Annotated in this window: 46 protein-coding genes (1 of these 46 running past the window's edge); 30 read left to right on the top strand and 16 right to left on the bottom strand. The window is 72.4% G+C overall.

What is annotated here, in order from left to right:
* Both AB0O93_RS00230 and AB0O93_RS00225 read left to right on the top strand, forming a co-directional pair.
* Positions 1-940 carry the 3' portion of a DUF993 family protein gene (locus AB0O93_RS00230; protein WP_363339392.1) on the top strand. It extends 263 nt beyond the left edge of the window, so 940 of the gene's 1,203 nt are visible here — the last part of the coding sequence; the start codon falls outside the window, past its left edge; the stop codon is at positions 938-940.
* Positions 937-1,830 (top strand): sugar phosphate isomerase/epimerase family protein, encoded by an 894-nt coding sequence (locus AB0O93_RS00225; RefSeq protein WP_363339390.1) that lies wholly within the window; start codon positions 937-939, stop codon positions 1,828-1,830. Before AB0O93_RS00230 ends, AB0O93_RS00225 begins: the two co-directional genes overlap by 4 nt.
* A gap of 248 nt (positions 1,831-2,078) precedes the next feature.
* On the opposite strand, the gene AB0O93_RS00220 is transcribed toward AB0O93_RS00225, so the two are convergent.
* Positions 2,079-2,942: a helix-turn-helix domain-containing protein gene (locus AB0O93_RS00220; RefSeq protein WP_363339388.1), complete on the bottom strand. Its 864-nt coding sequence runs from the start codon at positions 2,940-2,942 to the stop codon at positions 2,079-2,081.
* A gap of 118 nt (positions 2,943-3,060) precedes the next feature.
* On the opposite strand from AB0O93_RS00220, the gene AB0O93_RS00215 reads away from it, so the two are divergent.
* From AB0O93_RS00215 to AB0O93_RS00175, 9 genes are all read left to right on the top strand, one after another.
* A complete protein-coding gene (locus AB0O93_RS00215; RefSeq protein WP_363339386.1) occupies positions 3,061-6,384 on the top strand; it encodes a DUF5107 domain-containing protein in 3,324 nt (1,107 codons plus the stop codon).
* Positions 6,381-7,691 (top strand): cellulase-like family protein, encoded by a 1,311-nt coding sequence (locus tag AB0O93_RS00210; RefSeq protein WP_363339384.1) that lies wholly within the window; start codon positions 6,381-6,383, stop codon positions 7,689-7,691. The genes AB0O93_RS00215 and AB0O93_RS00210 overlap by 4 nt, the downstream gene beginning before the upstream one ends.
* 154 nt (positions 7,692-7,845) lie before the next feature.
* A complete protein-coding gene (locus AB0O93_RS00205; protein WP_363339382.1) occupies positions 7,846-8,877 on the top strand; it encodes a LacI family DNA-binding transcriptional regulator in 1,032 nt (343 codons plus the stop codon).
* Positions 8,877-9,875 carry a LacI family DNA-binding transcriptional regulator gene (locus AB0O93_RS00200; RefSeq protein ID WP_363339380.1) on the top strand — a complete coding sequence of 333 codons (999 nt, stop codon included), beginning with the start codon at positions 8,877-8,879 and terminating at the stop codon, positions 9,873-9,875. The genes AB0O93_RS00205 and AB0O93_RS00200 overlap by 1 nt, the downstream gene beginning before the upstream one ends.
* Before the next feature lie 100 nt (positions 9,876-9,975).
* A complete protein-coding gene (locus tag AB0O93_RS00195; RefSeq protein ID WP_363339378.1) occupies positions 9,976-11,322 on the top strand; it encodes a Gfo/Idh/MocA family oxidoreductase in 1,347 nt (448 codons plus the stop codon).
* Positions 11,319-12,272, top strand: a complete 954-nt coding sequence (locus AB0O93_RS00190) for an NAD(P)-dependent oxidoreductase (RefSeq protein ID WP_363339376.1) — start codon at positions 11,319-11,321, stop codon at positions 12,270-12,272. Before AB0O93_RS00195 ends, AB0O93_RS00190 begins: the two co-directional genes overlap by 4 nt.
* Complete coding sequence (locus tag AB0O93_RS00185; protein ID WP_363339374.1) at positions 12,269-13,168, top strand: 5-dehydro-4-deoxyglucarate dehydratase; 900 nt, start codon at positions 12,269-12,271, stop codon at positions 13,166-13,168. The genes AB0O93_RS00190 and AB0O93_RS00185 overlap by 4 nt, the downstream gene beginning before the upstream one ends.
* On the top strand, positions 13,165-14,265 hold the full coding sequence (locus AB0O93_RS00180; protein ID WP_363339372.1) for a mandelate racemase/muconate lactonizing enzyme family protein: 1,101 nt from the start codon (positions 13,165-13,167) through the stop codon (positions 14,263-14,265). The genes AB0O93_RS00185 and AB0O93_RS00180 overlap by 4 nt, the downstream gene beginning before the upstream one ends.
* Before the next feature lie 32 nt (positions 14,266-14,297).
* On the top strand, positions 14,298-15,764 hold the full coding sequence (locus AB0O93_RS00175) for an aldehyde dehydrogenase (NADP(+)) (RefSeq protein ID WP_363339370.1): 1,467 nt from the start codon (positions 14,298-14,300) through the stop codon (positions 15,762-15,764).
* A 33-nt stretch (positions 15,765-15,797) separates the two neighbouring features.
* Here AB0O93_RS00175 and AB0O93_RS00170 read toward each other — a convergent pair whose 3' ends face one another.
* From AB0O93_RS00170 to AB0O93_RS00160, 3 genes are all read right to left on the bottom strand, one after another.
* Positions 15,798-16,970 carry a glycerate kinase gene (locus AB0O93_RS00170; RefSeq protein ID WP_363339368.1) on the bottom strand — a complete coding sequence of 391 codons (1,173 nt, stop codon included), beginning with the start codon at positions 16,968-16,970 and terminating at the stop codon, positions 15,798-15,800.
* Positions 16,971-17,557: 587 nt separating this feature from the next.
* Positions 17,558-21,160 (bottom strand): glycoside hydrolase, encoded by a 3,603-nt coding sequence (locus tag AB0O93_RS00165; RefSeq protein ID WP_363339366.1) that lies wholly within the window; start codon positions 21,158-21,160, stop codon positions 17,558-17,560.
* 153 nt (positions 21,161-21,313) lie between these two features.
* Complete coding sequence (locus tag AB0O93_RS00160) at positions 21,314-22,351, bottom strand: LacI family DNA-binding transcriptional regulator (protein ID WP_363339364.1); 1,038 nt, start codon at positions 22,349-22,351, stop codon at positions 21,314-21,316.
* A 112-nt stretch (positions 22,352-22,463) separates the two neighbouring features.
* Between AB0O93_RS00160 and AB0O93_RS00155 the strand changes: the two genes are divergently transcribed.
* The 5 genes from AB0O93_RS00155 (at position 22,464) to AB0O93_RS00135 (ending at position 29,126) form a co-directional block, all read left to right on the top strand.
* Complete coding sequence (locus AB0O93_RS00155; protein WP_363339362.1) at positions 22,464-23,384, top strand: sugar ABC transporter permease; 921 nt, start codon at positions 22,464-22,466, stop codon at positions 23,382-23,384.
* 107 nt (positions 23,385-23,491) lie between these two features.
* The gene (locus AB0O93_RS00150) at positions 23,492-24,301 is read left to right on the top strand and encodes a carbohydrate ABC transporter permease (protein ID WP_363340950.1); all 810 of its coding nucleotides are present in this window, start codon (positions 23,492-23,494) and stop codon (positions 24,299-24,301) included.
* Between the two features lie 87 nt (positions 24,302-24,388).
* Positions 24,389-25,747: a sugar ABC transporter substrate-binding protein gene (locus tag AB0O93_RS00145; RefSeq protein ID WP_363339360.1), complete on the top strand. Its 1,359-nt coding sequence runs from the start codon at positions 24,389-24,391 to the stop codon at positions 25,745-25,747.
* A 77-nt stretch (positions 25,748-25,824) separates the two neighbouring features.
* Positions 25,825-27,369 (top strand): alpha-L-arabinofuranosidase C-terminal domain-containing protein, encoded by a 1,545-nt coding sequence (locus AB0O93_RS00140; protein WP_363339358.1) that lies wholly within the window; start codon positions 25,825-25,827, stop codon positions 27,367-27,369.
* A 2-nt stretch (positions 27,370-27,371) separates the two neighbouring features.
* Complete coding sequence (locus tag AB0O93_RS00135) at positions 27,372-29,126, top strand: beta-galactosidase family protein (protein WP_363339356.1); 1,755 nt, start codon at positions 27,372-27,374, stop codon at positions 29,124-29,126.
* A gap of 9 nt (positions 29,127-29,135) precedes the next feature.
* On the opposite strand, the gene AB0O93_RS00130 is transcribed toward AB0O93_RS00135, so the two are convergent.
* A complete protein-coding gene (locus AB0O93_RS00130; protein WP_363339354.1) occupies positions 29,136-30,137 on the bottom strand; it encodes a LacI family DNA-binding transcriptional regulator in 1,002 nt (333 codons plus the stop codon).
* Positions 30,138-30,231: 94 nt separating this feature from the next.
* Here AB0O93_RS00130 and AB0O93_RS00125 point away from each other — a divergent pair, with 94 nt between their 5' ends.
* The 4 genes from AB0O93_RS00125 (at position 30,232) to AB0O93_RS00110 (ending at position 34,959) form a co-directional block, all read left to right on the top strand.
* Positions 30,232-31,509: an endo-1,4-beta-xylanase gene (locus tag AB0O93_RS00125; protein ID WP_363339352.1), complete on the top strand. Its 1,278-nt coding sequence runs from the start codon at positions 30,232-30,234 to the stop codon at positions 31,507-31,509.
* A gap of 94 nt (positions 31,510-31,603) precedes the next feature.
* Positions 31,604-32,779, top strand: a complete 1,176-nt coding sequence (gene galT, locus AB0O93_RS00120) for a galactose-1-phosphate uridylyltransferase (RefSeq protein ID WP_363339350.1) — start codon at positions 31,604-31,606, stop codon at positions 32,777-32,779.
* Positions 32,776-34,005, top strand: a complete 1,230-nt coding sequence (gene galK, locus AB0O93_RS00115; protein ID WP_363339348.1) for a galactokinase — start codon at positions 32,776-32,778, stop codon at positions 34,003-34,005. The genes galT and galK overlap by 4 nt, the downstream gene beginning before the upstream one ends.
* A 117-nt stretch (positions 34,006-34,122) precedes the next feature.
* A complete protein-coding gene (locus tag AB0O93_RS00110; protein ID WP_363339346.1) occupies positions 34,123-34,959 on the top strand; it encodes an alpha/beta hydrolase in 837 nt (278 codons plus the stop codon).
* Between the two features lie 39 nt (positions 34,960-34,998).
* On the opposite strand, the gene AB0O93_RS00105 is transcribed toward AB0O93_RS00110, so the two are convergent.
* Entirely contained in the window at positions 34,999-37,284 is a 2,286-nt protein-coding gene (locus tag AB0O93_RS00105) for a glycoside hydrolase family 3 C-terminal domain-containing protein (RefSeq protein WP_363339344.1), read from the bottom strand.
* Between the two features lie 104 nt (positions 37,285-37,388).
* Between AB0O93_RS00105 and AB0O93_RS00100 the strand changes: the two genes are divergently transcribed.
* Entirely contained in the window at positions 37,389-37,991 is a 603-nt protein-coding gene (locus AB0O93_RS00100; protein ID WP_363339342.1) for a TetR/AcrR family transcriptional regulator, read from the top strand.
* Positions 37,988-39,508, top strand: a complete 1,521-nt coding sequence (locus AB0O93_RS00095) for a carboxylesterase family protein (protein WP_363339340.1) — start codon at positions 37,988-37,990, stop codon at positions 39,506-39,508. Before AB0O93_RS00100 ends, AB0O93_RS00095 begins: the two co-directional genes overlap by 4 nt.
* A gap of 98 nt (positions 39,509-39,606) precedes the next feature.
* On the opposite strand, the gene AB0O93_RS00090 is transcribed toward AB0O93_RS00095, so the two are convergent.
* The 5 genes from AB0O93_RS00090 to AB0O93_RS00070 form a co-directional block, all read right to left on the bottom strand.
* Entirely contained in the window at positions 39,607-40,464 is an 858-nt protein-coding gene (locus tag AB0O93_RS00090; protein WP_363339338.1) for a type IV toxin-antitoxin system AbiEi family antitoxin domain-containing protein, read from the bottom strand.
* A 190-nt stretch (positions 40,465-40,654) separates the two neighbouring features.
* Positions 40,655-41,641 carry an LLM class F420-dependent oxidoreductase gene (locus AB0O93_RS00085; protein WP_363339336.1) on the bottom strand — a complete coding sequence of 329 codons (987 nt, stop codon included), beginning with the start codon at positions 41,639-41,641 and terminating at the stop codon, positions 40,655-40,657.
* Between the two features lie 4 nt (positions 41,642-41,645).
* Positions 41,646-42,569: a site-specific DNA-methyltransferase gene (locus AB0O93_RS00080; RefSeq protein WP_363339334.1), complete on the bottom strand. Its 924-nt coding sequence runs from the start codon at positions 42,567-42,569 to the stop codon at positions 41,646-41,648.
* The gene (locus AB0O93_RS00075) at positions 42,566-43,615 is read right to left on the bottom strand and encodes a biotin/lipoate A/B protein ligase family protein (protein WP_363339332.1); all 1,050 of its coding nucleotides are present in this window, start codon (positions 43,613-43,615) and stop codon (positions 42,566-42,568) included. The genes AB0O93_RS00080 and AB0O93_RS00075 overlap by 4 nt, the downstream gene beginning before the upstream one ends.
* Positions 43,616-43,638: 23 nt before the next feature.
* Positions 43,639-44,505 carry an alpha/beta hydrolase gene (locus AB0O93_RS00070; RefSeq protein WP_363339330.1) on the bottom strand — a complete coding sequence of 289 codons (867 nt, stop codon included), beginning with the start codon at positions 44,503-44,505 and terminating at the stop codon, positions 43,639-43,641.
* A gap of 60 nt (positions 44,506-44,565) precedes the next feature.
* Here AB0O93_RS00070 and AB0O93_RS00065 point away from each other — a divergent pair, with 60 nt between their 5' ends.
* Together AB0O93_RS00065 and AB0O93_RS00060 are read left to right on the top strand one after the other, a co-directional pair.
* Positions 44,566-45,042 carry a MarR family transcriptional regulator gene (locus AB0O93_RS00065; RefSeq protein ID WP_363339328.1) on the top strand — a complete coding sequence of 159 codons (477 nt, stop codon included), beginning with the start codon at positions 44,566-44,568 and terminating at the stop codon, positions 45,040-45,042.
* Complete coding sequence (locus AB0O93_RS00060) at positions 45,039-46,367, top strand: MFS transporter (protein ID WP_363339326.1); 1,329 nt, start codon at positions 45,039-45,041, stop codon at positions 46,365-46,367. Before AB0O93_RS00065 ends, AB0O93_RS00060 begins: the two co-directional genes overlap by 4 nt.
* 20 nt (positions 46,368-46,387) lie before the next feature.
* On the opposite strand, the gene AB0O93_RS00055 is transcribed toward AB0O93_RS00060, so the two are convergent.
* From AB0O93_RS00055 to AB0O93_RS00035, 5 genes are read right to left on the bottom strand one after another with little or no spacing between them, the layout of a single operon-like run.
* Positions 46,388-47,638 carry an FAD-binding protein gene (locus AB0O93_RS00055; protein WP_363339324.1) on the bottom strand — a complete coding sequence of 417 codons (1,251 nt, stop codon included), beginning with the start codon at positions 47,636-47,638 and terminating at the stop codon, positions 46,388-46,390.
* Positions 47,635-48,534, bottom strand: coding sequence for an aldo/keto reductase (locus AB0O93_RS00050; protein ID WP_363339322.1), 900 nt, complete (start codon positions 48,532-48,534; stop codon positions 47,635-47,637). Before AB0O93_RS00050 ends, AB0O93_RS00055 begins: the two co-directional genes overlap by 4 nt.
* Entirely contained in the window at positions 48,531-48,869 is a 339-nt protein-coding gene (locus tag AB0O93_RS00045; protein WP_363339320.1) for a hypothetical protein, read from the bottom strand. Before AB0O93_RS00045 ends, AB0O93_RS00050 begins: the two co-directional genes overlap by 4 nt.
* Positions 48,866-50,104, bottom strand: coding sequence for an amidohydrolase (locus AB0O93_RS00040; protein WP_363339318.1), 1,239 nt, complete (start codon positions 50,102-50,104; stop codon positions 48,866-48,868). Before AB0O93_RS00040 ends, AB0O93_RS00045 begins: the two co-directional genes overlap by 4 nt.
* A 48-nt stretch (positions 50,105-50,152) precedes the next feature.
* On the bottom strand, positions 50,153-51,199 hold the full coding sequence (locus AB0O93_RS00035) for a LacI family DNA-binding transcriptional regulator (RefSeq protein ID WP_363339316.1): 1,047 nt from the start codon (positions 51,197-51,199) through the stop codon (positions 50,153-50,155).
* A gap of 136 nt (positions 51,200-51,335) precedes the next feature.
* Here AB0O93_RS00035 and AB0O93_RS00030 point away from each other — a divergent pair, with 136 nt between their 5' ends.
* The 6 genes from AB0O93_RS00030 to AB0O93_RS00005 form a co-directional block, all read left to right on the top strand.
* Entirely contained in the window at positions 51,336-51,734 is a 399-nt protein-coding gene (locus AB0O93_RS00030) for an L-rhamnose mutarotase (protein WP_363339314.1), read from the top strand.
* Positions 51,731-52,897: an L-rhamnose isomerase gene (rhaI, locus tag AB0O93_RS00025; protein ID WP_363339312.1), complete on the top strand. Its 1,167-nt coding sequence runs from the start codon at positions 51,731-51,733 to the stop codon at positions 52,895-52,897. Before AB0O93_RS00030 ends, rhaI begins: the two co-directional genes overlap by 4 nt.
* A 4-nt stretch (positions 52,898-52,901) precedes the next feature.
* Complete coding sequence (locus tag AB0O93_RS00020; RefSeq protein WP_363339309.1) at positions 52,902-53,762, top strand: alpha/beta hydrolase fold domain-containing protein; 861 nt, start codon at positions 52,902-52,904, stop codon at positions 53,760-53,762.
* On the top strand, positions 53,759-55,795 hold the full coding sequence (locus AB0O93_RS00015) for a bifunctional aldolase/short-chain dehydrogenase (protein ID WP_363339307.1): 2,037 nt from the start codon (positions 53,759-53,761) through the stop codon (positions 55,793-55,795). The genes AB0O93_RS00020 and AB0O93_RS00015 overlap by 4 nt, the downstream gene beginning before the upstream one ends.
* Positions 55,792-57,267 carry a rhamnulokinase family protein gene (locus tag AB0O93_RS00010; protein WP_363339305.1) on the top strand — a complete coding sequence of 492 codons (1,476 nt, stop codon included), beginning with the start codon at positions 55,792-55,794 and terminating at the stop codon, positions 57,265-57,267. Before AB0O93_RS00015 ends, AB0O93_RS00010 begins: the two co-directional genes overlap by 4 nt.
* A partial coding sequence (locus AB0O93_RS00005; protein ID WP_363339303.1) for a serine hydrolase domain-containing protein occupies positions 57,264-57,671 on the top strand: 408 nt, incomplete at its 3' end. The genes AB0O93_RS00010 and AB0O93_RS00005, both read left to right, overlap by 4 nt.

The raw sequence follows: 57,671 nt of genomic DNA, 5'->3' as shown, positions 1-57,671 counted from the left end.
GGGCCTCGACGCCGCCGCGACGCGCGAGCTCATCGCCCGGTCGGCGGAGGTCGCCCGCGAGAGCGGCGGCCGGGTCGTCGTCGGAGTCAACACCGACCACGTCGAGGAGGAGCGCATCCCGCTCCGCGCCGTGACCGACGCCTTCCTCTCCCAGCTGGCCTTCACCGAGGAGCAGGGGGCCGGGCCGGTCCTCATGGCCTCGCGCCATCTGGCGCGCGCCGCGGAATCGGCCGAGGACTACCGCCGCGTCTACCGCGAGGTGCTGCAGGCGGCATCCGGGCCGGTCGTGCTGCACTGGCTGGGCACCGCGTTCGACCCGACCCTCGAGGGGTACTTCGGCTCCAGCGACTGGCGTGCGGCATCCGCTGTCCTGCTCGAGATCATCGAGGAGAACGTCGACAGGGTCGCCGGGGTGAAGATGAGCCTCCTGGATGCCGCGTCCGAAGTGTCGGTACGCGAGCGCCTGCCCGAGGGCGTGCGCATGTTCACCGGCGACGATTTCAACTACGTCGGCCTCATCGGCGGGGCCTCGGTCCCGGGCGCGGTCCAGCCCGCGCGCGACGCGGGGGCGCGGCACCAGCACTCCGACGCGCTGCTCGGCGCGTTCGCGGCGCTCGCCCCCTCCGCCTCTGCGGCGATCCAGGCGCTCGATGCGGACGACCCCGACCGGTACCTCGCGATCCTCGGGCCCACCGAGGAGCTCAGCCGGCAGATCTTCGCCGCGCCGACCTTCTACTACAAGACCGGGGTCGCGTTCCTGTCGTGGCTGAACGGACACCAGACCGCCTTCCAGATGGTCGGGGGCCTGCACTCCGCGCGGAGCCTTCCGCACCTCTCCCGCGTCGTCGAGCTCGCCGCCGGCTGCGGCGCGCTGGAGGATCCTGAGCTCGCCGCCGATCGCTGGCACGGGATGCTGCGCGTGAACGGGGTCGACGCGTGAGCGCGGCATCCGTCGGCGGGGTTTCGGGGACTTCGCGCCTGTCGATCAATCAGGGGACGATCAAGCACGCCTCCCTCGCCGAAGCACTGCGCGCGACGACGGATGCCGGGGTGCCGGCGATCGGACTGTGGCGCGAGCCGGTGCAGGAGGTCGGGCTCGACGTCGCCGCGTCGATGGTCGCCGACTCGGGACTGCGGGTGTCGACCCACTGCCGCTCGGGCTTCTTCACGATGCCCGAGGGTCCGGACCGTCGCGCCGGGATCGATGACAACCGCCGCGCGATCGAGGAGTGCGCGGCGCTCGCCGCCGCAGGGGCCGTGGGCTCCGTCGCGGTGCTGGTGCTCGTCGCCGGGGCGCTGCCGGACGGGTCGCGCGACCTCCTCGGGGCGCGCGCCCGGGTGCGCGACGCGATCGGCGAGCTCGCCCCGTTCGCCGCCGAGTCCGGGGTGCAGCTGGCGATCGAGCCGCTGCACCCGATGTACGCCTCCGACCGGTGCGTCGTCTCGACGCTCGGCCAGGCGCTCGACATCGCCGCGGACTTCGAGCCCACTGTCGTCGGCGTCACGGTCGACACCTTCCACATCTGGTGGGACCCCGATGTGCTTGCGCAGATCGCGCGGGCCGGCCGCGAGGGCCGGATCGCGACGTACCAGGTGTGCGACTGGAAGACGCCGCTGCCCGCGGACGTCCTCCTCAGCCGCCATTACCCGGGCGACGGCGTGATCGACTTCGCCTCTCTCACGCGCGCGGTCGAGGACACCGGATACGACCGCGACATCGAGGTCGAGATCTTCAACGCCGACATCTGGGCGCGGCCCGCCGCGACCATCGCGCGCGAGACCGCCGCATCCTTCGCCGCCGCCGTCGCCCCGCACCTCCGCACCCGCTGACCCCGCCTCCGTCCCCGTTCGGTGGCACCCCGTTCACTTGTCGCGTGTTGCGGGATTCGCGCCCCGCGACCCGCAGTAGGAGCCGAGTGAACCGGGGTGGGCGGCGTTGAGTGGCGCCTTCGCGCGGGTCGGCGCGCCGCGCACCCACGCGAAGGCGCCACCGAACAGGTGACCCATCCCGTTCAGTTGTCACCTCCTGCGGGTGTCGCGCCTCGCGACCCGCAAGAGGCGACGAGTGAACCGGGGGCTCACCCCTTGTGGAGAGCGCGGTAGGCGGTGGGGCTCACGCCGTGGGTCTTGCGGAACCGGCGGGAGAAGTAGAACGCGTCGTCCATGCCGACCTGCCGCGCGATCTCGGCGACGGTCAGGTCCGTCGTGTCGAGCAGGCGCCGGGCGCGCGCCATCTTCAGCGACAGGTGGTGGGCGACGACGCCCCCGCCGGTCGCCTGGCGGAAGAGCGCAGCCAGATGAGACGGCGAGACCCCCACGAGTGCGGCGAGCTCGCCGACCTGCACGTGCCCGTCGACGCGGTCCTTGAGATACCGCATCGCACGCTCGACCGGCGTGCCGTCCTCGGGCAGCAGCCGATCGACGGCGAGCTGGGTCATCAGGCGCCAGGCCATCCCGCTCGTCGCGACGAGCCGCGCGGGGGTCATGTCGCGCTCGAGCGACGTGACGATCTCATCGAGCAGCGCGGTGATGCGATCAAGCGACCGCAGCGACAGCAGGGGCGCATCGGAACGGATGCCGCAGGCCCCGACCAGCTCGTCGACATCACGTCCCCGCACGTGCACCCACCAGATCGTCCAGGGTTCCCCCTCGCTCGCCCCATAGGCATGGGGAGTCCCGGCGGGAAGGATGATCGCGCCGCCCGGCCCGATCCGCACCCGGGCGTCCTCGACCTCGAGCCATCCCGCGCCGCCGACGCACACGATGACGATCGTCTCGGCCGCACCCTCGTCGCGGCGCCGGGCGTGTTGAGCGGCCCGCGAGAAGAACCCGGCGTCGGTGACGAGGATCCGCCGGGTCACCCCGCGGGCGAGCGCCGCCTCGACCAGCGGTCGCGGCACGACGGCGAGCCTCTGGCGATCGAAGCCGTCGGCGCGTTCCATGGCGGCATCCTCTCACGCAAGGCCAGCTCACGACGCCGAGCGCGCGACCAGCGGATCGTCCAGGCCTCTCCCGCGATCACCCATGGTCCCGAGCGTCACGTCTTCGTACGCTCGACGCGTGACTCCCGACGACGCCGCCCCGAGCCGCATCGAGCTCCCCGCCGCCCCCGCCGATCAGCGGGCGATCCTCGACGCGGGCGGTGTCGCCTGCTGGAGCGAGCCGCTCACGATCGACACGTACGACGCGGGCGATCCCGACCCGTACCCGCTGTTCCTCGACCGCCGCGTGTACCAGGGCTCGAGCGGGCGGGTGTATCCGATGCCGATGATCGACCACGTCGCGCACGACAAGCGGCCGCGGTCGTGGCAGGCGATCCACCTCGAGAACGCCTACGTCCGCCTCGTGCTGCTCCCCGAGCTCGGCGGCCGCATTCATATCGGCTTCGACAAGGTCGCCGGGTACGACTTCTTCTACCGCAACAACGTCATCAAGCCCGCGCTCGTGGGCCTCGGCGGCCCGTGGATCTCGGGCGGCGTGGAGTTCAACTGGCCACAGCACCACCGGCCCGCCACCTTCCTCCCCGTCGACACCCGGATCGAGCGCGAGCCCGACGGCGCGGTCGTGGTGTGGCACAGCGACCTCGACCCGCTCCAGCGGATGCGCGGCTCGCACGGCATCCGTCTGCGTCCCGGCTCGTCGCTCATCGAGGCGGAGGTCGCGCTCCACAACCGCACCGACACGATGCAGACGTTCCTGTGGTGGGCGAACGTCGCCGCGCGCGCGCACGAGCGCTACCAGTCGTTCTTCCCCGATGACGTCGGCTTCGTCGCCGACCACGCCCGCCGTGCGGTCACCGCCTTCCCCCGCGCCGACCGCCCGTACTACGGCGTCGACTACCCGGCCCTCGCCGCCGAGACTCCGGACGCCGACCGCATCGACGTCTACAGCAACATCCCCGTACCGACGTCGTACATGATCACCGACACCGACGACGCGTTCTTCGGCGGCTACGACCACGCCGCCGACGCCGGGTTCGTCCACTGGGCCGACCCCGCCCTCTCGCCCGGCAAAAAGCAGTGGACCTGGGGCACCGGCGAGATCGGACGCGCCTGGGACGCGCAGCTCACCGACGACGACGGCCCCTACGTCGAACTGATGGCGGGCGTCTACACCGACAACCAGCCCGACTTCGCGTGGCTCGCGCCGGGAGAGACGAAGCGCTTCAGCCAGTTCTGGTACCCGATCCACGCGATCGGCGCGGCTCGTCAGGCGACGACGGATGCCGCGGTCTCGGTCGACGGCGACGGACGCGTCGGCGTCCTGACCACCCGCATCCGGTCCGTCGTGGTGACGGTTCACGACCGCCTCGGGAACACGCGCACGCGCACCGCGACCGTCGGCCCGGACGCGCCCCTGCTGCTGACGCGCGAACGCGACGATCGCCCCGCGGGCGGGATTACGCGCGTGACCGTGGAGGATGCCGACACCGGCGCGCAGCTGGTCGAGTGGCGGGAGCGGCCCACGCCCACGCGCGAACCCTGGGTGGCGACCGCTCCCCCGCAGCCGACGGAGATCGCGTCGACCGATGAGCTGCTCGTCACCGCGACGCACCTCGAGCAGTACCGGCATCCGACCCGCGACGCCGTTCCGTACCTGCGGGAGGTGCTCGGGCGCGACCCGGGCGAGCACCGCGCCGCGACCGCCCTGGCCGCGTGGCACCTCCGTCGCGGCGAGGACGACGCGGCATCCGCTCACCTCGACGTCGCCCTCGCGCGCCAGACCCGACGGAACCTCAACCCCCGCGACGGCGAGGCGCTGTACCTCGCCGGCCTCGTCGCCGAGCGGCGGGGCGACCTCGACACCGCCGACCGCCGCCTCGCGCGCGCGGCCTGGAACACGGCGTGGGCGGCGCCGGCGTCCCTCGCGCGGGCGCGCCTCGCGCTCCGCACGCGCCGGCACGCCGATGCCCTGCGGCTCGCGACCGACGCGGGCGACATCCCCGAGGCGCGCCGGCTCGTCGCCCTCACGCTGGTCCGGCTCGGGAAGCGGGCCGACGCCGAAGGCCACGTGCGCCGGCTCCTGGACGACGACCCGCTGGATGCCGGCACCGCGATCCTCGCGCGGGCGCTGGGGCTCGCGGCATCCGTCTCCCTCCCGGCGCCGTCCGCAGATCCGCGCGCCGTGCTCGACGTCGCCGGCGAGTTCGCCCGCGCGGGAGCGTACGCGGAAGCCCTCGCCGCCACGGATTCCCCCACGCCCGCGCCGCCGGAGACCCCGACCGCGTTCGGCAACATCGCGCCCCTCCGTCACGTCCTCCGGGCCGCGTGGGCGGATGCCGCGGGTGACGACGCAACCCGTGACGCCGAGCACGCCGCCCTCGCCTCGGCGTCGCTCGCGCTCGCCTTCCCCGCCGGCCTCGACGTCTACGACGCGATGACCCGGCTCGCGGCATCCGTCTCCGCGCCCGACGCCGCGCGCACCGTCGCCCGCGCCCTTCGGGGCATGTGGCTGCTCGACGCCGGCCGCGACGCCGACGCCCTCGCCGATCTCACCGCGGCGACGGATGCCGGACTCGACGACCCCGTCGCGTGGCGCAACCGCGCCCTGGCGATCGTCCGCACCGGCGGATCCCTCGACGACGCCGATCGGGCCTTCGCCGCGGCGATCGCCCTCCGCCCCGACGGGCGCCTGCTGTTCGAGCGCGACCTCCTCGGCGCGGTCGCGGGGCGGACCGCGGACGACCGCCTGGCGCTCCTCGAGAAGCACACCGACGTGCTGCCGACCCGCGACGACCTCGCGCTCGCCCACGTGACGCTGCTGCTCGAAGCGGACCGCATCGACGAGGCCTGGCACATCCTCACCACGCGCACCTTCCGTCCGTTCGAAGGCGGCGAGGGGCGGGTCATCGCCGCGTACGACCGTGCCGCGTGCCTCCTCGCGCGGCGCTTCCTCGACGAGGGCGAGACGGATGCCGCGATCGCCCTGCTGGAGGAGGGCATCGTCGTGCCTCCGCACCTCGGCGAGGGCCGGCATCCGGCCGAGCGTCCGACCGAGCGCCTCGTGCTCCTCGGGGACGCGCACGCCGCGGCCGGCGATCGCGACGCGGCGCGGCGGGCGTGGGAGGCGGCGTGCGCCGACACCCCGTACGCGGTCGGCGAGCGCGCCCTCGCCGAGGCGGATGTCTGGGTCGGGATCGCCCACACCCGTCTCGGGGATCTCGACCGCGCCCACGCCCTCTGGGATGCGCTCGACGCGCGCGCCGACGAACTCGACCGCGCGCGCGATGCGGTCGACTACTTCGCCACGTCCCTCCCGGAGCTCGTGGTCTTCGACGCCGACACGGCCGCGGCTCGCGCGGCGACGGCGGCGCGCCTGCGCGCGGGAGCCGCGGCGGGGCGCGCCCTGTCGGATACCGCCACCGCCGAGAGGACCCCCGCATGAGCGACCGCTACCTGGGTTCCGGTACGATCCCCGAAATCCGCGAGGGCCTCACCGGCGCGGTGCCCGCGCATCTCCCCGAACGCCTGACGATCAGCCTGTGGGACTTCTCCTGGTACACCCGTGCCGGGAGCGGCGACGTGTACGCCGACCTGGACGCGGCCGTCGCCGACGCCGCGTCCCTCGGGTACAACACCCTCCGCATCTGCGCCGCGCCGCTGCTGCTCTTCGGCGACCTGGGCCTGGAGGAGCAGGCCCTCGCGATCGAGGGGCTCGGCGCGGCGCCCGACGGCGGGTTCTACGGTCAGCGCACCCGCTGGTACGACGCCCCGGGTGGGTACACGCTCGATCTCCGCGCCCATCTGCTCGCCCTCTTCGCCGCGTGCGAGCGCCACGGGATGGTCGTGATCCTCGCGAGCTGGGAGTACCAGCAGTCCCCGGCGTTCGCCGCGTCGTCGGCGTGGTTCGACGCGATCGACGCCGTTCCGCTCGCCGAGCGCTACCGGGTGCTCGCGGCAGCCTGGGACCGCCTGATCGCCTTCCTCACCGCGCACGGGCACCGCGAGCGCATCGCCCTGGTCGAACTCCACAACGAGGTCGACTTCTCGATCCTCCCGGCGCTTGCCGACGGCGGCGTCGAGCAGGTGTCATGGCTGCTGTCGCGGCATCCGGACCTCCTCATCACGGCCAGCTACGGCAAGCCGCCGCACCTCGCGATGCACCGCGTCCCCGAGGGGATCGGCGCCGCGCAGTTCCACGTCTACAGCTACGGCGTGCTGGATGCCCTGCAGAAGAGGATCGACATCCGTTCCGAGGGGAGCGCGGACTTTCCCAACGCACAGCTGCGCGCCCTGCTGCGGGCGGACGCGCCCACGGTCGCCGGATACGGGCGCGCCGCGGAGTGGAAGTACCGCGCGACCGTCGTGACGGATCAGATGATCTACGGCTACGACTGGATCGATCCGGATGCCTGGGACGGATGGCTGCGGGAGCACGAGGGTCCGTATCTGGAGGTGATGCGGCGCGAGATCGAGTCGCGGGTGATCGCGATCGCGGAGTGGGCGCGCGCGCAGCGGATCCCGGCGCTGGTCGGCGAGGGGTGGGTGGGGTACACCCCGCTCCACGGCACGTTCGAGGAGGGGCCGACGGGCCGCGCGCTCGCCGAGCACGGGGTCGAGACCGCGCTCGAGTACGGCGTGTGGGGCGTGGTGCTGTGCTCGAACGCCGCTCCGCACCACCCGATGTGGCAGCAGCGCGCCTGGCAGCGCGCGCAGAACGCCCGCATTCTCGCCCACCCGGTCGACGCGTAGCCGTTCAGTGGCGCCTTCGCGCGGGTCACGGCGGCGCACACCCGCACGAAGGCGCCACTGAGCGGAGGAAGGCGCGCGAGGCAGGGCGACACGCGGGAGGTAAGCGTTTCCTGACGCCGGGGCATCGCGGGGGTGGCGCTCTAGACTCGGGCGCGTGAGCGAGATCATCGCGCCCTCCCGAAGCGCTGCCACCCTGCACGACGTGGCGCGCGAGGCCGGCGTATCCCTGGCGACCGCGTCCCGCGTGCTCAACGGCTCGACCCGCAAGGTCGCCGAGAGCTATCGCGAGCGCGTCGAGGCCGCCGCCGAGAAGCTCGGCTACACCGCGAACCTCTCGGCTCAGGCGACCGCGCGCGGCACCTCCGCGATCGTCGCACTGCTCGTCGCCGACATCGCCGACCCCTACTTCGGCCAGCTCGCCTCCGGCGTCGCCCGCGGCGCCGACGAAGCGGGCCTCGTCGTCACGATCGCCATCACCGAACGCGACGCCCAGCGCGAGACGCGTCTGGTGAGGGCCCTTCGCGGCCAGCGTCCGCGCGGCCTCATCCTCGCCGCATCCCGCACCGACGGCCCGGACTCCGTGGGGCTGGATGCCGAGCTCACCGCCTTCTCGGCCGGCGGGGGGCAGATCGTCTCCCTCGGCCCCGACGGCCCGGGCCGCGCGGTGTCGGTCGACAACGTCGGCGGGGCGACGGCGCTCGGCGCGCAGCTGGCGGCGCTCGGCTACACGCGCGCGGTCATCGTCGCCGCGGGGGTCGGCATCCGCACGTCCGACGATCGCGTCGCCGGCTTCACCGCCGGCTTCACCGGGGCCGGCGGTGAGATCCAGGAGGTCGTGCGCGGCGGGTTCACGCGCGACGCCGGCTACGACACCGCGCGCGCGCTCCTCGAGCGCGGCCTGGAACCCGGCACCCTCGTCTTCGGCATCAGCGACGTCGTGGCGATCGGCATCATGTCGGCGGTGCGGGATGCCGGGCTCCGCGTGGGCTCAGACATCGCGGTCGCCGGCTTCGACGACATCGCCACGGGCCGCGACATCCGTCCGGGGCTGACGACGGTGCGCGTGCCGCTGGAGGACCTCGGCTACCGCGCCCTGCACGCCGCCGTCGATGCGGAGTGGGCCCCCGACCCGCAGCCGCTCCCCCTCGAGGTCATCGTGCGCGGGAGCACACCGCCACGCAGCTGATGGTCCGCCGTCCCGCCGTCGTGACGATCGCCGACGTCGCCGCGCGTGCCGGCGTCTCGCTGTCGACCGTCTCGCGCGCATTGAACGGCAACCCGACGGTCGATCCGGCCCTCGCCGCGCGCGTGCGCGCCGCCGCCGCGGAGCTGGACTACACCGCCAACCCGTGGGCGCGGAGTCTCGTGTCGGGGCGAACGCAGACGATCGCCGTCGTCGTTCCGGACCTCGCCAATCCCACCTTTCAGACGATCCTGCGCGGACTCGGCCGCGCGGCCTCCGCCGACGACTTCCACGTGCTCGTGTCCGACTCAGCCGAGTCCGTCGACGCCGAACGCACCCTCGCCACGACGACACGGCGGCGCACCGACGGCGTCATTCTCTGCGCCCCGCGGATGCCGCAGCCCGACCTCGACGCCCTCGCGGCGACGCTCACCCCGCTCGTGCTCATCAATCGCACCTCCCCCGAGGTCGCGAGCGTCCGCGCCGACTACGGCAGCGCTCTCCGCGCCCAGCTCGACGACCTGCATCGGCTCGGACACCGCCGGATCGTGTACCTCGCCGGCGCCCCGGGCAGCGCCTCGGGGGCGCAGCGCGCGGATGCGCTCGACGCGTTCGCCGCGGCGCACCCCGAGGTCGATCTGCGTCGCCTCCCCTGCGGAGTGGATGCGGATGCCGGGGCCGCCGCCGCCGACGCCGTGCTCGGCTCGGGAGCGACGGCCGCGCTCGCCTTCAACGACCTCGTCGCCGTCGGCCTCCTCGACGCGATCCGTCGCCGCGGATGCCGGGTTCCGGACGACCTGTCGATCGTGGGGTTCGACGACATCCCCTTCGCCCGCTTCACCACTCCGCCCCTCACGACGGCGGCCGTCCCCGCGGAGGAGCTGGGACGCGCGGCCTGGGTGCGGATGCGGGCCCTCCTCGCCGGCGAGGCGCCGCCGCCGTCGCTCACGCTCGTCCCGGAGCCGGCCGTGCGCGACACAGCCGGGCCACCGCCCTCCTGAGCGGGCCACCACCATCCTGACCAGCATCCGCCGCGCACATCGGGCGAGCGCTTTCCCGCATCGCCTGCTACTCTGAGAAAAGGTTTTCTGAAGGAGAGAGATGTCTCGTCGCCGCTACGCCCTCATCGGTGCGGGTCACCGCGCCCACATGTACGTCGACGCCCTGACAGGCCCCTACGCGGAGACCGCGGAGCTCGTCGCGATCTGTGAGCCGAACCCGGTCCGCGCCGCGTACCACGCGGACCGGGTCCATGCGGCGACGGGGGCCTCCCCCGCGGTGTACGGCCCCGACGACGTCGAGACGATGATCCGCACCGAGCGGGTCGATCGCGTGATCATCTGCGCGCGCGACGATCTGCATGCCCCGCTGATCGTGCGGTCGCTGGATGCCGGCGCCGACGCCGTCGTCGAGAAGCCGCTCACGATCGACGCCCCGAGCGCCGCAGCCATCGAAGACGCGATCGACCGCACCGGCCGCGACGTCGTCATCACCTTCAACTACCGCTACTCGCCGCGGAACTCCGCCCTGCGCGAGCTCATCCAGCGCGGAGAGATCGGTCGCGTCACCTCCGTCGACTTCTCGTGGATGCTCGACACCAAGCACGGCGCCGACTACTTCCGCCGCTGGCACCGCGAGAAGGAGCACTCCGGCGGGCTGCTCGTCCACAAGGCCAGCCACCACTTCGACCTGGTCAACTGGTGGATCCGCTCCGAGCCCCGCCGCGTGTTCGCCTCCGGCGGGCTTCGCTTCTACGGCGCGGAGAACGCCGCGGCGCACCGCGCGGACAGCGACCTGTTCGGTCTGGACATCCGCCAGGACGCGGTGCTCGGGGCGCTGTACGGCGAGGCCGCGGCGCACGACGGCTACCGCCGCGACCGGGACGTGTTCTCCGAGGGCATCACGATCGAGGACAACCTCGCCCTCGTCGTCGACTACGCCTCCGGCGCGACGCTCAGCTACTCCCTCAACGCCCACGCGCCGTGGGAGGGGTACCGCGTCGCGGTCAACGGCACCGAGGGCCGCGCCGAGCTCGAAGTCGTCGAGCGCGGGGCGGTGCTGCCCGACGAGGGTCTGCACCCCGTGCTCGATCCGAGCGCGACGGATGCCGGATCCTCCGGATCGCTGCGCGCGGAGGGCGAGCGCCTCCTCGTGCAGCGCCACTGGGAGGCTGCGCGCGAGGTCGAGATCCCGGACGCCGGCGGCGGACACGGCGGCGGTGACCGCCTGCTCCTCGCCGACGTCTTCGAGGGCCCGGGCGACGATCCGCTCGGGCGCCCGGCCGACTGGCGCGACGGGGTCCGCTCGATCGCCGTCGGCATCGCCGGCAACCGCTCGCTCGAGACGGGCCAGGCGGTGCGGGTCGCCGAGCTCGGCATCCGTCTCCTCGCCGACGCTCCCGACGCGACCGCCGGGCGCACCGCGACCGCCGGGACGCCGGCGCCGTGAGCCGCATCGTCGTCACGGGCGGATCCGGCCGCCTCGGCCGCACCGTCGTGGCGGGCCTCGCCGCGTCCGGGCACGACGTGGTGAGCCTCGACCGCGCACGCCGCATCGACACGACGCCGTCCGTGGAGGGGGTCACCCACGTCGCCGTCGACCTCACCGACGCGGATGCAGCGCGGCAGGCCCTCGTCGACGCGCGCGCCGATGCGCTCATCCACCTCGCGGCGATCGCGGTCCCCTTCAGCGCCCCCGAGGACGTGATCCTCCGCACGAACACGACCCTCGCCCTCAACGTCCTCGGCGGGGCGGCGCGGTCCGGCATCCGTCGCATCGTCACCGCGTCGAGCCCGACGGTGCTCGGCTACGGCGCACCGAACGGCTGGCTGCCCGACCGCTTCCCGCTCGATGAGACGACCCCGACCCGCCCGTGGAACGCGTACGCGCTGTCCAAGCTCGTCGCCGAGCAGACGATCGCGATGCTCGCCCGCGAGGTGTCTCCCGACATCCGCTTCGCCGCGTTCCGACCCTGCTACGTCATCGCCCCGGAGGAGTGGCGCGGCGCCCCCACGCAGCAGGGCAACACCGTCGTCGAGCGCCTCGACGACCCCGCCCTCTCGGCGCCAGCGCTGTTCAATTACGTCGACGCGCGCGACGTGACCGCATTCGTCGAGGCCCTCCTCCCCGCGATGGGAGACCTGCCGCCCGCCGAGGTGTTCTTCGTCGGCGCCGCCGACGCCCTCGCCCGCGCCCCGCTCGCCGAGCTCCTCCCGCGGTTCCTCCCCGGATCCGACGCGCTCACCGCCGACCTCACCGGGACGACACCGGCGTTCTCCTCCGCGAAGGCGGAGCGGATGCTGGGCTGGCGCCCGACGCGATCCTGGCGGACCGAGCTCGCGGTCGCCGCCGCCACCGCCGCTTCCTCCCCCGCATCACGAAAGGACGTGCCGGCATGAACCTCGACGGCATCCTCTTCTTCCCCGTCACCCCGTTCGACGTCGCCGACCGCGTCGACGAGGACGTCCTCGCCGCGCACGTCGCCGCCGGCCTCGACCACGCTCCCGGTGCGGTGTTCCCCGCCTGCGGGACGGGCGAGCTCCACGCCCTCGCCGAGGGCGAGGCGGCGCGCGTGGTCCAGGTGGCGACGTCGACCGTTGCCGGACGTGTCCCGGTGATCGCGGGTACGGGCGGTCCGCTCGCGCACGCGATCCGCCTCGCGCGGGCGGCGGCGGATGCCGGTGCCGACGCCCTTCTGGTACTCCCGCCGTACCTCGTCGGGGGCCCGCAGGCGGGACTCGTCGCGTACGTCGAGGCGGTCGCGGGCGCCACCGACCTCCCCGTGATCGTGTACCACCGCGGGACGGCGCAGTTCTCCGTGGACAGCATCCGCACGCTCGCGCGGAATCCGAAGGTCATCGGGTTCAAGGACGGCGTCGGCGACATCGGCCTCGCGCAGCAGATCGTGCGCGCCGTCCGCGCCGAGGGCCGGGCGGACGTCGCGTTCTTCAACGGACTCCTCACCGCCGAACTGACCCAGGCCGCGTACCGCGGCATCGGCATCCCGCTGTACTCCTCGGCGGCGTTCGCGATGATCCCCGAGGTGGCCGACGCCTACTACCGCGCGTACGTCGACGGCGACGAAGACCGACGCCTCGCGCTCCTCGACGGGTTCTACGCCCCGCTCGTCGCGCTCCGCGACGAGACGCCCGGATTCGGGGTGTCCCTCGTCAAGGCGGGCCTGCGCCTCGGCGGCCTCCCCGTCGGATCCGTCCGGGCACCGCTGGTCGACCCGAGCCCCGCCCAGGAGGCGCACCTCGCCGACATCCTCGCCGCCGGACGGGCCCTGGTGTGAGCACCGGTGTGATCACGCTCCGCTCGCTCGATGCGCGGCTCCTGCGCGTGCCGCTGACGCGCCCGTGGGGAACGGAGGTGACCTCGGTCGGCGTCGTCGCGACCCACGTCGTCCGCAGCGACGACGCCGAGGGCTGGGGCTTCTCGTGGACCCCGCAGATCGGCGCCGAGGCGGTGCACGCCCTCCTCGTGAACGACATCGCCCCGGTCGCCGTCGGCGGTTCCGGCGAGCCGGGCGAGGGGTGGCTCCCGACGTGGCGGCACCTGCACGAAGCCGGCGGCGGCGGACTCACCACCATCGCCCTCGCCGGTCTCGACCTCGCGCTGTGGGACGCCGCCGCGCGCGCCGCCGACGCGTCGGTCTCGGGCTGGCTCGGTCCGCAGCGCGACACCGTCCGCGCCTACGGCAGCGGCGTGAACCTCCACTACCCGATCGACGAGCTGGTCGCCCAGGCCGAGCGATGGACGGATGCCGGATTCGACGCGGTGAAGGTGAAGGTCGGCAAGCCCGACGTCGCCGAAGACCTCGACCGCCTGCGCGCGGTCCGCGCGGTGATCGGCCCCGACCGCGCGCTGATGATCGACGCGAACCAGCGGTGGGAGCTCGACCGCGCCACCGCCGCCCTCGAGGTCCTCGCGGAGGTGTCTCCGGCGTGGATCGAAGAACCCCTGCGCGCCGAGGACCTGTGGGGGCACACCGAGCTCGCCCGGCGGCTCGCCGCGTCGAGCGGCATCCCGATCGCCGTCGGCGAGAACCTGCACACCGTGCACCGGTTCGACGAGTACCTCCGCGCGGGCGCCGCGCAGATCGTGCAGCCGAACATCGTCCGAGTCGGTGGGATCACCCCGTTCCTCGGGATCGCGGCGATCGCCGCCGAGTACGGCGCCGCCCTCCACCCCCATCTGCTGCCGGAACTGTCGACCCAGATCGCCCGCACGCTCCGGGCGACCCCGGGCGTCGCGGAGCCGATGGTGGAGGACGTCGAGGATGCCGGCTTCGGCGACCTCGGCGCGCTCCGCGATCCGTCCCCGGTCACCGTCCACGACGGATACGCCGTCGAGAACCCCCACGTGGGGCTCGGCATCCGTTTCCGCTAAGCCCTCCGCACGCCGCTTCGAAAGGACCCGCCATGAGCACCACGATCGCCGAGCTGGAAGAGCGCACCGCCGCCGCCGAGGCCGCCGCGCCCGCGTGGCGCGCGGCGAGCGCCGGAACCCGCGCCACGTGGCTCCGCGCCGCCGCCGAGGCGCTGGACGCCCACGCCGACGAGCTCGTCCCCCTCGCCGACGCCGAGACCCGCCTCGGCGAGACGCGGCTGCGCGGCGAAGTGGCGCGGACGAGCGGACAGCTGCGTCTGTTCGCCGGCGTCGTCGAGGAGGGCGCGTACCTCGAGGCGATCGTCGACGACGCCGATGCCGCGGCCACCCCGCCGCGGCCCGAACTCCGACGGATGCTCACGGGCGTCGGTCCGGTGGCGGTGTTCTCGGCTTCGAACTTCCCCTTCGCCTTCTCCGTCGCCGGCGGCGACACCGCCTCCGCGCTCGCCGCAGGCAACCCCGTGATGGTCAAGGCCCACTCCGGACACGTGCGCCTGTCGCGGCGGACGGCCGAGATCGTCACCGCCGCGCTCGTGGCCGCCGGCGCGCCGGTCGGGTCGCTCGGGCTCGCCGAGGGTCGCGAGGCCGGCGAGGCGCTGGTGCGGCATCCGTCGGTCCAGGCCGTCGGGTTCACCGGCTCGGTCTCGGGCGGACGGGCACTGTTCGACCTCGCGGCCGGCCGGCCCGATCCGATTCCGTTCTACGGCGAGCTCGGGAGCGTCAACCCCGTCATGCTGACCGCGGGCGCCGTCGCGGCGCGCGGACCGGCCCTCGCGGAGGGACTCGTCGGGTCGTTCACGCTCGGCGTCGGACAGTTCTGCACCAAACCCGGCGTGGTCTTCGTGCCGCGCACGGCGGGATTCGCCGAGCTCGTCGCGCCGCGGGTCGCGGGCGCAGCAGGCGGGCACCTGCTGACCGACCGCATCACCGAGGCCTTCCCCGAGGGCCTCGCGCACCTCGAGGCCGACCCGTCGGTCACGGTGGTTGCGCGGGGAGACGTCGGCGGTGCCGGGGGTTCCGGGGGCGCGACGCCGACCGTGCTCGCGACGGATGCGGCGGCCGTCGCCGCACGCCCCGACACCCTGCTGGAGGAATGTTTCGGACCGGTCACCCTGCTCGTGCACTACGACGGGCCGGAGGATCTTCTCGCGGCGCTGCGCGCGGTGCCCGGGTCGCTGACTGCGACGCTCCACAGCGAAGCGGGCGAGGAGGTGACCGAGGTCGTCGCCGTGCTCGAGCGCCGGGCCGGACGCCTCCTGTTCGCCGGGTGGCCCACTGGCGTCGCCGTGACCTGGTCACAGCATCACGGCGGCCCGTGGCCCGCGACGACGTCGCTGCACACCTCGGTCGGGGCGACGGCGATCCGCCGGTTCCTCCGCCCGGTCGTGTTCCAGGACGCCCCCGCGCACCTCCTCCCGGAGGTGCTGCGCGACGAGGCGCTCGCGGCCATCCCGCACCGGCGGAACGGCATCCTCCGGGTTCCTGCTCTCCGGCGCTGAGCTGGGCGTCGCGGGGCTCCGGTTCCGCGGCGCTCAGGCGTCGGGCGCCGGGACGGTGGGCGCCGAGGCGGCGGTCGCGTCGATGGCACCGCGGGCGAGCGTCGCACCGGCCTCCGCGAGCCACCGCGCGGGGTCGGTCATCGCCTCGGCGGCGGATCCCGCGAGCGCCGTCAACGACACGGATGCCGCGAACCCCGCGAGGTCGGCGCCGGTGACGTCATCGGCGATGCGACCCGCGACGAGCGCGACCGGGGTGGCGGCATCCGTCGCCAGTCGCCCCACGTGCGTCGGGACCTTTCCCGCCGCCGACTGACCATCGAACGAGCCCTCGCCGGTGAGCACGAGGTCTGCGGCGGCGAGGGCCGCGGGCAGGCCGATGAGGTCGGCGACGGCACCGGCCCCCGGGACGAGATCCGCGCCCCAGACTCGGAGCGCGTAGCCGGTGCCGCCCGCTGCTCCCGATCCGGGGGCGTCGGGGTTGCCGCCGAGCACCGTCGACAGACGCGTGAGTCCGGCATCCATCCGGGGGAGGTCGTCGGGCGCCGCGCCCTTCTGCGGAGCGAAGACGTGGGCGGCGCCGGTCGGGCCGAGGAGGCCGTGGGTGACGTCGGAGAGCACCGTCGCACCGCCGGGCGGAAGCGGGCGGAGCCCGGTGAGGTCCGCCCGCGCGATGTCGGCGAGCCCCCGCGCGCCGGGCGCGACGGGGCGCCCGCGGTCGTCGAGGAACCGCGCGCCCAGCGCGGTGAGCATGCCCGTCCCACCGTCGGTCGAGGCGCTCGAGCCGATGCCGAGGACGAGGCGGGTGACGCCGTGGTCCAGGGCCGCGCCGATCGCCTCGCCGAAGCCGCGGGTGTGCGCGTCCCACGGGCGGAGGGCGTCGGGGCCGAGGAGTTCGATCCCGCTGGTGCTCGCGAGCTCGACGACGCCGGTGGGTCCGGAGCCGTCGGCGGCGGGGAGGAGCATCCAGGAGGCGTCGACCGGGTGGTCGTCCGGGCCGGTCACGGTCACCGGCATCCGGCGCGCTCCGGGCACCGCGACGGCGAACGCCTCGAGGGTCCCCTCGCCCCCGTCGGCCATGGGCAGGAGGCGGATCTCATCCCCCGGTCGCGCCGCGGCCCACCCGCGCGCGAGGGCGCCGGCGGCGGCGGCCGCGCCGATCGTCCCCTTGAACGAGTCGACGGCGATCACGATGGTCCGCGCTCTCATCCCCCCAGTATGCCGCTCTTCGCCCCTTGCAGGAAAGCGCTTGCCGTTCTCATCGCGTGCGGGTTTCACCACCCTCACCCGCGCCCAACTCCTCAAAATTGCACGCCCCCACCCCGACACTCCGCCTTCCGGCAGCGGGATCTCCCGAAACTGAGGAGTTCGGCGCGCCGACCGCGGCACCCCGCCGGCCCCGACCCTCGGCCCCCGCAGCCCTCCGGCACCCGGCCCCGACCCTCGGCCCCCGCAGCCCTCCGGCGACCATCCCGCCGCACACCGCCGACCGGCCCACCCCGGCCCCGTACCCAACTCCTCCAAACCCCGCGCCCCAGGCCCGGATCCCGCCGCCACAGGTCTCCCAGCCCTGAAACTGAGGAGTTCGGTACACCGACCGCCGCGACCAGACCGCCGCACACCGTCGCCCGGCCCCCGCCCCAAGGCCGTACCGAACTCCTTCGAAACCTCGCGGCTCCGGCCCGCACGAGGCCGAATCCACCCCTCCGACCGCGAAACGGAGGAGTTCGGTACACACCCCTGGACGCAGTGATGCCGGCGGCTCCGCGCTACACGGAACCGCCGGCATCGTCAGGTCAGCTGCAGGTGCGGGCCGAGACGACGAGCGTGGCCGAGAAGGGAGCCACCCCATCCTGTGTTCCCGTCACCGTCAGCTCACCCTCCGGGATCGACGAGGCCCGCGTCGTGAACGCGTGGCTGCTCGCCTTGCCCGGCGCCAGGGCGACGCCCGACTTCGAACCCCACGGGGTCCGGATCGCCGCGACGGCCGCCGCGTCCGAGGTGTTGCGCACTGTGACCGACACGACCACCTTGCCGGCGAGGCACCGCGTCGTGACCGTGGCGTCGAGATCGAGCACGGCTTCCTCGCGCAGGATCACGCGGTAGGTCCGCTCCGTCCCATCGGGGGCGGTCACCCGCACGGTGCCCGTCCCGTCGGCGTCAGCCGGCTGCGTGATCGCGACGCGCGCGTCCCGGTCGACCGGCACCGCGGTCAGTTCGGTCGACGAGCCCGGGTCGACGACGACCTCGTACTCGTCGCGGTCGTCGAGACCCGCCACCAGCTCCCCGCCCACGGCGAGGCGGGCGAGGTCGGCCACCGACGAGGCCGACGGACGGGCCGCGGAGATCTCGACCTCCGAGACGATCATGTGGGTCGCGGGCCGCGCGGTGAGCACCACGCGCACCTCGTCCGCGAACACACCGCCCATCGCCACCTCGATCACCGGAGCTCCGGACGCCTGCTCCGGCACCGTCACGCTCTGACCGGTCGTCCACGCACCGCCGGTGAGACGATGGTCCACGCGCAGCGACTGCGCCCACGTGGCACCGCCGTCGCGGTAGAAGCGGATCGTGAACCGCTCGACCCGCTCGCGCTCGGCGAGGTCGTAGGTCAGGGTGTCCTGGGCGTTCTTGGTGCCCGAGCGCCAGTTCGACCAGCCCTTGTCATCGGCGATGCGGTTGATCGTGCGCGACACGGCGTACGACGCGCTCTCGGTGAAGGTCGCCGACGGCGACGAGTCCGGTGCGACGTTCGCGTCGGCGGCCGCGGTCACGATCACCGACAGCACCGCGGGCAAACCTTCCGCCCCGGCGACGTTCGACGCCGCGGTTCCCGGCACCGTGACGACGCCGGGCTCGGCGAGGTCGGCGTCGTCGACACCGCTGAAGTCCCACTCCACGGCCGTGGCGTATCCGGGACCCCCGAGGGCGATCTCCGCCGGGGCGGTCGCCGGCGCGGCATCCTGCACCGCGTCGACGGTCGCACCCGCGAAGGTGGTCACCGACACCGGCTGCACCGACGCGAAGGCTCCGAACTCGACCTCGGCGGTCGCCTCGAACGCGGCCCCGAAGACGTCGGTTCCCGTTCCGGTCACCGTCACGACGCCGCTCGCGGGCCAGGATGCCGGGAGGTCCCACGTCACCGACGCCGTGCGGCTGGCGCCATCGGCGTAGCGGACGGTCACCGTCTCGGGCAGGGTCGGCGCGGTCTCGGCGGGCGCGGAAGCGAACACCGTGTCGACACCGGTCGCCGCGGTGGAGGCGATCCGCCACCGCTGGTTCTCACCGTTGTTGGAGGTCCAGACGCCGACGGATGCCCCGTCCGCGCTGCTGCCTCCGCCGACGTCGAGCACCCGCTCGGCCGAGGCGCTCAGGACGGAGAAGGTCGTTCCGTCGGCGGTGGAGCCGAGGAAGTGGAATCGGTCGTCGCCGCGCGCCGCCTCGAGGTCGGCGGTCACGAGCGTGGGGGTGGTGCCGTCCATCCGGAGGAAGCGCCCGTCGCCGTTCTGGAGGGCGAAGCGGTGACGGTTCGTCCCCTCGTCCGCGAGCGAGCGGATCGTCCAGGCCTGAGCGATGCCCTGCGCGGAGGTCTGCGCCGAGGTGCGGATCGCGAGCCCCGTCCCCTCGGCCGCGAGCGCGCGCCCGCTCTGCACGCCCAGGAGCTGGACGGTCTCGCCGTCGCGGAAGGCGACGGTGTCATCGCTGACGCCGCTGACCCCGTCGATCACGAAGGTCGTGACGGACTTCGCCGGCACGGTCAGGCGCGCGGTCTGCGTGGCGGCATCCACCGCGACCGGCTCGCCCTCGACGAGGGCGTTGGCGGTGACGTCCTCGGCGGGCGACTCGGTCGTGACGATCGGGGTGACCGTGGCACCCTCGGCGATCTCGCCGAAACCGGACAGGTCGAGCGCGACGGTCCGCGCCTCGGTGCCGCTGTTGACGTGCACGACGGTCGCGCCGGTGCCGTCCTGACGGATGGCCGCGGTGCTGCGCGGATCGTTCGTCGGGATCAGCTGGTCGCCGGGGAGGATGTGGTGGGTGAAGTTCCGCACCGTGTTGAACTTGGCGTTGGTGAGCACGCGGCACGAGGGGTCGGCGTCGCCGTCCGCGAGACGACGCTCGGAATTCCCCTCGGCGTTGCAGTCGAAGTCGATGAAGACGCTGCCCCAGTTGAGCTTCTCGACCTTCTCCATGTTGTAGAGGTCCTCGACCGGCTGCCAGAACACCCAGGCCTCGGGCTCGAGCTCACGGAGGTCGTCGACGATGCGGGTGGCCATGCCGAGCCCGTTGTCGATGTTGGTCTGGTTGAACCCGCCCTGGGTGTCCCAGTTTCCCTCGACCTCGCTCATCCACAGGGGCTTATCGTTCGCCTTGGCGATGTCGCGCACGATCATGCGGTCCGACGTGCCGTACGTGTGGACGTTCAGCTGGTCGACGGCGGAACGGGATGCCTCACCGTAGGCGTTCCAGTTCTGCACGAAGGTCGACGGGTTGGTCTCGTCCATCGCCGAGATCTGCACGTCGGTCTCGGCGCGCTGAAGACGCTCGTCCAGCACCTGGACCATCTGGTCCTGACGCTGCGGGCCGATGTGCGCGCCCTCCTGGCGGCTAGCGGATGTCGGCCACGTCTCCCCCGCGGGGATCCGGGTCGACCAGTAGTTGGTGTTCGGCTCGTTGAAGGGCGTCAGCGTGTCGAACTGGATGTCGTGCTCGGCCTCCAGGTGCTCGACGACGGTGACGAGGTAGTCGGCGAACGCCGACATGTCATCCGTGGCGAGCTGCTCGGAGGTGGCATTGTTGATGCCGCCGGAGACGAATCCGCTCTCGGTGAGGAAGTAGGGCGGCGAGTTGCTGAATGCCTCCCACTTCGTCACCTTGTCCTTCAGCGCGTCGAGCCACCAGCGCTGGGTGGCGTCGGCGTCGAAGTCGTAGTGCGCCGGGTTCGAGCCGTCCCAGGCGGCGGCGTACCGCTCGCGGTCGGCGTAGGTGGAGGTGATCTCCCCCTCCGCGTCGGTGGCCGGGAGTTCCGGGTTCCACCAGCCGTCGACCGCACCGCCGGGGCGCAGATAGCCCGGAACGTCGGTGGCGTTGCCGCCGCCGATGTTGTACCGCGCGATGTTGAGGTTGAGCCCGTCGTCGCCGAACACGGCGTCGAACAGCGCCTGGCGGACGTCCGCGGGGTAGTCGCCGGTGGCGTTGGCGAACCAGACCAGGCTCGTCCCCCACCCTTCGAACGGTTCGGCGGCGTAGGCGGGATTGGGGGCGATGCGCACGGCATCGTCCGCGACCGCGGCGGTCACGGGGGCGGCGGTCGCGGGGGCGACGGTGCCGACGGCCAGGAATCCGGAGAGCGCGACTGCGCCCGCCGAGACCATGGCCACCATCCGAGTGGGGGTCATCATCGATCCTTTCGGCCGCTTCCCTGCGGCCTCGCGTGTGTTCCGGCTCCTCCATCCGCGGGGGCGGATGGTGACGTCACCATGTTCACGTCAACATGTTGCCGGTAACAAGAAGGATACCCACGACGTCGATCCGCATCAAGGGCGAACCGGTCAGCGACGGGGGCCGGAGCTCTCCCGGACGATCAGCTCGGTGGGCACGACGACCCGCTCCGCGCCGATCTCCCCCTCGATCTCGGCGAGGAGCGAGCGGATGGCGCTGGCGCCGACCCGCTCGAAGTCCTGCCGGACCGTCGTGAGCGGAGGCCAGTAGTTCGCCGCCTCCGGAGTGTCGTCGAACCCGACGACGCTGATCTCGTCCGGCACCGCACGGCCCGCCTCGTGGAGGGCCCGGAGCACCCCGAGGGCCATCTGGTCGTTTGCGGCGAAGATCGCGGTCACCACCGGATCCGCGGCCAGACGCGCCCCGAGGCGGTGCCCGGCATCGGCCGTCCAGTCCCCCACGAGCACCTCGGGGGTCGGCGCCCCGCGACGGCGCAGGGTTTCCCACCACGCGACGCGTCGGCGTTCGGCGGCGTACGACTCCAGGGGGCCGGAGATGTGCCAGACGGTCTGATGTCCGAGGTCCAGCAGATGCTCGGTGGCGAGCCGCGCACCGAGGGCCTGATCGTTGTCGACGACCGGGTAGACGTACTCCGCGCGCGAATCGACCACGACGACCGGAAGCCCCGTGGGCAGTTCGATCTCCGCCTCCCCCAGCCGATGCTTCTCGATCAGGATCACAACCCCGTCGACCGCGTGCTCGCTGAGCCGCACGAACGCGCCGGCGACGTCGGACTGGGTGGCGGATGCCACGGTGATGAGGGTGAGGGAGTACCCGGCCTCGTCCGCGACCCGGGCCACGGCATCCAGGGTCCGGGTGTTGCCGTAGGAGGACAGCGAGAACATGATGACGCCGATGTTGCGGAACCGGCCCGAGCGCAGCGCCCGCGCCGCACTGTTCGGCCGGTAGCCGAGCTTCTGCATCGCCGCGACGACCCGCTCCCGCGTCGCAGGATCGACGTTGGTACGACCGTTGGCCACGCGGGAGACGGTCTGACCGGAGACCCCCGCCGCGGCAGCGACGTCGGCCATGGACACCTCTCGGCGACGCGTGCGCGCCTCTCCGGTGGCGATCGACAGCTCTGTCATGTCATCTCCTTGGTGTTGACGTTGACATCGTAGCGAACAGCGGGTTATGTTGACGTCAACATTCTCGACCCGACGAGAACGCACCCCCGCACCGAAGAAGAGGCACCGGACGATGACGACCACCGTGACACCGCCCCCGGCGTTGCGCACACCGCGCAGGCGACGCCTGCGCGTCGATGAGCGCGGCTGGCTGTTCGTCGCCCCGTTCGCGATCGTGTTCGCGCTGGTGTTCCTGACACCGCTGCTGTACTCGCTGTATCTCAGCTTCTTCCGCGAGCAGCTCGTCGGCGGCAACACCTTCGTCGGGCTCGACAACTACGTGCGCGCCCTGAGCGACCCGAACTTCTGGGACGGATTCACGCGCGTCCTGCTGTTCCTGCTCATCCAGGTGCCGATCATGCTGCTGCTGGCCCTCGCGGCCGCCCTCGCGATCGACAGCGCCCGCCTGCACGCCGCGGGCTTCTACCGCATCGTGATCTTCCTCCCCTACGCCGTCCCCGCCGTGGTCGCGGTGCTCATGTGGGGCTACATCTACGGCGATCGGTTCGGACTGACCTCGAATCTCAACGACCTCCTCGGCTCGAACGTCGTCCAGCCGTTCCTCCCGCAGTGGATGATGCTCTCGATCGGCAACATCGTGACGTGGCAGTTCGTCGGCTACAACATGCTGATCTTCTACTCGGCGCTGAAGACGATCCCGAACGAGCTCTACGAGGCCGCGTCGATCGACGGCGCCGGCGCGTGGCGGACGATCTTCGCGATCAAGATCCCCTCGGTGCGCGGCGCGCTCGTGATCGCCACGATCTTCTCGATCATCGGCAGCTTCCAGCTCTTCAACGAACCGAACATCCTCAAGCCGCTGGCGCCGAACGTCATCACGACGTATTACACGCCGAACATGTACGCCTACAACCTGTCCTTCGCCGGACAGCAGTACAACTACGCCGCGACCGTCGCGATCATCATGGGCCTCATCACGGCGATCATCGCCTACGTCGTCCAGCTGCGCGGATCCCGGCAGGAGACCCGATGAGCGCCCCCGCCCAGACCCGCCCCGCCCGGTCCCGCACGGCGGGCGCCCCCACCCTCGCCCGGCGGAGTCCGACCAACCGGCGGCGCTCCCTCGTCCTCACCCTGGTCATGGGCGTGTACCTGCTCTACACGCTGGTGCCGCTGTTCTGGCTGATCATCAACGCCACCAAGACCCAGGCCGACCTCTTCACCACGTTCGGTCTGTGGTTCGGCCCGGAGTTCGCCCTCGGCGACAACATCGTCCAGACCCTCACCTACCGCGACGGCATCTTCCTCCGCTGGCTCGGCAACACCCTGCTCTACGTCGTGGTCGGCGCGGGCGGGGCCACGATCCTCGCGACGATGGCCGGCTACGGCATGGCCAAGTACAACTTCCGCGGGCGCAAGGCGGTCTTCGCCGTCGTCCTCGGCGCGATCGCGGTGCCCGGCACGGCGCTGGCGGTGCCGACGTTCCTGCTCTTCAGCGAGCTGGGGCTCACCAACACCCCGTGGTCGATCATCATCCCCTCTCTCATCAGCCCCTTCGGGCTGTACCTCATCTGGGTCTTCGCGACCGACGCGATCCCCACCGAGCTTCTGGAGGCCGCCCGCATGGACGGCGCGGGCGAGATGCGCACCTTCTTCACGATCTCGCTGCGTCTGCTCGCCCCCGGCATCGTCACGGTTCTGCTGTTCGCGGTGGTCGCCACCTGGAACAACTACTTCCTGCCCCTGATCATGCTGAGCGACCCCGCCTGGTACCCCCTCACGGTGGGTCTCAACCAGTGGAACGCGCAGGCCACCGGCGTCGGGGCCCAGCCCATCTACAACCTCGTGATCACCGGCTCGCTCCTGTCGATCATCCCCATCGTCTTGGCGTTCCTCGTGCTGCAGCGGTTCTGGCAGTCCGGGCTCAGCGCCGGAAGCGTCAAGCAGTGATGAGGGGAACTGCCTGACATCTGCACCTCCCTCTCCCCCGGAGCCACGAGCACCGGATCCATCAACAACGAAGTGAAGGAAAATCACATGACATATGGAGGCAGGCGCGCGCTGCGGCGCGGCACCCTTCTGACCGCGACGGCGATCGTCGCGGTGGCATCCCTGGCCGCGTGCTCCGGCGGCGGCACCGGAGGCAACGGCGACAGCGGCGGAGGCAGCGCCGACGACCTCGAGGCGGCTCTCGAAGCAGGCGGCGAGATCACCTACTGGAGCTGGACCCCCTCGGCCGAGGCCCAGGTCGCCGCGTTCGAGGAGGCGTACCCGAACGTCACCGTCAACTACGTCAATGCCGGGACGAACACCGAGGAGTACACGCGCCTGCAGAACGCGCTGCTCGCCGGCGACGGTGCACCCGACGTCGTGCAGATCGAGTACTACGCGTTCCCGCAGTTCGCTCTGTCGGAGTCGCTGGTCGACCTCAGCCAGTACGGTTTCGGCGACCTCGAGGGCGACTACAGCCCGGGCACGTGGGGTGCGGTCGACTTCGACGGCGCCATCTACGGTCTCCCGCAGGACTCCGGCCCCATGGCCCTGTTCTACAACCAGACCGTCTTCGACGAGTACGGCATCGAGGTGCCGACGACGTGGGACGACTACATCGAGGCCGCGCGCACGCTCAACGAGGCCGACCCGTCGAAGTTCATGACGGCCGACACCGGTGACGCCGGCTTCACCACCAGCATGATCTGGCAGGCCGGCGGCCAGCCGTTCCAGACCACCGACGGCACCGACGTCACCATCGACCTGCAGGACGAGGGCTCGCAGCTCTTCGCCGACACGTGGGGCACGATGCTCGACGAGGGTCTCCTCGCCGACATCCCCTCGTGGACCGACGAGTGGTTCGCGGGCCTCGGCGACGGCACGATCGCCTCGCTCGTCATCGGCGCCTGGATGCCGGGCGTGCTCGAGTCCTCCGTCCCGAACGCGGCGGGCGACTGGCGCGTCGCGCCGATCCCGACCTACGACGGCACACCGGTGACCGCCGAGAACGGCGGCGGCGGCCAGGCCGTGACCACCCAGAGCGAGAACCCGGCCCTGGCCGCGGCGTTCCTCAAGTGGCTCAACAACGACCCGGCGAGCCTGCAGATCTTCGCCGAGAGCGGCGGATTCCCGTCGACCACCGCGCAGCTGAGCGACCCCGCGTTCGTCGACCAGGAGTCGGAGTACTTCGGCGGCCAGGCCATCAACCAGGTCCTCACCGAGGCCTCCGGCAACGTCCGCGAAGGCTGGCAGTACCTGCCCTTCCAGGTGTACGCCAACAGTGTCTTCGGCGACACCGTCGGCCAGTCGTACCAGTCGCAGGGCGACCTGAACGGCGGACTCCAGGCCTGGCAGGACCAGCTGGTCTCCTACGGGAACGACCAGGGCTTCACGGTCAACCAGTAATCCCCCCACCGAGACGGGCCGGCGTCCGCGCCGGCCCGTCTCACCTTTCTCTCCCCGACGCCCTCCGAAAGCAGCAGATGTCCTCCACCGCCCACGTGCAGATCGCCCTCGACGCCCCCGGCCCGGTCGTTCCGGCCCGCCTCTTCGGCACGTTCGTGGAGCACATGGGTCGCTGCGTGTACGAGGGGATCTTCGAGCCCGAACACCCCACCGCCGACGCCGACGGTTTCCGCGACGACGTCCGCGCCCTCGTCCGCGAGCTCGGCGCCACCGTCGTCCGCTACCCGGGCGGGAACTTCGTCTCGGGCTACGCCTGGGAGGACGGCGTCGGTCCGCGCAATCAGCGCCCCGTGCGGCTGGACGCCGCGTGGCACAGCACCGAGACCAACCAGGTGGGCCTCCACGAATTCGCCAGGTGGGCCGCGAGCGTCGACCTCGAGATCATGGAAGCCGTCAACCTCGGCACCCGCGGGCCCGCCGAAGCGGCGCAGCTCCTCGAATACGCCAACCACCCCGGCGGCACGTCGCTCAGCGACCGCCGCGCCGCGAACGGGCGCACCGAGCCGTTCGGCATCCGTCTGTGGTGCCTCGGCAACGAGATGGACGGCCCCTGGCAGATCGGCCACAAGACCGCCGACGAGTACGGGCGGATCGCGGCCGAGACCGCGCGCCTCATGCGCTTCTACGACCCGAGCGTCGAGCTCGTCGCCGCCGGCAGCTCCAACCGCGAGATGCCGACCTTCGGCACGTGGGAGCGCACGGTCCTGACCCACACCGCCGACCTCGTCGACCACATCTCCATCCACGCCTACTACGAGGAGCACGACGGCGACACCGCGAGCTTCCTCGCCTCCGCCGTCCACCTCGACGGCTACATCGCCGACGTCGCCGCGATCATCGACGAGGTGCGCGCCGAGCGCGGCATCACCCGCGAGATCGGCATCAGCGTCGACGAGTGGAACGTGTGGAACCAGACCCGCTGGAACACCCAGGACAAGGACGCCGTCTTCGCGGGCGACTGGCCGATCGCGCCCCGCCTCATCGAGGACGACTACACCGTGACGGATGCCGTCGTGGTGGGCTCCCTGCTCATCTCCCTTATCCGCAACTCCGCGCGGGTGAGCATGGCCAACCTCGCCCAGCTCGTGAACGTCATCGCTCCGATCCGGTGCGAGCCGGGCGGTGCGGCGTGGCGTCAGACCACCTTCTTCCCGTTCCGGGATGCCGCCCGCCACGCCCGTGGGCGCGTGCTGCCACTCGAGGTGACGGCACCCACCACCCCGACGGCGCGCTTCGGCGCGGTCTCCGACCTCGACGCCGTCGCGACCGTCGGCGACGACCGGGAGGTCACCGTCCTCCTCGCGCACCGGGGGCTCGACACGGCGCTGGAGGTGCGACTCCCCCTGCCGGGACTCGAGGTGCGGGAGGCGACCGTGCTCGCCGCCCCGGCCGACGGCGACCGGCACGCGGTGAACACCGCCGGCGACGAGCACGTCGCGCCGCGTCCTATCGAGGTGCGGCCCACGACATCCGGCGCCCTCGAGGTGACCCTGCCGCCGGTCTCCTGGGCCGTGATCCGCCTCACCCCTGCTTCCCCGACCACCACGACGACGACGGACTGACTGTGACCACCTTCACCATCGGCGAATCCGACTTCCTGCTCGACGGATCCCCCCACCGGATCATCGCCGGGGCGCTGCACTACTTCCGCGTCCACCCCGACCACTGGGCCGACCGGATCCGCAAGGCGCGGCTGCTGGGCCTCAACACCATCGAGACGTACGTCGCGTGGAACGCCCACGAGCCGATCCGCGGCGCCTGGGACACCACGGGCCCGAACGACCTGGGCCGTTTCCTCGACCTCGTCGCGGCCGAGGGGATGCACGCGATCGTGCGTCCCGGCCCGTACATCTGCGCCGAGTGGCACAACGGCGGCCTCCCGGTGTGGCTGACGGCGATGCCCGGCATCCGTCTGCGCAGCTCCGAACCCGGCTACCTCGCCGAGGTGTCGCGCTACCTCGAGCGCGTGTACGACATCGTCGTGCCGCGGCAGATCGACCGGGGCGGCAACGTCATCCTGGTGCAGATCGAGAACGAGTACGGGGCGTACGGCGCCGACAAGGACTACCTCCAGGCCCTCACGGACCTCACCCGCGCCGCCGGCATCACCGTGCCGCTGACCACGGTCGACCAGCCGATGCCCGACATGCTCCGCGACGGGAGCCTCCCGGGTCTGCACCTCACCGGGTCGTTCGGCTCGCGTGCCGCGGAGCGTCTGGCGACGTTGCGCGAACACCAGCCCACCGGTCCGCTCATGTGCTCGGAGTTCTGGGACGGCTGGTTCGATTGGTGGGGCGGCATTCACCACACGACGGATGCCGCGGCCTCCGCCGCCGAGCTCGACACCCTGCTGGCGGCGGGCGCCTCGGTGAACCTGTACATGTTCCACGGCGGCACGAACTTCGGCACCACCAACGGCGCGAACGACAAGGGCCGCTACGCCCCGATCGTGACCTCCTACGACTACGACGCCCCCCTCGACGAAGCCGGGAACCCGACGGCGAAGTACGCCGCCTTTCGCGACGTCATCGCCAAGTACGCCCCCGTGCCGGATGAGTACCCGGCCGCCTCGGGTGCTGCCCCCGAGCTGCGGGTCGAGCTCGAGGGCACCGGCGACTGGCTTCCGGAGCGTCACGCGGACGGCGACGTGCACACCGAGCCGCCGACGTTCGAGGATCTGGAGCACATCGGGGCGCTCGTCCGCTACGACTGCCCGCTGCCGGATGCCGCCTTCGGCGACGACGATCGTGCCGCGCTCGTGGTGGCGGGCGAGGTGCGCGACCTCGCGTGGATCGCCGTGGACGGCGTGCCGGTGGCCCGCCTGTCTCGCACCGACCACGACCGCGCCGCCGTGATCCCGCGGGGCGAGGTGCTGACCGTCCTCGTCGAGGACCAGGGCCGCGTCAACTACGCCGAGCGCATCGGCGAGCCGAAGGGCCTCGTGGGCGGCATCCGCCTGGCGGGAGAGCCGTTGACGGGGTGGAAGGCGCGCCCGATCGATCTCTCGGCGGTCACGGCGGGGATCGCCCACGCCCCGGCCGGATCGACGGCCGGTCGGACGGGCCTGCGCGGCACGTTCACGCTCGACGTCCCGGCCGACCTCTACCTCGACACCGCCACCCTCGGCAAGGGCTATGCCGTGCTCAACGGCTTCGTTCTCGGTCGCTACTGGCGCCACAGCCCGCAGCGGACGCTCTTCGTGCCGGCGCCGGTCACCCGGGCGGGGGCGAACGAGCTCATCCTGATCGAGCTCGACCAGGTCGCCGACGCCGCGGTCTCGTTCGTCGCCGCGCCCGAGCTCGGGCAGCTCGAGGAGTAGCGGGCGCGGTCAGCCGCCGGCAGCCGGGCGGCTGCTGTCGCGGACGACGAGCTCGGCGGCCAGCACCTCCGCGACGCTGCCGGATGCCGCATCCCGCGCGCCCGTTCCCTCGGCGAGGTCGATGAGCCGCGCCACGGCACGCTCGGCCAGCGCGTCGAAGTCCTGACGCACCGTCGTGAGGGGCGGGAGGTAGTCCACCGCCTCCGGCACATCGTCGAACCCCACGACGGCGACGTCGTCCGGGACGCGTCGGCCGAGGTCGGCGAACCCGTGGAGGAGGCCGAGCGCCATCTGGTCGTTGGCGGCGAAGACGGCGGTCGCGTCGCCGAGCAGCACCGCGGCCGCCGCGCCCGACGTCGATCCCCAGTCCCCGCGCACCGGCTCGTGCACCACGGCGCCGGCCTCTGCGAGCGCCGCACGCCAGCCGCGCTCGCGCTCGGCGGCGGCGAACGAATCGGCAGGGCCGGCGAGGTGATGGACGGTCGCGGCGCCGCCGGCGAGGAGGTGCGCCGTCGCCGCGCGCGCGCCGTCGGCGTGATCGGTCTGCACGGTGACGAGGTGCGCGGCGGGCTCGGCGTCGACGACGACGAGCGGCATGTCCCCGGTGGTCCCGGCGAGCTGCACGAGCCGCGTCGCCTCGTTCAGCACGATCGCACCGTCGACCGCGCGGTCGTGCAGGCGCGAGAACGCGGGACGGATGCCGGAGTCCGCCGTCGCGGTGACCACGACGATCGCGTAGTCGCGGGCCTCCGCCGCCGCGCACACCGCCTGCAGCATGCGGCTGTTGCCGACGGTGGCGAGGGTGGAGACGACGAGCCCGATGGTGCGGGTGCGTCCCGTGCGGAGCGCCTGTGCCGCGCGATGGATGCGGTAGCCGAGGGCGACCATCGCGTCCTCCACGCGGGCGCGGGTCTGCGGGTCGACCCGGGGGGATCCGTTGACGACGCGAGAGACGGTCTGCGCGGACACGCCGGCGTGCGCGGCGACGTCGGCCATCGACACGCGGGGCATCGCACCTCCTGGACACTCGGTGTGTTGACGATAACACCCCGGGTCACGCCGCGTTCATCTCCGACGTCCGCGACGTCTGTGCGAGGGTGGGCCGATGTCCCAGGATCTCTCCGCGCGGTTCCGCGATGCGTCCCTGCGCATCCTCGATGCCGACGGCTCCCCGGCGGATCCGGCATCCGTCGTCATCGAACAGACCCGCCACGCGTTCGGCTTCGGCAACATCGGGTTCGATGTCCTCGGCCTCCTCGGCGGCGCATCCCGGGGCCCCGACGGCGACCACGAGGCCCTCGCCACCGCCGACGTCGCGCTCGCCGAGCACCTCCTCGAGGCGTGGCTGGCGGTGTTCGACACCGTGACCCTGCCGTTCTACTGGCGGCACTTCGAGCCGGCGCCCGGACACCCCGACACCGCACGGCTGCAGGCGACGGCGCGGTGGTTCGCCGATCGCGGCGTGCGCGTGAAGGGCCACCCCCTCGTCTGGCACACGCTCGCGCCCGCGTGGCTGCTCGAGAAGACGGATGCCGAGGTCGAGGCCGCGATCCGCGCGCGCATCCGCCGCGAGGCGACCGATTTCGCCGGCCTCGTCGACCAGTGGGACGCGATCAACGAGGTCGTGATCCTCCCCGACTTCACCGCCGAGGACAACGCGGTCACCCGTCTCGCACGGTCCCGCGGACGCGTGGAGATGGTGCGGATGGCGTTCGAGACCGCGCGCGAGGCCGATTCGGCCGCGCGCCTCGTCCTCAACGACTTCGATCTCTCGCCGCGCTATGAGCGGCTCATCGAGGAGTGCCTGGCCGCCGGCATCCGGATCGACGCGATCGGACTGCAGACGCACATGCACCAGGGCTTCCGGGGCGAGGACCAGCTCGCCGCGATCCTCGAGCGCTTCGGTCGCTTCGGCCTGCCGTTGCAGCTGACCGAGACGACGCTGGTCTCGGGCGATCTGATGCCGCCCGACATCGTCGACCTCAACGACCACGTCGTCTCCGAATGGCCCACGACTGCCGAGGGCGAGGCTCGTCAGACCGACGAGCTCGAGCGCCACTACCGGACGGCTCTCGCCCACCCCGCGGTCGAATCGCTCACGATGTGGGGGATCACGGATGCCGGGGCCTGGCTCGGCGCCCCGGTCGGCCTCCTCCGCGCCGACGGCAGCGAGAAGCCCTCGTACGCGATGCTGCGGAACCTGATCCGCGGTGAGTGGTGGCACGCACCGCGGGCGATCGCACCGGATGCGGACGGCCTGATCCGGGTGCGCGGGTTCGCGGGCGACTATCGGGCGACCGCGGCCGCGGGGTCGGCGACCTTCACGATCGCGGCGGATGCGGATGCCGCGGCGGCGCCGCTCGAGGTGCGCCTGACGCGCTGAGCGGGCACGTCCCCGCGCCGCCCCCGCGCCTCTCGCACCTACCCCCGACGGAGGGCGTGTTGACGATAACACGCTCTCCCGCTACCGTGTTATCGTGGCCATCACCGAAGAGACCCCCCAGATCCTGGGCGCCGGCGTCGTCAAGCGCCCCACCCTCCTCGCCGACGGACGCGAGCTGATCTACTACGACGATCCCGACACGACCCTCGGGCTAGAGCGGGCGGTCGACGCCCGCACCCTCGACGCGCGGCCCGCGACGGCGACCATGCGGCGGGATGTCCTCACCGGCGACTGGGTCTCGATCGCCGCCGCCCGGCAGAACCGGGCATTCCTCCCGCCGGCCGAGCTCGATCCGCTCGCGCCGCAGACCCCGACCAACCCGTCCGAGATCCCCTCGCGGTACGACGTCGCGGTGTTCGAGAACAAGAGCCCGTCCTTCGGTCCGGCGCTCGCGACCGCCCACGGTTCGGCCCCCGCCGCCGTCGATCCGCCCCGCGACCTCGACGACCTCGACGCGCCCGGTCTCGGACGCACCCGCACGAGCGTCGGCCGCTGCGAGGTCGTCTGCTTCAGCCCCGAGCACGCCGGATCCTTCGGCACACTCTCGCGCACCCGCGCCCGCACCGTCATCGAGGCGTGGGCGGATCGCACCGCGGCGCTGTCGGCCCTCCCCGGCATTCAGCAGGTGTTCCCGTTCGAGAACCGCGGCGAGGCGATCGGGGTGACCCTCCCCCACCCGCACGGGCAGATCTACGCCTACCCGTACATCACGCCGCGGACCGCGGGTCTCCTCCGCTCGATCGAGCGCGAGGGCGACGACCTGTTCGCCCGCATCCTCGAGCACGAGCGGGGCGGCGAGCGCATGATCCTCGAGGGCGAGCACTGGAGCGCGTTCGTCCCGTTCGCCGCGCGCTGGCCCCTGGAAGTCCACCTCCTGCCGCACCGCCACGTCGCCGATTTCGCCGGAACGACGGATGCCGAGCGCGACGAGCTCGCCGGACTCTACCTGCGGCTCCTCCGCGGCGTCGACGCGGTCTACGACACCCCGACGCCGTACATCGCCGCGTGGCACCAGGCGCCGGTGCACGCCGGGCGCGACACCGCGCGCCTGCACCTGCAGCTGACGAGCCCCCGCCGTGCGGCCGACAAGTTGAAGTTCCTCGCCGGTTCCGAGGCCGCCATGGGCGCCTGGATCGGCGACATCCCCCCCGAGGCCTCCGCCGCACGCCTGCGCGAGGCCGTCTCGACGATCCCCGAGGTGACCGCATGACCGACGCCCCCGCCACCGACCCCACGCCCACCGACGCCCCCGGAGCCCGCCCCGAGGCCGCAGAGACCGCCCGCGCGCTCTTCTCCGAGCGGTTCGACGCGGTTCCCCTCGGCACGTGGTCGGCCCCCGGACGCGTGAACCTGATCGGCGAGCACACCGACTACAACGACGGCTTCGTCCTGCCGTTCGCGATCCAGCACCGCACCCATGTCGCGCTCGGCACCCGCGCGGACGGCGTCATCCGCGTCGTCTCCACCTTCGCCGACGACGCCGTGGAGGTCCCCCTCGCCGAGCTCGACGCCCTGTTCCCCGACGGTCGCGACACCGTGGCCGAGTGGGCGCGCTACCCGCTCGGAGTCGCGTGGGCGCTCCAGCGCGCGGCCGGGCGCGACCCGGTGACGCTCGTCGGTGTGGACCTCGCCTTCGCCTCCGACGTCCCCGTCGGTGCCGGGCTGTCCTCCTCGGCCGCGATCGAGGGCGCCACCGCGAGCGCGCTCGCCGCGATCTGGGGCATCGACCTCGACCGCACCGCGCTCGCGCGGGTCGGGCGCACCGCCGAGAACGAGGCTGTGGGCGCCCCCACCGGGATCATGGACCAGATGGCGTCGATGCTCGGCCGCGCCGATGCGGCGATCTTCCTCGACTGCCGGTCGCTGGAGGCGGAGGTCATCGACCTCGGGTTCGCGGATGCCGGGCTCGAGCTCGTCGTCATCGACACCGGCGTCAGTCACTCCCACGCCACGGGCGGCTACGGCGAGCGTCGAGCGGCCTGCGAGCGCGGGGCCGAGGCGATGGGCGCCACCGCTCTCCGCGACGTCTCCGTGTCCGACCTTCCCCGCGCCCAGGAGCTCCTCGATGATGTGACCTTCCGCCGTATGCGTCACGTCGTGACCGAGAACCAGCGCGTGCTCGACACGGTCGCGACCCTCGCCGCCCAGGGCCCGGCATCCGTCGGTCCGCTCCTCGTGGCCTCGCACGCCTCGATGCGCGACGACTTCGAGATCTCCGTCCCCGAGCTCGACACCGCCGTGGAGGCCGCGCTCGCGGCGGGCGCGATCGGCGCGCGCATGACCGGTGGCGGCTTCGGGGGCGCGGCGATCGCCCTCGTCGCGCGCGACGGGGTCGACGCCGTGACGGATGCCGTCACCGCCGCATTCGCCGACGCCGGGTTCGCGGCGCCGACGATCTTCACCGTCACCCCCTCCGCCGGCGCCGCCCGCGACTGAGGTCGTACCGCAGTCGCACCACAGTCCCCGGCGGATCGCAAGGCCTTCCGGGTCCGGACGCGGCGCTCTAGCGTCGTATCCGGACCCGGCAGGGCGCCGGTCCGGAAAGGATCCGACGTGGCCTACATCACCGTGGGGACCGAGAACTCCGCCGACATCGAACTGTTCTACACCGACCAGGGGTCGGGGCAGCCGGTCGTCCTGATCCATGGCTTCCCGCTGAACGGCGAGTCCTGGGGCAAGCAGCAGGCGGCGCTCCTGGAGGCCGGGTACCGCGTCATCGCGTACGACCGCCGCGGCTTCGGCGCGTCGACGAAGGTGGCCTCCGGCCTCGATTACGACACGTTCGCCGCCGACCTGCACGCGCTCCTCGAGGACCTGGATCTGCGCGATGTCGTCCTCGTCGGCTTCTCGATGGGGACCGGCGAGATCGCGCGGTACCTCTCCCGCTACGGCAGCGAGCGCGTCGCGAAGGCCGCCTTCCTCGGTTCGCTCGAGCCGTACCTGCTCGTCACCGACGACAACCCCGACGGCGCCGGTCCGCAGGACTTCTTCGACGGCGTCGCCGCGTCCGTCCGGGAGGACCGCTACGCCTTCGTCACGGGGTTCCTGAAGGACTTCTACAACCTCGACGACACCCTCGGCTCCCGCATCTCGCAGGAGGCCGTGGACGCCAGCGCCCGCGTGGCCGCCCAGGCGGGCAACGCCGCCATCGCCGCGGCGCCGCTCACGTGGCCGACCGACTTCCGCGGCGACATCCCCGCCGTCGACGTCCCGACGCTCATCCTGCACGGCACCGCCGACAACATCCTGCCGATCGACGCCACCGCGCGACGCTTCCGCGACCTCCTCCCCGACGCGACCTACGTCGAGGTCGAGGGCGCCCCGCACGGGCTCCTCTGGACGCACGGCGACGAGGTCAACGAGGCGCTGCTCGCCTTCCTCCGCGCCTGAGCGGAGACCCGACCGGCCCGCCGGCCGGTCGGGCGCCGTTCACCCGACCGGCTGTTCGGACGCGTTGGCCGTCTCGAGCAGCCGGTCGACGTCGTCGGCGCCGAAGCCCATCCCCGCCATCATGCCGATCCGCCCGATGGGGAACGACCCGAGCATCGCCGACATGTCCACCCCCTCCGGCATGATCGCCGAGCTCGCCGAGGCCTCCGTCATCGGGGCGAGCGCGCGCGCGACGACCGGTCCCGCGACCGGGTGGGAGAGCACCTCCGCGAGCGACGACTCCCGAGAGAGCGGCCGGGCCACGGCATCCCCCTCGACGTCGACGGCGACCCTCGCACGGATGTCACGGCTGGACGCCGCCACCGCCAGCGCGTACTCGCCGCCCGGCACCACCCAGCGGCTCGCGCTCACGTCGTAGACGGCCAGGTCGCCGCGGGCGACGACGAGCTCGACCTCGCGGGTCTCGCCCGCCTCGAGCGCGACGCTCGTGAAGGCCACCAGCTCCCGCACGGGACGCGCGGGGAGGTCCGGGCGCGTCACGTAGACCTGCACGACCTCGCGGCCGGCACGCGCACCCGTGTTCGTCACCGCCGCCCGCACGACGACGTCGCCGTCACTGCGGACGGATGCCGAGGCCGCCTCGTACGCGAAGGTCGTGTACGACAGCCCGTGTCCGAAGGGATAGGCGACCTCCATCGCGCGGGCGTCGTACCACCGGTAGCCCACGAACAGCCCCTCGCCGTAGCGGACGGTCCCTTCGGTGCCGAAGCTCAGGTGGGCCGGGGTGTCCTCGAGCCGGAGCGGAATCGTCTCGGCGAGCTTGCCGGACGGGTTGGCCGCGCCGAAGAGGATGTCGGCGGTGGCACCGCCGCCGGCCTGACCCAGAAGCCACGCCTCGACGATCGCCGGCACGTCGTCGGCGAAGGGCAGCGCGACCACGCTGCCGTTGGAGAGGACCACCACGACCTTCGGGTTCGCCTCCCGGACGGCGGCGAGCACGGCGAGCTGCGCGGCGGGGAGGTCGATGTGCGTCCGGTCGTACCCCTCCGACTCCGCCGCGGCGGGGAGCCCGAGGAAGACCACCGCGACGTCGGCGCCGCTCGCCACGCGCACGGCCTCGGCGCGGAGGGCCGCGGCATCCGTCGTGTCGCCCGGGCTGAGCGTGAACCCGGCGGCGAAGTCGACGCTCCCCCCGGCGGCGGTGGCCGCGGCGGTGATCTCGTCGAGCGCGGTGTCCAGGCGCGTCGGGTTGATCATCGACGACCCCGCGCCCTGATAGCGCGGCTTCGCGGCGAAGGCGCCGATGACGGCGATGTGCGCGGTGGGTGAGAGCGGGAGGATCTCCTCCTCGTTCTTCAGCAGCACGATCGAGCGCGCCGCCGCCTCTCGCGCGAGGGCGTGGTGCGCGTCGACGTCGAGGGGCCCGGGAACGCGTCCCGCGCCCGCGCGCACCTTCCCGACCAGGTCGATCGCCCGGTGCGCGGCCGTGTCGAGCACGCTCTCCGCGAGCCGGCCGTCGCGCACGGCGTCGACGATCTCGGCGTCGGTGGCGCCGCCGGACGACGGCATCTCGAGGTCCATGCCGGCGGCCAGGCCCGCGACGCGGTCGTTGACGGCGCCCCAGTCCGACACGACGAGACCCTCGAAGCCCCACTCGTCGCGGAGCACCGTGGTCAGCAGCCACGGGTCCTCGGAGGCGTAGACGCCGTTGATGCGGTTGTACGAGCACATCACCGTCCACGGCTGGGCGTCCTGCACGATGCGCTGGAAGCCGCGGAGGTAGATCTCCCGCAGCGTCTGCTCGTCCACGTCGCTGGAGGCCCGCATCCGATCGGTCTCCTGGTTGTTCGCCGCGAAGTGCTTCAGCGAGGCCCCCACACCCTGCGACTGGATGCCGCGCACGAGCGCCGCGCCGAGGACGCCCGAGACGAGCGGGTCCTCGGACAGGTACTCGAAGTTGCGGCCGCATAGCGGCGAGCGCTTGATGTTGACCCCGGGGCCGAGGAGGATCCCGACGTCCTCGATCGAGGCCTCCGCCCCGAGAGCGGCGCCGACCCGCTCGGCGAGGTCGGCGTCCCAGGAGGATCCGAGTCCGACCGCGGGCGGGAAGCACGTCGCGGGGAGGCTTCCGGTCATGCCGAGGTGATCGGCGCTCTCGACCTGCTTGCGGAGGCCGTGCGGTCCGTCGTTCATCGCGATCGAGGGCACAGCGGCCCCCGGGCGGTCGATCGTCTTGGTCGTCCAGAAGGTCGCGCCGCTGGTCAGCGACGCCTTCTCCTCGACCGTCAGGTCAGCGGGCTCGGGGAGCGGGGCGTGGGACGTCATCGGTCCTCCTCGTGTGCGGCATCCGTCGCGATCGTCGTCGACGCGCGAGAAACCTAACAGTACTCGGTTTTTGTCTTTTCGGAAAGGTGCGATGTACTGCTCTCATGCCGGATCCGCAGCGCACGCGAGGCTCGTACGCCAAAGGCATCGCCAAACGCGAAGAGATCCTCGAACGCGCACTCGAGGTCGTCGCCCGCGAGGGGATGCGCGGCGCATCCGTCCGCGAACTCGCCGACGCGGTCGGACTCAGTCAGGCGGGGCTCCTCCACTACTTCGACAGCAAGGAGGAGCTCTTCACCGAGATCCTCCGCAAGCGCGACGAGATCGACCTGGCCGAGCGCCTCGGCGCCGGAACCGATGTGCAGGAGGGGCTGCACCGCGTCGTCCGGCACAACAGCGAAGTCCCGGGTGTGGTCGCGCTCTTCTCCCGGCTCTCCGTCGACGCCGCCGACCCGCAGCATCCGGCGCACGCGTTCTTCCTCGAACGCGGCGAGCGCCTCCGGGCCTCGATCGCCGCATCATTCCGCCGCCGGCAGGAGGCGGGCGAAATCCCTGCCGCGGCCGACCCGGAGGTCCTCGCCCGGATCGTGCAGGCCGCGGCCGACGGACTGCAGCTGCAGTGGATGCTGGACCCCGATCTCGACATGGCCGATACGCTCGACGCGCTCTTCGTCGCACTCACCCGCCCCTCGGAGGACGCTTCGTGACCACCACACCTGATCCCCTCCTCCGCATCGCCGCAGGTCAGGTCCGCGGCCTCTGGCGCGGCGAGCCCGGCGGCTCGGGCGGCCCGGGCCGCTCGGGCGGCTCGGCGGCGTTCCTCGGCATCCCCTTCGCCGAGGCGCCGGTGGGCGCGCTGCGGTTCGCCGCGCCCGTCCCGGTGACGCCGTGGGACGGCATCCGTGACGCCCGGGCGTACGGCGCGACGGCGAAGCGCGAGAAGCCGGGCGAGAAGACCCTCATACCCGAGCCCGCCGTCCCCGGAGAGGCGACGCTGAACGTGAACGTGTTCACCCCGGCGCCGGGCGGGGACGCGGCGTTGCCGGTGCTGGTGTACATCCACGGCGGCGGCTTCACCGAAGGCTCGCCCGCGAGCCCGTGGTACGACGGCGCAGCCTTCACGCGCGACGGAGTGGTGACCGTGACGATCTCGTATCGCCTCGGCTTCGACGGGTTCGGGCACATTCCCGGGGCGCCGAGCAACCGAGGCGTCCGGGACTGGCTCGCCGCCCTCGCGTGGGTGCAGGAGAACATCGCCGCGTTCGGCGGCGACCCGGGACGGGTGACGATCGCCGGGCAGTCCGCGGGCGGCGGCGCGGTGCTGACGCTCCTCGGCATGCCGGCGGCGCAAGGACTCTTCCACGCGGCCTGGGCGCTGTCCCCCGCCCTGGGCGATGTGTCGGGCGAACGCGCGCGGACGCTGACGGCGAAGCTCGCGAACCTCCTCGGCGTCGAGCCGAGCCGCGAGGGATTCGCGAGCGTGCCGGAAGCGGACGTCTTCGCACAGCAGGAGACCCTCGGCCGCAACGGGAAGTCGCCCCTCGACGTCGCCCGCAGCATGCTGCGGGACGGGCTGAGCTTCGGTCCCATGATCGATGGGGACCTCCTCCCCCAGCCCACGATCGAAGCGCTGGGCTCCGGCGTCGGGGGCGACGTTCCGCTCGTCCTCGGGGCGACCGACGATGAGTTCACGATGATCACCGCCGGTGCGGCGCGGGTGCTGGACATCGTGCCCCCCGCTGTCGCCCTCCAGCAGCTGGACGTGCCGCGCGAGAAGCGCCACACGTGGCTCGCCGACAACGCCGCGCAGCGCCGCAAGGGCACCGCCGCGGTGATCGGACGCTACGTCAGCGACGTCATCTTCCGATCGACCGTGCTGCGGGCCGCGGACGCGCGGGCCGAGGCGGGCGGCGCCGGTCGCACTTGGACGTACCGGTTCTCGTGGCCGTCGCCGACCATCGGGTGGGCGTGCCACTGCCTGGACGTGCCGTTCTGGTTCGACGCGCTCGGCACCGAGGCCGTCGACGCGATCGCCGGCGACGCACCGTCGCAGGCCCTGGCCGACGAGGTCCACGGGGCCGCCGTCGCCCTGATCCGCGACGGGGACCCGGGGTGGCCCGCCTGGGATCCGGCGACACAGCCGACCCGCATCTTCGACGTCCCGGCCGACGGCCGCTCCCCCGTCGTCCACGACGGCTACGCCTCGGTCCGCGCCCTGGCCTGACCCCGCCGCCCCTCTCCCCCGCCGGGCGTGAAACCGCGGGGCGAAATCGGCCCCCGGCGTGGTTCTGAGCCCCGTCGAGGCGAAATCACCCCACGGTTTCACACCGCCGGCCGGCGCGGGCGCGCGGCCGGGCCCCGGCGCGAGTCCAGGAGACCCCGGAGCGCGCTCCGGACGACGTCAGGATGCCAGATGATGTCCTCCGCGATCGGCCGGAAGGTCGTGTAGCCGAGAGCCGCCGCCGCTTGATCGCGGCGGCGATCCCGGCGCTGGGCGTCCCAATCGGAGTGGAACTCCCTGCTGTCGCACTCGACGATGAGCCACCCCTCGACGAGGAAGTCCACACGACCGACCCCGGCGATGAACACTTGCACGTCGAACGCCGCACCGAGCGAGCGCAGAAGGAGACGCACCAGCGTCTCGGGCCCGGATTCGGCGCGCGCATCGATCAGTCTGCGGAGTACGCGGTGACGCCGCGGGAGGAGACGGAAGAGCTCGTCAAGCTCGTCCATCCGCAGATGGCCGCCGTGCAGGGCGGAGTCGAGGCTCGCCAGCGCGGAGCGCGGCGGCTGGCAGCGCAGGGCGCAGGCGAGAGCATCGAGCGGCTCCACGGAAGCCGCCCGCGGGTGCGGCACCCGGCGCAGCGTGCCCCAGTGTCGCCGGACCACGCGGGCCGTAGTACGGGCGGAGGTCCGCCGGGTATGCAGGTGCACGTGCAGCACGGACGTGTCGAGGGCGAAGACTCCCCGGTGCGCCAGCGCCGAGACGCACGTGAGCCGGCCGCCCAGCGCCAGCGCGTCGATGACGTCGGTCGACGCGTCGGCAGTTAGATAGGCACCCGGGCGCGGTCGCAGGAGTCGTCCGTCAGCCACCGCGGCGCCGAGGTCGCGGTCGGTCCATCCCCGGGCACGGAGGTCAGGGCGACGGAAGAAGACCGGAGGCGTCGTGGGCGTGGACATCCGCACAGCCTCGCCCGCCCCGAGGCCCGGTGGGCGCCACCAGCAGGACCGGTGGACTCCCCGCGGCCAGCGGGTGGTGGGGAGGAGGGTCGGCTCGTGAAACGCTGGGGTGAAATCGTCACTCTGACGGCTCTGCGCCGCAGTGAAGGTCGATTTCGCCCCGCGCTTTCACACGCGTCGGCTAGCCGGGTCAGGCCAGGGCGGGGAGGACCTCGCGCTCGAAGAGCGAGATGCCGGACCGGTCGTACGCGGCCTCGGGGAAGTAGTGGATGGCGTACCCGAGGCCGTGGGCCCCGCGCTCGGCGAGACGCTCGGCGACCTGCTCGGGGGTGCCGAACCCGGGCGACGAGCGGTAGTCCTCCGCGATCGCGGCGGCCCGCTCGTCCCCGACGTGCGGGCGCAGCCGCTCGACGAGGACGCGCAGCCGCTCGGCGGCTTCGGCCTCGGTCGCCCCCACGATCGTGTTGAAGTTCGACGAGCGGGTGATCTCGCCCATGTCGCGCCCGATCGCGTCGCAGTGGCCCTGCAGCACGGAGCTCTTGTGGTCGAACTCCTCGAGCGACCCGGCGAAGTTCGTGTACGACGCGTAGCGCGCGGCGATCTTCAGGGTCACCTTCTCGCCGCCTCCGGCGATCCACAGCGGGATGCCGCCCTCCTGCAGCGGGGTCGGCCGGACGATCGCGCCGTCGACCTGGTAGTGCTTCCCGTCGAGGGTCGCCGTGCCGGTCGTCCAGGCCTGGTGCATGATGTCGACACCTTCGCGCAGGCGCGCGAGCCGGTCGCCGATCCCCGGGAAGCCGTAGCCGTACGCGCGCCACTCGTGCTCGTACCATCCGCCGCCGATCCCCATCTCGGCGCGCCCGCCGGAGATCAGATCGACCGTGGCGGCGACCTTGGCGAGGTAGGCCGGGTTCCGGTATCCCATCGCGGTGCACATCTGTCCGAGACGGATGCGGTCGGTCGACGCCGCGAAGGCGGCCATGAGCGTCCACGCCTCGTGGGTGGCTTCCTCGGTCGGCACCGGCACGGTGTGGAAGTGGTCGTAGACCCACAGCGATTCCCACGCCGCGGCATCCGCGCGCTGCGCGATCTCGTTCATCGTCGACCACTGGTCGGCGGGATCGATGCCGACGAGGTCGAGACGCCAGCCCTGGGGGATGAAGATTCCGAAACGCATGAGGTCAGCCTAGGGTCGGAGCCACCTCGGCGTCCGGGATCCGCTCGCGCATCACGGCCACCGCCTCGGGGTTCGCGTCGACGAGGACGGCGTCGCGCCCGAGGGCCGCGGCCACCGCGCCGGTGGTTCCGCTGCCGGCGAAGAGGTCGAGCACCCGGTCTCCCGGACGAGAGGATGCCTGGACGATGCGCCGCAGGATCCCCTCCGGCTTCTGCGTCGGGTATCCGGTCTTCTCGCGTCCGGTGGTCGGGACGATCGTGTGCCACCAGACGTCGGTGGGGAGCTTCCCGCGGGCGGCTTTCTCGGCCGTGACGAGGCCTGGGGCCATGTACGGCTCGCGGTCGACGGCGCCGGAGTCGAACCAGTAGCGCGCCGGGTCCTTGACGTAGACGAGGATCGTGTCGTGCTTGGTGGGCCAGCGGCGGCGGGTCTTCGCACCGTAGTCGTAGGCCCAGATGATCTCGTTGAGGAAAGACGCGCGACCGAAGAGGGCGTCCATGAGCACCTTCGCGTAGTGCGCCTCGCGGTAGTCCAGGTGCAGGTACAGCGTGCCGTCGTCCGCGAGGAGCCGCCACGCCTCGACCAGGCGGGGTTCGAGGAAGCCCCAGTAGTCGTCGAACCGGTCGTCGTAGGTGAGGAGATCTCCGCGCAGTCGCTCGTACTCCCGCCCGTGGAAGCCGCGCCGGACGGCACCCGTCGCAGGCGCCGCTCCGGCATCCGTCGCTCCCTGCACGGATGCCGGTCGATGCAGCGCCGTCTCGACGGTCTTGGTCTGCGGGCGTCCGGTGTTGAACGGCGGGTCCAGGTACACCACGGTGAAGGCGGCATCGGGAAAGGATGCCGCGACGGCGAGGTTGTCGCCATGGTGGATCGTCACGCGCCCGCGCGGTCGGTCCTCGGCGATCGGCGATGCCGACACGGAGGTCACGGCACGCGACGCAACCACGCGTCGGTGGCGAACTTGGAGGCGACGAGCGCCTCCGCCTCGGCATATTCCTCGTCGGTGATATGACCGACCTCGGCGTTGTAGAGGGACGTGAAGGTCGCCTTCAGCTGCTCGATGATCGCGTCGCGAGGGAGCCCGGTCTGCCGCTTCAGCGGGTCGACGCGCTTGGCGGCGGAGGTCGTGCCCTTGTCGCTGAGCTTCTCCCGGCCGATCCGCAGCACCTCGATCATCACCTGACCGTCCATGTCGTAGCTGAGGGTCGCGTGGTGGAGCACGCCGCCGTTGGCGAGGCGCTTCTGCGCGGCGCCGCCGATCTTCCCCTGCGGTGAGGCGATGTCGTTGAGCGGCTGGTAGGTCGCCTCGACCCCGAGGGCGCGGAGGGCCTGCAGCGCCCAGTCGTCGAGGAAGGCGTAGGAGTCGGCGAAGGTCAGCCCCTGGACGAGGGACGCCGGGACCGAGAGCGAATAGGTGACGATCGAGTTCGCGCCCATCATCATCGCGCCGCCGCCGGAGATCCGGCGCACGACGTCGTACCCGTGGCGGGCCGCTCCTTCGGGGTCGACCTCGTTGCGAAGCGACTGGAATGACCCGATCACCACGGCCGACTCGTTCCACTCCCACAGGCGCAGCGTCGGACGCCGCTTCCCTTCGCCGACGCGCGCGGTCAGCACCTCGTCGAGGGCGAGGTTCATGCGCGGCGAGAGGGGCCGGTCATGCACGATCTCCCAGTCGAAATCGCCCCAGCCTGGCGCCGTGACGAGCGCGCGCCGCACCGCCGTGCCGATGGCCTCGGGGGTGAAGCCCAGCAGCTGCGCGCCCTCGGGGAGCGCGGCGCGGACGGCCGCGGCGATGGTGGCGACATCCGCCTCCACCGGGAGCCCGGTGACCGCGCGGTCGATGTCGTCGAGGGCGGAGTCGGGTTCGAGGAAGAAGTCGCCCGCGAGGTGGAACGCGTCGATGCGCCCGTCACGCTCCTCGAGGTCGACGACCACGAGCTTTCCACCGGGGACCTTGTATTCGCCGTGCACGACAGCCAGCCTAGGACCCGACGTCAGTCGCGGGCGGGGAAGCGCGGGTCGAGCCAGGCGACGAGATCGGCGCGGACCTCCTCCTGCATGACCTCGTTGAAGATTTCGTGCCGCGCTCCGGGGTAGACGAGGGTGGTCACATCGGTGAACCCCGAGCGCGTGCGGTAGGCCTCGGCGAGCCGGTGGACGCTCCGCGGCCCGCCCACCGTGTCGTCGCGCCCGACCATCAGCAGGGTCGGGAGGTCGCGCGGCAGGTTCCGCGCCGGACGTCCGAACAGCCGCGCGGCCTCGAGCGGGCCGAAGAGCTTCAGCAGAGGCTCGGAGGTCGTGAGCGGGTCGTCGAGGAAGGCCTGCCCGACGGCGTGATCCGACGACAGCCACTCCGTCCCCATCGCCCCCTCCGCCTTCCACGGCGCGTTGAGGTCGCCGGCGTTGAGGCTCCCCGGTGTGCGCAGCGCCGAGCCCGACAGGACGAGGGCGTCGAAGGATGCCGCGTGGCGGTCGACGAGCATCTGCGCGAGGAACGACCCCCACGAGTGCCCGAGGAGGATGAGCGGCAGGTCGGGATGCTCGCGACGGATGCGCTCGGTCAGCGCGTAGACCGCGTCGCGTGCCGCACGCATGCCGCCGGGCCCCAGCCGCCCGAGCTTGCCGGGGTGGCCGTGCTGCATGATGCCCGTGCGACCGTGCCCGAGGTGGTCGTCGGCGTAGACGGTGTAGCCGTGCGCAGCGAGCGTCTCGGCGAGCACCCGATAGCGACCGGCGTGCTCGCCGACGCCGTGCAGGATCTGCACGACGGCACGTGCGGTGCCCTCGGCGGGATAGACGTCGTAGAAGATCCGGGTCCCGCGGGCGTCGGTGAAGGAGGACGCGGCGTCGCTGTCGGGCATGGCTAGAGTCTAGGTGCGCGGTTTCTTTAGCAGGGCTAATGAGCTATGCTAAGGAAACGCATGAGCTCCACAGACATCTCCTCCCCCGGCACCACGACCTCCGCCGACGATCCGACGACCCCGCTGTCGTCACCGGCATCCGAACTCCGCATCGCGACGTTCCGCCTCGCCCGTCGCATGCGCACGCAGCGCGCGGACGACTCGATGAGCGACGGCCAGTTCGGCGTCCTCGCCGCCCTCTGGGTCCACGGCGATCACACCCTCGGCGAGCTCGCTGACCGCGAGCGCGTGTCGGCGCCGTCGATGAACCGCACCGTGAACTGCCTGCAGGATGCCGGCTACATCGGCCGCTCCGCAGACGAGAACGACGGTCGGAAGGTCGTGATCTCGCTGACGGATGCCGGACGCGCGGTCGTCGACGAGACCGCTCGACGTCGCGACGCATGGGTCGAGTCCGCCCTCGCCGACCTCACCGAGGACGAGCGCGCGACGCTCGCCCGCGCCGCCGAGATCATGGGACGGATGGCCGCACGATGAGCGCGATGTTCCGGTCCTTCTCCGTCTTCAACTACCGCGTCTGGTTCATCGGTGCGCTCGTGTCGAACATCGGCGCGTGGATGCAGGCCACCGCGATCAGCTGGGTGGTCCTGACGGAGCTCACGAACAACGACGCCGCCGCCATGGGTGTGACGATGGGTCTGCAGTTCGCCCCGCAGCTGCTGCTCGTCAGCGTCACCGGGTGGGTCGCCGACCGCTTCGACCGGCGACGCCTCCTCATGCTCACGCAGGCCCTGCTCCTGCTCCTCGGCCTCGCGATCGGTGCGCTCCTTCTCGCCGGGGTGATGACGCTCCCGCTGATGTACGGTTTCGCCCTCACGCTCGGCGTGATCGCCGCGTTCGACAATCCGGCGCGGCAGGCGTTCGTCTCCGACCTCGTGGCGCGCGAGAACGCCTCGAACGCGGTCGCGCTCAACGCGGCATCCTTCAACAGCGCCCGCATGATCGGACCGGCCGTCGCGGGCCTCATGATCGTCGCCGTCGGCAGTGGCTGGGTGTTCGTCGTCAACGCGGTGACGTTCGTGGGGATGATCGTCGCCCTCATGCTGATCCGCGTCGACCTCCTCGTGCCGCGCGTGAAGGCGCCGTCGGGGGCGCGGCTCGCCGACGGCTTCCGCTACGTCGCGAAGCGGCCGGACCTCGTCGTCGCCTTCAGCATGGTGTTCCTCATCGGCGCCTTCGGCATGAACTTCCCGATCTTCGCCTCGACCATGGCACTGGAGTTCGGCCAGGAGGCCGACGGCTACGGCCTCCTCAGCTCGATCCTCGCCGTCGGGTCGCTCGCGGGGGCCCTGCTCGCGGCACGACGCGATCGCGCCCGCATCCGGGTGGTCATCGCGGGAGTCCTCCTCTTCGCGATCGCCGCCACGGTGTCGGCGTTCATGCCCACCTACTGGCTGTATGCCGTGACGCTCATGTTCACCGGCTTCGCGGTCGTGACGATGCTCACCACCGCCAACGGGTACGTGCAGACGACGACCGATCCGGCGCTCCGCGGCCGCGTCCTCGCGCTCTACGTGGCGATCCTCATGGGCGGGACCCCGATCGGCGCCCCGATCGTGGGTTGGGTCGCGTCGGAGTTCGGCCCCCGCACCGCGATCCTCCTCGGTGCCGGCGCGGGCTTCACCGCCTTCGCGATCGGCGCGACCTGGCTGCTCGCCTCGGGGCGTCTGCACCGGCACGAGCAGCGCCGGTTCCGTCTCACGATCGACGAGACGCGCCCGCTCTCGGTGGTGCGCCCGCAGCCGGAGGACTTCTCCGAGGAGGTCGCCGCAACGAGCCCGATCGCGACGCCCCGACGCTGACGCCCCGGCGCCCGCCGACGTCAGCCGCGCCGCTCGCGCACCCCGACCCGCTCGAGGTGGACGTTGGAGAACCGACCATCCGGGTCGAGCCGCTCGAACACCGCCCGCGCCTCGGCGAGCCGCGGGTGCGCCCGGCCGATCGCGTCGCGCTCCATGAGGTGCAGCTTGCCCCAGTGCGGGCGCGCGGCGAAGGGCTCCAGCGCCGCCTCGATGTCGACCAGCAGCGCACGCACCGCGCGGGGGTGGTTGCCCCAGGTGAAGTGGATCGCCATCACATCCTGACCGGATGCCGGGCTCAGCCACAGATCGTCGGCGGCGACGGTGCGCAACTCGGTGATGAACAGCAGCGGCTGGATGCGGGGCGCGAGCGGGCGGAGAGCCTGCAGCGCCGCGGCCGCGTGGGGGCGCGCGACGAAGTACTCCGACTGGATCTCGTCGCCGAAGGACGGCGTCCCGTCGAGGCGGAAGTGCGGCAGCCGCAGCATCCACGGCCCCGGCACACCGCCGAGCTCGGTGACGTCGGCGAGCCCCCCGAGGGGTTCCGCCGCGGCATCCTGCCGTCCGTCCAGAAGCACCTCGGGCACCGGGTCGTCGTCGCGGTCGAGCCGGGTCTTCACCCAGACGTCACCGATCGTCTCATCGTCCCAGCGCGAGAAGATCGAGACGCTGTACCCCGCGCCGGTCACGGCGGGCAGGTCCGCGAGCGCGGCGTCCCACGTGACGCCGGTGTAGACGTCCTGGCGCATCCGGAAGGACGGGACGACGTCGAGGGTCAGCGCGACGACGATGCCGTAGGCGCCGAGTCCGACGACGAGCGCGTCGAAGTCGGCGTCGCCGCGGCGGACCTCGTGCACCTCGGCGTCCGCGCCGACGTAGCGCAGCATCCGCACGTTCGCGGCGAGGATCCGTTGCCCATCCCCCGAGCCGTGCGTCCCGGTCGCGGTGGCGCCGCCGACGTTGATGTGCGGAAGCGAGCCCATATTCGACAGCGCCCAGCCGCGCTCGTCGAGCCACGCGGCGAGCTCGCCGTAACGGATGCCGGCGGCCACCGTGACGGTCTGCTGCTCCTCATCGAGCGCGACGTCCGCGGGCAGCGCCGTCACGTCGATGAGGGTGCCGGCGGTGTCGGGGAGGTCTGTGAAGGAGTGCCGGGTCCCGAGCGCCCGCACCCGCCCGGGGGCCGCGACGAGCGCCCGGAGCGCGTCGACGGTCTCCGGCGTCTCGATCCGCGGCGCGGTGTAGGAGTAGGTCCCCGCCCAGTTGCGCGTCATGCTCCCCAGCTTCCGTGGAGCGCGTCGAGCTCCGGCCAGATCTCACCGGGAATCTCCACGGCAGCCAGCTGATCGAGGGCCGTGAGGCGTGCCCGGGTCTTGACGCCGACCACCGTCGAATCGACGAGGGGCGAACGGAGGGAGAAGTGCAGCGCCACGGCGGGAAGCTCCACCCCGTGGGCTCGGCACAGCTCCTCGAGCTGCGCGAGTCGCGCGAGGATCTCCGGCGACGGCTCCCGGTAGGTGTAGGTCGACGTCGCCCCCTTGACCAGGATTCCGCTGGCGAACGGGGCCGCGTTGAACACCGTCACCCCGCGCTCCTGCGCGGCGCGGAACAGCGGCGTCGCACTCTGGTCGAGCAGGGTGAAGCAGTTGTGGCTGAGGACGGCGTCGAAGACGCCGGTGGCGACGTACTCGCGCATCTCATCCACCGGGTAGGTGGCGATGCCGATCGCGTCGACGACCCCGGCGTCGCGCAGTTCGCGCAGACCCTCCACGGCTCCGTTCGGAGCCATCGCCTCGGCGACGCTCACCGCATACGGGTCGTGCAGGTGGAGCAGCGGCAGGCGATCGACGCCGAGCCGTGCGGTGCTCTCCTCGAACGAACGCAGGACGCGGTCGCGGTCGAAGGCGCCCGTGACGGGGTCGACGTCGACCTTCGTGATGACGCGGGCGGCGGCATCCGCATCCGCGTCGCGCAACGCGAGCCCGATCACGGCCTCCGAACGGCCGTCGGAGTAGTTGTTCGACGTGTCGACGTACCCGTGCCCCGAGCGGAGCAGGGCGACGGCGTCGGCCACCGCCGCGGCCTCTTCGGAGCTGCCGGGCACCGTGTCCCGCCCGAGCCCCGACGTGCCGAGGGTGAGCGGGCTGACGGTCGTGGCGATGCGGGTCATCGTGTCTCTTCTCTCTCGGGCGTTCCGCCCGTCGGTCGCAGGCGCCCTCGGCCGAACGGCAGCGCGGGCGCGCGGTACTCCCACGCCCGGCGGTCCCCCGCGGGGATCGCGGCGTCGGCATCGCCGAACCGCCACCCCCGCGAGAAGAGGAACACCGCGAGCGGGGCATCCTCGTCGTCGGGGAGCTGCCATGTGCCCACGCCCCACTGCGTCGGCTGACCGCGGCCGCCGATGACGAGGGTCGGTCGGATGCCGGCGTACAGCGCGAACCAGGGGCGCCGGAGCGTCAGCTCCACCCGCCGGGTCGGACGCGGGGTGCCGCCGGTGTCGGTCATGCCGTCCACGAGGAGCGGCCGAACCGCTCCCACCGCTCGACGATGCGCGGCAGCCCCCGGTCGTCCGCGGGCTCGACCATGGGGCGCCCGCCGATGAAGACCTGCTCGACGCGGGAGTCCAGGGCCAGCGGGTCGCCCGACCACAGCACGACGTCGCCGTCGCGTCCGGTCTCGAGCGCACCCACGCGACCCTCGAGACCGAGGATGGCGGCGGGGTTCACCGTCAGGGCCCGCAGCGCGGTCTCGGGCGGCAGCCCTTCGCGGACGGCGAGGATCGCCTGCAGGCGCAGCTGATCGATCGGGACGACCGGGTGGTCCGTGGTGATCGCGACGGTGACGCCGGCCTCGGCGATGAGGGCGAGGTTGCCGATCGCGCGGTCGCGCAGCTCGACCTTCGAGCGCGAGGTGAGCATCGGACCGAAGATCACCGGGATCTGCTTCTCGGCGAGCACGTCGGCGATCTTGTGCCCCTCGGTGCCGTGGTTCACCACGAGGCGGTAATCGAACTCCTCCGCGAGACGGATCGCGGTGGCGATGTCGTCGTGGCGGTGGCAGTGCTGGTCCCAGACCAGATCGCCGTCGAGCACGGCGGCGAGGGTCTCGTTCGTGAGGTCGCGCTCGAACGGCTCACCGGCGAATGCCGCGGCGGCGCGCTTGTCGGCGTAGGTGCGCGCCTTCACGAAGGCCTCGCGGAGCACGGCGGCGACGCCGAGCCGGGTCGAGGGCGTCTGCTTCTTGTCGCCGTAGACGCGCTTGGGGTTCTCGCCGAGCGCGGACTTCACCGACACGTCGTGGGCGAGGACCTGCTCGTCGACCGTGCGCCCGCCCCACGTCTTGATCGCGACGGTGCGCCCGCCGATCGGGTTGCCGGAACCGGGCTTGATGACGGCCGTCGTCACGCCGCCCCGAAGGGCATCGCGGAAACCGACCTCCTCGATGTCGATGCCGTCCAGCGCCCGGAACCGCGCGCCGTTCGGATCGGTCATCTCGTTCGTGTCGTCGCCGGACCAGCCCTCGCCGTCCTCGTGGACGCCGAGGTGGCCGTGCGCCTCGACGAAGCCGGGGAGCACCCAGCGTCCGGCGGCGTCCACCACCCGCGCACCCTCGGGGACGGCGGTGTCGGCACCCCCGACCGCCGTGATGACGCCGTCGGCGATGACGACGGTGCCGCCGGGGATCGGGTCTGCGCTTGCGGGAACGACATGGCCACCGGTGATCGCGAGGTACTCAGTCATCCCTCCACCCTAGGTCGGCGGGGCCGTCCGCGGCCGGTGGCCGGGGGGTCAGCCGCCCGTGGAGGCGCGGACGATCAGCTCGGGACGGAAGCGGATGCGGCGCGCGCCGGCATCCGGTTCCGGGGCGCCGCCCGGTCCGCGCTCGCCGCCCGCACCCGCGCGCGCGATCTCGGCGAGGAGCAGGTCGACGGCGCTCGCCCCGATCTCGCGGGCCGGTTGGCGGATGGAGCTGAGCGGCACGACGGTGGCCGCGGCGAAGTCGATGTCGTCGTAGCCGATGAGGGCGATGTCCTCGGGCACGCGGATCTCGCCGAGGAGCGCGAAGGACTGCAGCACCCCCACGGCGAGGAGGTCGTTCGCGGCGAACACCGCGTCAGGCCGGGATGCGGCATCCCGTGCGCGGAGCAGATTCCCCGCCTCCCGTCCCTGCAGAACCGTGAGCGCGGGCATCTCCATCACGTCGAGGGCGACATCCGGATGCTCTGCGACCGCCCGACGCGCCCCCTCGAGCCGATCGTGCACCTGGCGGGTCGACAGCGGTCCCCCGACGAAGGTGATGCGGCGTCGTCCGGCGTCGATCAGGTGCCGCGTGGCGAGGAACCCGCCCTCGACGTCGTCGACAGCGACCGAGGCGAGCGCGTCGTCATCGGCCTCCCGGTCGACGAGCACCACAGGGATGCCGGCATCCTGCAGCCGGGTGAGGGCGGTGAGGTCGGCGGTGGCGGGTGTCACGAGCACGCCGTTGACCCGCTGCTCGCGGAAGAGATCGACGTAGGCGCCCTCGCGGTCGGCGCGCTCGTCGCTGCTGCCGAAGAGGACCGCGAGACCCGCCTCGGCCGCCCGCGCCTCGGCACCGCGGGCGACGTCGGCGAAGAAGGGGTTGCCGACGTCGAGGACGACGAGGCCGATACTGCGACTGCGGCCGGCGCGCAGCTGCCGGGCGGCGTCGTTGCGCACGAAACCGAGCTCCGCGATCGCCTTCTGCACGCGCTCGACGGTGGCAGGAGCGACCTTGTCGGGATTGTTGAGCACGTTGGAGACCGTGCCCACCGACACGGATGCCGCGGCTGCGACGTCCTTCACTCCGACGGCCACGCGGGTCCCTCTCCGTAGGTGACGTTGTCAGAAGTGTAGGGCGCTTGCGTTCCTCGGCCGCGGGGCCTATCGTTGAAACGATTCATGACGCCGCGCCGAATGTCGGACCGCGTCGCCCCGACAAGGAGCGCCTTCGATGACGAACACGCCGACCCGCACCCCCGCGCGCGTCTGCTTCGAGCTGCGGATCGATCCCGCACGGATCGACGAATACGTCGCCCGGCACACCCCGGTGCGCGCCGAGATGCTCGCCGAGATCGCCGCCGCCGGCCGGCGCAACTACTCGCTCTTCCTCGCGCCGGGCGGGCGTCTCATCGGCTACTACGAGACCGACGACGACGCCGCGGCGCAGGCCTACCTCGCCGCCTCCCCGATCGCCGCGGCGTGGGAGGCCGAGATGGCCCCCTTCTTCGTGGGCCTCGACGGCCGCCCCGACCAGGGGGCCACACCGCTGACGGAGATCTTCCACCTCGCAGACCAACTCGCCGCCTCGACCGGGGGATCGGCATCCGACGACGAAAGAGACGCATCGTGAGCATCCTGTCCGCCGACATCCAGTCCCAGCTCGCCGGGCAGGGCATCGAGCTGCCCTCCTGGGCCTTCGGGAATTCCGGCACCCGCTTCCGCGTGTGGACCACCGAGGGGACGCCCCGCGACCCGTTCGAGAAGATCGCGGATGCGGCCGAGGTGAACCGGGTGACGGGCCTCGCGCCGAGCGTCGCCCTGCACATCCCGTGGGACAGGGTCGACGACATCGCCGCCCTCCGCCGTCACGCCGAAGACCTCGGAGTCGCGCTCGGGACGATCAACGCCAACACGTTCCAGGACGAGGACTACAAGTTCGGCGCGCTCACCCACGAGGACGACCGCATCCGTCGGAAGGCCATCGACCACCACCTCGAGTGCATCGACGTGATGGACGCGACCGGATCGCGCGACCTCAAGATCTGGCTCGCCGAGGGGTCGAACTACCCCGGCCAGACCGACATGCGCGCCCGCCAGGACCGACTGAACGACTCGCTCCGCACCATCTACGACCGCCTCACCGGCGACCAGCGCCTCGTGCTGGAGTACAAGTTCTTCGAGCCGTCGTTTTACCACACCGACGTTCCCGACTGGGGGACCTCCTACGCGCAGGTCGCCACCCTCGGCGACCGCGCCGTGGTGTGCCTGGACACCGGACACCACGCCCCCGGCACGAACATCGAGTTCATCGTGATGCAGCTGCTGCGCCTCGGGAAGCTCGGCTCGTTCGACTTCAACTCGCGCTTCTACGCCGACGACGACCTCATCGTGGGCGCCGCCGACCCGTTCCAGCTCTTCCGGATCCTTGTCGAGGTCATCCGCGGCGGGGGCCTCAACAACCCCGATGTCGCGTTCATGCTCGACCAGTGCCACAACATCGAGGCGAAGATCCCCGGACAGATCCGCTCGGTGCTGAACGTGCAGGAGATGACCGCGCGTGCCCTGCTGATCGATCAGCCCGCACTGCAGGCCGCGCAGTCGGCGAACGACGTGCTCGGCGCGCAGGCGGTGTTCATGGATGCGTTCTACACCGACGTCCGGCCGGCCCTGGCCGAGTGGCGCGCGTCGCGGGGACTGCCGGCCGACCCGATGGCCGCCTACGCGGCATCCGGCTACCAGCAGAAGATCGAGGCCGAGCGCGTCGGCGGCACGCAGGCCGGCTGGGGAGCCTGACCCCGTGACCTCCTCAACCGACCCCCGCACCGCCGCCGACGGCCTCGTCCGGGTGTATCCCGCGACGGCGCCGAGCGGCACGGGGCTCGTCTGGGCGCACGGCGGCGGCTTCGCCGCGGGCGACCTCGACATGCCCGAGGCGGATGCCGTCGCCCGCGCCCTCGCGGCGGCGGGCACCACGGTGGTGTCGGTCGACTACCGGCTCGCGCCGCTGCCGCCCGAGTGGGCGGCGGGACAGGGTGTCGCCCCGCGCGGCGGTGACGTCTTCCCCGCGGCATCCGACGATGTCCTCGCCGCATGGACGTGGACGCTCGCGCACGCCGCCGACCTCGGGATCGACCCCGCGCGGCTCGCGCTCGGCGGCGCGAGCGCCGGCGCGAACCTCGTCACCGGCGCCGTGCTGCGGATGCCGGGGGCAGAGGTGGCGCCGCCCGCGCTGCTCGTGCTGGCGTATCCGACGCTCCTCGCCGTGCAGCCGGCGCCGGATGCCGCTCTCCGCCGCGCGCTCGACGCCGACCCGGACGCCGACCGCTTCGGACCCGACGTGGTCCGGGGGATGTACGAGAACTACCTCGGCGGCCCGGTCGACGACGCGCCGCTCGCCGCCGTGCCGGGGCTCGCCACCGCCGCCGACCTCGCGGGCTTCCCACCCGTCCTCATGATCAACGGCGACGTCGACGAGCTGCGGGTCTCGGGCGAGGTCTTCGCCGCCACTCTTGCCGCGGCCGGACGCCCCGTGGAGATCGTCGTCGAACCCGGCACCACCCACGGGCACCTGAACCGCCCCGACGAACCGGCCTTCGCCCGTTCCCTCTCCCGCATCACCCACGCCCTGACCTCCCTCCAGACCCGAAGGACACCATGACGAACCCCGCAGTCGCCGACCTGATCGCCCGGTCCAACCGGCTCGGCTCCGATCCGAAGAACACCAATTACGCCGGCGGGAACACCTCCGCCAAGGGCACCGAGGTCGACCCGGTCACGGGCGAGCCGGTGGAGCTGCTGTGGGTGAAGGGCTCCGGGGGCGACCTCGGCACGCTCACCGAGCAGGGTCTCGCGGTGCTGCGCCTGGATCGCATGCGCGCTCTCGTCGACGTCTACCCCGGCGTCGAGCGCGAGGACGAGATGGTCGCCGCGTTCGACTACTGCCTGCACGGGAAAGGCGGTGCGGCGCCGTCGATCGACACCGCGATGCACGGGCTCGTGGATGCCGCGCACGTGGACCACCTGCATCCGGATTCCGGCATCGCGATCGCGACCGCCGCCGACGGGGAGGCCCTGACGGCGACGATCTTCGGCGAGAAGGTCGTGTGGGTGCCGTGGCGACGCCCGGGGTTCCAGCTGGGCCTGGACATCGCGGCGATCAAGGCCGCCAACCCGCAGGCGATCGGCTGCATCCTCGGCGGACACGGCATCACGGCGTGGGGTGAGTCGTCCGAGGAGGCCGAACGCAACTCCTCCTGGATCATCGCCACCGCCGCCGAATACCTGGAAACCCACGGTGACCCGGCCCCGTTCGGAGGAGTTCGGCCCGGGTTCGAGCCGCTCCCCGAGGATGAGCGACGGGCGAAGGCCGCCGCCCTCGCCCCCACGATCCGGGGCCTCGCCTCGACCGACAAGCCGATGGTCGGGCACTTCACCGACGCGGACGTGGTGCTGGACTTCCTCGCGTCCGAGAAGGCGCCCGCCCTGGCCGCGCTGGGGACGAGCTGCCCCGACCATTTCCTCCGCACCAAGGTCAAGCCGATGCTCCTCGACCTCTCCGCGGACGCGTCGATCGAGGACGCCATCGCGCGCCTCGTCGAGCTGCACGAGGCCTACCGTGCCGACTATCAGGCCTACTACGACGCGCACGCGACGACCGACTCCCCCGCCATCCGCGGCGCCGACCCGCTGATCGTGCTCGTCCCGGGCGTCGGGATGTTCAGCTACGGGGCGAACAAGCAGACCGCCCGGGTGGCCGGGGAGTTCTACGTCAACGCGATCAACGTCATGCGCGGCGCCGAGTCGGTGTCCACCTACTCCCCGATCTCGGATGCCGAGAAGTTCCGCATCGAGTACTGGGCGCTCGAAGAAGCCAAACTGCAGCGGATGCCGAAGCCGAAGACCCACCAGGGGCGGATCGCGTTCGTCACGGGTGCGGCGTCCGGTATCGGCAAGGCGATCGCGGTGCGCCTGGCCGCGGAGGGCGCGTGCGTCGTCATCGCCGACCTCGACCTCGCCAAGGCCCAGGCTGCGGCGGCGGAGCTCGGCGGAACGGACGTCGCGATCGGCGTCGCGGCGAACGTCGCCGACCCCGAGACCGTCCAGGCCGCGATCGACGCCACCGTCCTCGCCTTCGGCGGCATCGACCTCGTCGTCAACAACGCCGGGCTGTCGCTGTCGAAGCCGCTGCTGGAGACCACCGAGAAGGACTGGGACCTGCAGCACGACGTCATGGCGAAGGGGTCGTTCCTCGTCGCCAAGGCCGCCGCGAAGGCCCTCATCGCACAGAAGATGGGCGGCGACGTCATCTACATCTCGTCGAAGAACTCCGTCTTCGCCGGCCCGAACAACATCGCGTACTCGGCGACGAAGGCCGACCAGGCCCACCAGGTGCGCCTCCTCGCCGTCGAGCTCGGCGAGCACGGCGTGCGAGTGAACGGCATCAACCCCGACGGCGTCGTCCGCGGCTCGGGCATCTTCGCCGCCGGCTGGGGCGCGAACCGTGCCGCCACGTACGGGGTCAAGGAAGAAGACCTCGGCCAGTTCTACGCCAACCGCACGATCCTCAAGCGCGAGGTCGTCCCCGAGAACGTCGCCGACGCGGTCTACGTCCTCACCGGCCCCGAACTCAGCCGCACCACCGGCCTCCACATCCCCGTGGACTCCGGCGTCGCCGCGGCCTTCCTCCGATGACGGATGCCGCGCCGGGCGCCCGCGTCGGGACCGCGGCGACGGGCGTGACGCGCGCGGTCGCCGCGGTCGACCTCGGGGCGACGAGCGGCCGCGTCATGATCGGGCGCGTGGGCGACGGCATCCTGGAGCTGGAGAGCGTCGCGCGGTTCCCCAACGGTCCCGTCGCCGGGCCCGACGGTCTGCACTGGGACTTCTCCGCGCTGTACGGGCACATCGTGGAGGGCCTGCGCGAAGCGTTCCGGCGTGAGCCGGGGATCGCGAGCATCGGCATCGACTCGTGGGCCGTCGACTACGGGCTCGTCTCCGGCTCGCGGGCGCTCGCCGAGCCGTTCCACTACCGCGACGAGCGGACGGCGCGCGGCGTCGAGCGGGTGCACGCCCGCGTGCCGTTCGCGGAGCTGTATCGCCGGAACGGCCTGCAGTTCCTGCCGTTCAACACCGTGTACCAGTTCGCCGTGGAGGACGGGTTCGGCGATGCCGATGCCGCCCTCCTCATCCCCGATCTCGTCGCGTTCCTCCTCACCGGCCACCGGGTCGGCGAGCGCACCAACGCCTCGACGACCGGGCTCGTCCGGGTCGACACCGGGGAATGGGACCTCGACCTGCTCGACCGGCTCGGGCTGCCGGCATCCGTTCTCCCCGGGTTGATCGATCCCGGCGAGGTCGTCGGAACGGTCCGGGGCGACCTCGCAGACGCCCTCGGCGCCACGCCGCCCGTCATCGCGGTCGGCTCGCACGACACCGCGTCGGCCGTCGTCGCCGTTCCGATGACGGATGCCGCGACCGCCGCGTACATCTCATGCGGCACGTGGGGGCTCGTCGGGGTCGAGCTCGCAGCCCCGCTCGTGACGGATGCCGCGCGCGAGGCGGGCTTCACGAACGAGGGCGGCGTGGACGGACGCATCCGGTTCCTCCACAATGTCACCGGGCTGTGGCTCTTGAGCGAGAGCATCCGCGCGTGGGAGGAGCAGGACGGTGCGTCGATCGATCTGCCGTCGCTGCTGGCCGCCGCCGCCGCGGTCACCGGAGAGGTTGCCCTGTTCGATGCGAACGACCCGCGCCTGAGCGCCCCCGGCGACATGCCGGACCGCATCGCGGCGGTGCTCGCCGAGACCGGCTCCGTCGTTCCCCGCGACCGCGCCGCGCTCACGCGGTCGATCGTGGAGAGTATCGCGGCGGCCTTCGCCGACGCCGTCCGCACCGCGGGCGAGCTCACCGGCCGGACCCTCGAGGTCGTGCACATCGTCGGCGGCGGATCGCTCAACCGCCTCCTCTGCCAGGCCACGGCCGACCGGACCGGACTCCCCGTGCTCGCGGGCCCGGTCGAGGCGACCGCGCTCGGCAACGTGCTCGTCCAGGCGCGCGCCCACGGCTGGTGCGGACCCGCTGCGGCGCTGGAAGAGCTGCGCGCCCGGGTCGCGGCATCCGTTCCCCTCGAGCACTACGCACCCCGGACGGGAGCCGCGCGATGACCACGACCTACGGCGCCGCATTCGACTGGGCGCGACGGCACGTGGAGGCCGGCCGCCTCCCGACCGCGGTGCTCGGGATCGCCACGGCGGCCGGGACCGTCGCCCTCGACGCGTTCGGCGCGACGGACGGCCGACCTGCGCGCGTCGACGACCACTACCGCCTCTTCTCGATCACCAAGCCGCTCGTCGGGCTGACGGCGGCCCGCGACATCGAGCGGGGCCTTTTCACCCCCGACACGCCGCTGCGCGAGGCGGTGCCGGAGGTCGGCGCCGATCGCGACGATGTCGTGCGGCTCCGCCACCTCGCCTTCGCTCTTCTCGCCATCATCGTCTTCGCAGTGCGCCTGGGTGCACGCGCGCCTCGACGGGTCACGCTGTGGATCTGGATCGCCGTGTCGGCCTAC

The sequence above is a fragment of the Microbacterium sp. NPDC077184 genome (assembly GCF_040687055.1).
Classification (GTDB): Bacteria; Actinomycetota; Actinomycetes; order Actinomycetales; family Microbacteriaceae; genus Microbacterium.
Note: the sequence above shows the minus strand (reverse complement) of the source record. Positions and strands in the feature narration are given on the sequence as shown.

What these genes read in the sequence shown, in the direction of transcription:
- AB0O93_RS00220 (WP_363339388.1), bottom strand. Translation starts at nt 2,942, where the DNA reads ATGGAACGCGCCGACGGCTTCGATCGCCAGAGGCTCGCCGTCGTGCCG.
- AB0O93_RS00210 (WP_363339384.1), top strand. Translation starts at nt 6,381, where the DNA reads ATGAGCGACCGCTACCTGGGTTCCGGTACGATCCCCGAAATCCGCGAG.
- AB0O93_RS00200 (WP_363339380.1), top strand. Translation starts at nt 8,877, where the DNA reads ATGGTCCGCCGTCCCGCCGTCGTGACGATCGCCGACGTCGCCGCGCGT.
- AB0O93_RS00195 (WP_363339378.1), top strand. Translation starts at nt 9,976, where the DNA reads ATGTCTCGTCGCCGCTACGCCCTCATCGGTGCGGGTCACCGCGCCCAC.
- AB0O93_RS00185 (WP_363339374.1), top strand. Translation starts at nt 12,269, where the DNA reads ATGAACCTCGACGGCATCCTCTTCTTCCCCGTCACCCCGTTCGACGTC.
- AB0O93_RS00175 (WP_363339370.1), top strand. Translation starts at nt 14,298, where the DNA reads ATGAGCACCACGATCGCCGAGCTGGAAGAGCGCACCGCCGCCGCCGAG.
- AB0O93_RS00170 (WP_363339368.1), bottom strand. Translation starts at nt 16,970, where the DNA reads ATGAGAGCGCGGACCATCGTGATCGCCGTCGACTCGTTCAAGGGGACG.
- AB0O93_RS00165 (WP_363339366.1), bottom strand. Translation starts at nt 21,160, where the DNA reads ATGACCCCCACTCGGATGGTGGCCATGGTCTCGGCGGGCGCAGTCGCG.
- AB0O93_RS00160 (WP_363339364.1), bottom strand. Translation starts at nt 22,351, where the DNA reads ATGACAGAGCTGTCGATCGCCACCGGAGAGGCGCGCACGCGTCGCCGA.
- AB0O93_RS00155 (WP_363339362.1), top strand. Translation starts at nt 22,464, where the DNA reads ATGACGACCACCGTGACACCGCCCCCGGCGTTGCGCACACCGCGCAGG.
- AB0O93_RS00150 (WP_363340950.1), top strand. Translation starts at nt 23,492, where the DNA reads ATGGGCGTGTACCTGCTCTACACGCTGGTGCCGCTGTTCTGGCTGATC.
- AB0O93_RS00145 (WP_363339360.1), top strand. Translation starts at nt 24,389, where the DNA reads ATGACATATGGAGGCAGGCGCGCGCTGCGGCGCGGCACCCTTCTGACC.
- AB0O93_RS00140 (WP_363339358.1), top strand. Translation starts at nt 25,825, where the DNA reads ATGTCCTCCACCGCCCACGTGCAGATCGCCCTCGACGCCCCCGGCCCG.
- AB0O93_RS00130 (WP_363339354.1), bottom strand. Translation starts at nt 30,137, where the DNA reads ATGCCCCGCGTGTCGATGGCCGACGTCGCCGCGCACGCCGGCGTGTCC.
- AB0O93_RS00125 (WP_363339352.1), top strand. Translation starts at nt 30,232, where the DNA reads ATGTCCCAGGATCTCTCCGCGCGGTTCCGCGATGCGTCCCTGCGCATC.
- galK (WP_363339348.1), top strand. Translation starts at nt 32,776, where the DNA reads ATGACCGACGCCCCCGCCACCGACCCCACGCCCACCGACGCCCCCGGA.
- AB0O93_RS00105 (WP_363339344.1), bottom strand. Translation starts at nt 37,284, where the DNA reads ATGACGTCCCACGCCCCGCTCCCCGAGCCCGCTGACCTGACGGTCGAG.
- AB0O93_RS00100 (WP_363339342.1), top strand. Translation starts at nt 37,389, where the DNA reads ATGCCGGATCCGCAGCGCACGCGAGGCTCGTACGCCAAAGGCATCGCC.
- AB0O93_RS00090 (WP_363339338.1), bottom strand. Translation starts at nt 40,464, where the DNA reads ATGTCCACGCCCACGACGCCTCCGGTCTTCTTCCGTCGCCCTGACCTC.
- AB0O93_RS00085 (WP_363339336.1), bottom strand. Translation starts at nt 41,641, where the DNA reads ATGCGTTTCGGAATCTTCATCCCCCAGGGCTGGCGTCTCGACCTCGTC.
- AB0O93_RS00070 (WP_363339330.1), bottom strand. Translation starts at nt 44,505, where the DNA reads ATGCCCGACAGCGACGCCGCGTCCTCCTTCACCGACGCCCGCGGGACC.
- AB0O93_RS00065 (WP_363339328.1), top strand. Translation starts at nt 44,566, where the DNA reads ATGAGCTCCACAGACATCTCCTCCCCCGGCACCACGACCTCCGCCGAC.
- AB0O93_RS00060 (WP_363339326.1), top strand. Translation starts at nt 45,039, where the DNA reads ATGAGCGCGATGTTCCGGTCCTTCTCCGTCTTCAACTACCGCGTCTGG.
- AB0O93_RS00055 (WP_363339324.1), bottom strand. Translation starts at nt 47,638, where the DNA reads ATGACGCGCAACTGGGCGGGGACCTACTCCTACACCGCGCCGCGGATC.
- AB0O93_RS00050 (WP_363339322.1), bottom strand. Translation starts at nt 48,534, where the DNA reads ATGACCCGCATCGCCACGACCGTCAGCCCGCTCACCCTCGGCACGTCG.
- AB0O93_RS00045 (WP_363339320.1), bottom strand. Translation starts at nt 48,869, where the DNA reads ATGACCGACACCGGCGGCACCCCGCGTCCGACCCGGCGGGTGGAGCTG.
- AB0O93_RS00040 (WP_363339318.1), bottom strand. Translation starts at nt 50,104, where the DNA reads ATGACTGAGTACCTCGCGATCACCGGTGGCCATGTCGTTCCCGCAAGC.
- AB0O93_RS00030 (WP_363339314.1), top strand. Translation starts at nt 51,336, where the DNA reads ATGACGAACACGCCGACCCGCACCCCCGCGCGCGTCTGCTTCGAGCTG.
- AB0O93_RS00015 (WP_363339307.1), top strand. Translation starts at nt 53,759, where the DNA reads ATGACGAACCCCGCAGTCGCCGACCTGATCGCCCGGTCCAACCGGCTC.
- AB0O93_RS00010 (WP_363339305.1), top strand. Translation starts at nt 55,792, where the DNA reads ATGACGGATGCCGCGCCGGGCGCCCGCGTCGGGACCGCGGCGACGGGC.